This is a genomic window from Clostridium sp. HCS.1, from assembly GCF_047900555.1.
Classification (GTDB): domain Bacteria; phylum Bacillota; class Clostridia; order Clostridiales; family Clostridiaceae; genus Clostridium.
The window spans coordinates 2,037,815-2,095,485 of record NZ_CP170704.1 but is presented as its reverse complement, the minus strand read 5'-3'; the positions used below and the strand labels follow the sequence as shown (position 1 = coordinate 2,095,485).

Sequence of the window (57,671 nt, the reverse complement as noted above, 5' to 3'; positions counted from 1 at the left end):
CACGATTAATAGGTACTTTAATTGTAGGTAGTATACTAATAACAATTAAAATATTTATGCCAAGAGTAACAGATGATAATAGCAAAATAAATGTATATTTTACTATTGGAAGCTTAATATTTATGTGCTTATTATTAACTAATTCCATTGTTTATCCAATAATTGAATATAAGCAATGGAGATATACTATAACAAAGGATAAGATTGAATTTACAGAAGGAATATTTTTTATTAGAAAAGTAATAATACCAATAATAAGAATTCAACATATTCAATTAAATCAAGGACCTATTAATAAAATTTTGAAATTATATAATATAAGTATATTTACTGCTGGAGGTCAACATAAGATTCCTAACATTGAAGTCAAAAAAGCAGAAGAAATAAGTGAGTATCTAAAAGAGTTAATTAATGTCAAAGCTCAAAATGATACAGAGACTTACGATGAGAATATTATTTTAGATGAAGGATTAAAAGAATATGATGAAAGATAATAAATACAGAAGATCTCATATGAATTATATTTTAGAAGAAAGCTTTAAGTCCATAAAATCTTTATTTGTATTTTTAATTTTAGCAATAACTAGCTTAGATAAAGGTGGAATTTATGTATTTATAGCATTGATATTATTAAGTATTTTAAATTCAGTTTTGAAGTGGTTTACTACAAAGTTCTATATAAATAACAACTTATTATTATATAATACAGGATTAATAAATAAACGAAAGTTAGAAATACCTTTAGATAAAATTAACACTATAGATATAAGTAGAAATATTTTTGATAGAATCTTTGATGTTTCTACTTTAAAGATTGATACAGGAGCAGTTAAAGAGGTTGGACAAGAAATTAAACTTAAGATTAATGAGAAGGATGCATATGAGATAAGAAATTTAATAAATGATTTAAGTAAAGAGAAAGATAATTATATAATAGACTCATTAAGAGATAATAATGAAATCTATTCTAAAAGCATAACCTTTAAAGAAATCGTTAAATATTCTTTTTGTAAATCAAAAATATTATGGGCTGCAGGAGGAGTATTTATAATAAATGATTTTATACTAAATTTATAAGACACCTTTAATATATCAATTATAAAAGATATTATAGAGAGTATTGATATGGATAAAGTATTTTCTATTGGATTAGTTAAAATGATTTTAATGATAATATGTTTATTTGTAATTGTATATATTTTAATAAGTATTCTATATATTATGTTTGAATCTATTAGACTTTATAATTTTACATTAATCAATGATAAAAATGATATTAAGATAAAATATGGTTTATTTACATTAAAAGAATATTCAATTCCTGTAGATAAGATATATGCCTTAAGATATAAACAAAATTTATTGCAACAATTCTTTAAAATATTTCAGATAGAAGTTGTAACAATTGGATATGGAGATGAAAAAAATGAGCAAGCTTTACTTTATCCCGTTGGAGATGTGAATTTTGTTAATTCAATACTGAAAGAGATTTTGCCATCATTTCAGTTTACTGGTGATATTAGTAAACCATCTAAAAAAGTTTTAAGTAGATTTATAGTTAAAAGATCTATTATTTTAATAATATTTCTTATAATTCCTTTATTATTTATAGTACCTAAAGAATTTTTATTAATAAAAATATCTTTAACAACCTTTTTAATTCTATATAATATATTTCTTGGATATCTTAATTATAGAAATACATCTTTAGGGGTTAATAAAGATTTAATTTTAGCTACTAACGGAAGTAATATGAAAGTTAAAACTATAATAAAACAAAAACATTTACAATCTGTAGAGGTAAAAGAGAATCCTTTTCAAAGGAAAAAGCAGGTTTGTGATTTTAAATTAGATATATATAGCAATAAATTAGGAGATATTGTGATAGTTAAAAATTTAGATAAAGGATTATTAAATAACATTGAGGAAAATTTAATTTTATAAAATTAAATATTACAATATTTAGAATAAGAATAAGAAAATAAAAGTAATTAAGAGAGAATTAATATTATTTAATAAAATTGGAACTTGAGAATAATTAGGACTACTAATATAATTAGCTTATAAAAATAGTAAAATAAAAGGAGAATAAAAATATGATATCAGTATGTCCAGTTTGCTCAGGAATAGATATAGATAAACTAGAGTTAAAGTTCGGAAGTGATAATGTTGAAGTTGGTTGCATAGGAGAATGTGGGGGAAGAGATGGTCTTATAATAGGCTATGCCGATGGAAACTATATTGAAACAGAAACAGAAGAGGAATTCATAAAGAAAGTTGAAGAATAATCAAAAAAACCTTAGAGATACCTCTAAGGTTTTTTTGATGTTTTTTTAATTTATATGTATTATATATTAGTAAGGAGTGATAAAATGAATAATTTAAGTGATAGGGTTAAAGGTATTATATTTATAACTTTTTCTGCATTTGGATTTGCAGCCATGTCTGCTTTTGTAAAATTAGCTGGAGACTTACCATCTTTTCAAAAAACATTTTTTAGAAATTTAGTTTCTTGTATAATTGCTTTAGTATTTATTATAAAGAATAAAGAAAGTTTTTTTGGTAAGAAAGATAGTCAAAAATTATTAATATTAAGATCAACCTTAGGAACTATCGGAATAGTTTTAAACTATTATTCTATAGATAGGTTAATACTTTCAGATGCTAATATGTTAAATAAGTTAAGTCCATTTTTTGTTATTATTTTTTCTGCTTTATTTCTTGGAGAAAAAATAAATTTAAAACAAATGATATCAATTATTATTGCATTTATGGGTGTAATTTTTATTATTAAACCTACATTTAATATTGATATTTTTCCATTTATAGTAGGTATATTGGGAGCAGTATTTGCAGCAGGGGCTTATACTTGTCTTAGAACTTTAGGTAGTAAAGAAAAACATTATACAGTAGTTTTTTATTTTTCATTATTTTCATTGATTGTAATTTTTCCTTTTATGTTAGCTGTATATAAGCCTATGTCTATGTCTCAATTAATATATCTTCTTTTAGCAGGTGTATTTGCTAGTATTGGACAATTTGGGATTACTATAGCTTATAAATATGCACCAGCAAAGGAAATATCAATATTTGATTATTCTAATATAATCTTTTCAGCTATAATTAGCTTTATGATTTTTGGCGTATTACCTGATGTATTAAGCTTTATTGGGTATGGAATAATTTTTGCAGCTTCTCTATATATGTTTATTTATAATAAAAAATTAGATAAGGCAGAAGTAAGAAAAAAAACAGTATAAATAAAAAGGTATCTATAATTTTACTTGCCTTGGATTTTTTCAAGGCATAAGTAAAATTAATAGATACCTTTTAAATTTCAAGAAAAGAAATTATTTAAGCAATTCTTTTACCATAGGATTAATTTTAGATCTATCAAACTTACCATTTACTTTTGGCATTATTTCTTTCATTATCTTACCCATATCAGATGGTCCGTAGTTTCCATTAGCAATTATTTCTTTAAGCATAGCTTCAACTTCTTCATCACTTAATTGAGCTGGTAGGTAAGGTGTAAGTAAATTAATAGCAAAGTTTCCTTCTTGTATTTTTTCTTCATCATTAAGTTGTATAGCATATTGAAGTGCTTCTTTTAATTGTTTAATTTGCTTTTCTATTATTTTAATAACCACTTCATCAGTAATATCTTTTCTTTCATTAACTTCATAAGCTTTAATTTCAGAGTTAACTAATCTTAAAACACTTACAGTTTGTTTGTCTCTAGCCTTCATAGCTGAAATTTCATTCTTTTTTAGTTCTTCTTTTAACATAAGTTCACCTCTATATAATATTTAATAATAACTATTTAGTATTATCTTACAAGTTAAATTATAACTTTAATATAATATTATTTCAACAAGGGAAGGGTACACTATTTTAATATTACCCTTTTTCCAATAGGAATAGCTTTTGAGTTAGGATTATGACCAAGTTCAGAAGTTTTAACAATTGGAAAGTTATAATCTTTTAATTTCTCTAAAAAGAAATTTTTAAGTTCAATATCACTATATGTTTTTTCCATTTCGCTAAAAGAACCAAGAATAAGTCCATTAATCTTTGAAAAAGCACCAATTTGTTTATATTGTGCTATAAAGGTTGAAATTTTATTTATATCACCACTAAGAGCTTCTAAAAATATAATTTTATTTTCAAATGATGGAATATATTCGGTACCAGCTAGTTTTAGAAAACAGCGAATATTACCACCTACTATTTTTCCTTCTATATAATTACCTTTTATAAAATCATAATTAATGGAATCTATCATATCCTCTTCTTTTAAAAAGTTATTAATAAAATAATCTTTTTGTACATCAGCACTTTCTCTTATTAAATTTCTTAATTGATAATTGAAATTTATTATATTTGTTTTTTCATATAAAGCATTTATCAAAACAGTTAAGTCACTATAACCTATAAAAGGCTTTTTAGAATTAATTATATCATCATAATTTAAATAATCTAATATTTCATTACATAAGTCTCCACCTGATAAATCAAAAATTGCTTTGATATTTGTATCATTATAAAACTTCATAAGTTCCTTAGCTCTAAATTCTGCAGGTAATGTTGTACCATCTGAATTGCTATATAGAGCTTCAGAAAGAGAGACATTAATATTTAATTTTTTTAGTATACTTACTAAATCATCTATCTTATTTTTTATATTTTCATTTAGCCCATTTGAGCATGATATTAACCCAATTGTATCATTACATTTTAATATACTCATTCTTATCTCCTTAATTTTATTATTTATTATAAGTATAAATATAATTTAAAGAAAATCAAATAAAGTATTGAACTATAGAATAATAAATATCCTTTTAGAATAATCTATAGAGTACAAGTTTATGAGTGGAGGATTTATGAAATATAGGCTTTATGTAAGTGGATTCTGTAATGAACCAAGAAATTCAGAAAGTAGCATGGGAATAGGAGGAGTAATCTTAAATGATACTGGTTATGAAAAAATTTTCTCAAAATATGTAGGAAAGGGGACTGTACTAGAAGCTCATGTTTATGGAATTTTACACGGAATTAATGAGATAAGTAAAGATGAAAAAATAAGTGACTTAACTATTTATAGTACAAATTTAATGATAATAAATTTTCTAAATAAAAAAAATGTTGAAATGCCAAAGAAAATAGAAAGTTTAACAAATAAATTGATTAAATCTATTGAAAATTTAGAAATCAGTATTAATTATGAGTATTTTGAAATAAATGAGTATAAATATGTAAGAAATTTAGCTGAAGAAGCTATTAAGATATAAGAAAAATTTGTAAAGAAATTACTAAAGTAGTATAATAAATATATAATAATTATTATTAATAATAAGGAGTGAATTATATGTTAGAAAAGTTACAAGTATACAAATGTGACGTTTGTGGAAACATGGTAGAGGTTTTAAATGTTGGTGGAGGTACTTTAACATGCTGTGGTAAACCAATGAGATTATTAACTGAAAATACAGTTGATGCTGCAGTTGAAAAACACATACCAGTTACTGAAGAAAAGGATGGAATGCTTTTTGTTAAAGTTGGTGAAGTAGAACATCCAATGACACCTGAACACTTTATTCAATGGATAGAAGTACTTACTAAAGATGGACAAGTCTTAAGAAAGCATTTAAACCCAGAAGAAAAACCATTAGCTGCATTTAAAGTAATTGGAGATGTGGACAGAGTTAGAGAATATTGTAATTTACATGGTTTGTGGAGTAACAAGTAAAAAGATTAGAATTTTAGGCTATCTATAAAAAGATAGCCTTTTATATTGTTTAAGGATATAATATTTATAATTAATAATTTGCAGGAGGATAATACTAATGAAAAAATATTATGGAATGACTACTTTTTTAACCTTTGGAGTATTTAGTATATTAACAACATTTTATTTTCCTTATCTAAATCAGGAAATAGGTCTTAATCTTAGTGAAGTTGGGAGAGTAGTATCTATAGGGGCCTTATTTACATTAATAGGTCAACCTATACTATCTAATAAATTTTCTAAGTCAAATAATAAAAATAGATTTATTTTGGGATATTTATTTTTAGTATTTATAGCTATAATTGGACTTATGTTTATAAATAAAGATTTAACTATAATATATGCACCTGTGTATGGATGTATTTTAGGTTCTTTAGCTGGGATTTTTGAAGTTTACATTGAAGAATTATGTATAAAAAGTGGATATGAATTTTCTGATGTAAGAAAATGGGGATCTATAGGATATGCAATAATTGTATTTGTTTCTGGAATTATAATTAATAAATTTGGATATAGAATTCTTCATATAATTGCCTTGATTATGATAGCTACAATGATGAGTGTTATCTTATTTAATTTTAAAGGAAATGTAAACATTAAAGAAAATCCTAATAAAGTAAAGTTTAGTGACTTATTTAAAAATAGAAATATAGTTTTACTGATTATAGTTGTATTTTTAGGCATGGGAAGCTATATGGGACTAGATTTTGCATATTCATCTTACTTGGTAAAAGTTGTTGGAGATGTAAATAAAGCCAATGAAATATATAGTAGCTCTATTAGTTTTAGAGTAGTTATAGAATTCTTTTCTTTTATGATTATTTCTAAATATTTTAGCAAATCAAATAGTAAAACCTGTTTAACTATTGCTTTATCTATTGCTGCCATTAGAATATTTATGTTTTCAACAGGAAATGTTATTTTAATTGTTTTAGGTGATCAATTACATGGTGTTATGTATGGATTATATTTAAGCTTCTTATTTAAATACTTAAGAGATATTTTACATGATGAATTAATAGCTACTTCATTTGCAGTGTTATCAGTTTTAAGTAGTGGAGGATCAAACTTTATATATCCAACAATATATACTTTTGTTCAAAGTATTTTTGGATATTTTGGAATGTATTTTTTCGGATTTATATTATTAGTTCTTTCAGTTATAATTTTCTTTATATTCTTACCTAATCCCAAAAGGATATATAAAGGTAATAATTAAATGAATAGAAGCATTTTAATAAATGGTAATGTTATTAATTATGATTTAATATTTAAAAATAAAAAAAACTTATCTATGAAATTAAATTCTAAAGGGGAATTAGTAGTTTATGCTCCTACGGATATAAGCATTGAATATATAGAAAAAATATTAAACAGTAAAGAAAAATGGATAACAACTAATATTAATAAAATAGAAAAAAGCAAAATTAATAATAACTATTCCAAAATACATTTTTTGGGTAATGAATTTACTTCAAAGATAGAGCTTTCTAATGATGATAATATTTATTTTGAAAAAGATATACTTATTATTAAAAGTAGAAATTTAGATGACACTTACATAGAAAATTTATTATCAAATTGGTATAAAATTCAGGCAAATATAATTGTGAAAGATCGAGTAAATAAATTAGCAGCAAAGTGCTCTCTATTCCCAACGAAATCTATAATTAGAAATCAAAAGACTAGATGGGGAAGCTGTAATAGCAAAAAAGAAATAAGATTAAATTGGAGACTTATATTAATGCCTTATTATGTGATGGATTATATAATAATACATGAACTCTGTCATCTAAAGTATATGAATCACTCAAAGGATTTTTGGAGTCTTGTAGAAAAATATGATACCAATTATAAGCTAGCTGAAATTTGGCTTAAAGAAAATGGAATTAATATAATGAGAATTAATTAAATATTATTATAAGGATGAATTTTATATTTTAATCTTTTTATTATAAAGATTAAGAATAAAATTCATTTTTTTGTTTATAAAGAGTATTTTATATAAATATAATACGTTGTATAATGTTATAAAGGAAAATATAGAGATTTTTATATTAAAAGGGGGCGTAAAGATGAATAGAATTATAAAATATTTATTTAAAGAAAAACTCTTACTTATTTTTGGCACAATTTCCATGGTGCTAATAATTTTGATAGACCAAATTACACCTATGTTACAAAAAATAATAGTGGACCGGGGCATATTAAATAAAGAATATTCAATTATAATTCCTATATTATTAATTTTTCTTTTAATAACATTATTTAAAGCTATTTTTGGTTATATAAAAGAATTTATATATGATTATATTAGTGCAAAGGTTCACTATAATATTAGAACTGAACTTTTTGATCATATACAAAGATTTGAATTTGATTTCTTCGATAAAACTAATACTGGAGAATTAATGTCTAGAATAGGAGAAGATGTTGAAAATATTTGGCAAACAATTTCATTTGGACTTAGACTATTTGTTGAAAATGTTTTATACTTTACATTTAGTACTATAATTTTATTTTATTTAAATTGGAAACTAACATTAATATGCCTACTTATACTTTCACCTATTGGAATATTGGCTGTTAAATTAGAAAAAAATTTAAATGAAGGTTATGAGGAAATAAGCGATAAGACAGTAGAAATCAATACTCGAGCACAAGAAAACATATCAGGTGTTAGATTAGTAAAAGCTTTTAGTCGTGAAAAGTATGAGATTAAAAGATTCCTATCTCTAAACAAGGATTACTATAATTTAAATATAAAGCAAGCAGATACCATATCTAAATCTTTCCCATTAATTGAGTTTTTAAGTAATATTACTTTAATAGTTATGATAATAGTTGGAGGTTATTTTGTATTAATTGATGAAATAACACTAGGTACTCTTGTGGCTTTTTCAGGATACATTTGGAATTTGATTTGGCCAATGAGACAAATTGGATGGCTTATGGATATACTTTCTAGAAATAAGGCTTCAGCTATGAAGATAAACAATATATTTGATAGGTTTACAAAAATAAATTCAGAAGAAGGAATAGAAATTAATAAGGTTAAAGGAGACATAGAATTTAATAATGTAAGTTTTAAATACGATGATGAAGTTATACTAAAGAATATCAATTTAAAAATCAAAAGTGGAAGTACTGTTGCTATTATGGGAGAAACAGGATCTGGTAAAACAACCTTATTATCTCTAATTGGTAGATATTATGATGCAACAGAGGGACATGTAAATATTGATGGAATTAATGTTAGAGATATAAAGCTTTCATCATTAAGAAAAAATATGGCAGTTGTTCAACAAGATACTTTTTTATTTTCTGATACAGTGGAAAATAACCTTAGATTTGGGAAAATAAATGCATCAATAAATGAAATTAAAGAAGGTGCTGAAAAAGCGTGTTCTTTAGAATTTATTGAAGAATTTGATAATGGATTGGACACTGAAATAGGTGAAAGAGGAGTAGGGCTTTCAGGAGGTCAAAAACAAAGATTATCAATTGCTAGAGCAATAATAAGAAATGCACCTATTCTTATATTGGATGATTCAACTTCTGCATTAGATATGGAAACTGAGCATAACTTACTTAAGAATCTAAATAAAATAAAAAAAGGTAAAACTACAATCCTAGTTGCACATAGAATTTCTGCTGTTAAAAATGCTGACTTAATTATATTTATGAAAAATGGAGAGATTACCGAAATGGGTACCCATGATGAATTAATTAGTAAGGGAAATAATTATTATAATGTATACAAGGAACAATTTAAAGATTTTAGCAATGTGGGGGTGAAATAAGTGCCTAAAGAGAATGAGACAAGTAAAACTAAGAAGGAAATTGTATTTAGATTACTTCATTACTTAAAGGATTATAGGAAGGAAACAATTATATCAATAGTACTTATGGGATTAATTACAATATCTAATAACTTAAATCCTTATTTAATGAAAATAGCTATAGATGACAATATAAAAAATAAAGACATAAAAGGATTAGTATATATAGGACTATTTCTAGTTGTTGTTAATATATTTGCTTTAATATTTCAAAAAATAAAATGGAAAGTAGTAAGCTATGCAACAAATAATATTTTAGTTAATATAAGAATGGAGTTATATACTCATATACAAAAGTTACCTTTTAGCTTTTTTGATAGCAGGCCTGTAGGTAAAATTCTTGCAAGAGTAATGGGGGATGTTAATGCGTTGAAGAATTTATTTGATCAAAGCATTCAATCTTTAATTCCAGAAATAATAAATCTTATATCTGTAGTTATTTTTATGTTAATTTTAAATTTTAAGTTAGCCTTAGCATGTATATTATTTTTACCATTTTTAGCTTTTGGAATGTTTATAATAGAAATAAATTCAAGAAAAAGATGGTCAGAATATAGAGATAAAAGATCCATACTAAATGGATATACTCATGAGGATATATCAGGAATAAAAGTAGTTCAATCCTACGCAAAAGAAGATGATACCAATGAAAAATTCCAGAAATTAGTTTGGGATCACTTAAAAAGTTTTATAGCTGCAGTAAAAGTCAATGACTTTATGTGGCCATTAGTTGAACTTTCTTGGGGGATAGGAACTATAATAGTTTTCTTTGTTGGATATAAGATGATTATAAGTGGTAATTTGGAAATTGGAACTTTATTAGCCTTTTCAATGTATATTGGTATGTTCTGGAGACCAATTATGAATTTATCTAACTTCTATAATACATTAATTACAAATTTATCTGCAGCAGACAGAATATTTGAGATATTAGATGTAGAACCATTTATTAAAGATGATTTAGATAAACCAGATATAGGAGAACTAAAAGGAAAAGTAGAATTTAAGAATGTATCCTTTGCCTATGATGATAATAAAGATTTAGTTCTAAAGAATGTTAGCTTTAAAGTTAAAGAAGGCGAAAAAATAGCATTAGTAGGTGAGACAGGTGCAGGAAAAACCACAATAGTTTCTTTAATAAGTAGATTTTATAATCCATCACAAGGTGATATATTAATTGATGATAAAAATATTTTTGAATATAATTTATCATCTTTAAGAAGTCAAATGGGAATAATGTTACAAGATACATTTTTATTTTCAGCAACAATTAAAGAAAACCTAAAGTATGGTAAGTTAGATGCTACTGATGAAGAGATTATTGAAGCAGCTAAGGCTGTAAATGCTCATGATTTTATTATGTCATTAGAACATGGTTATGATACATTAGTAAATGAAAGAGGAACTAGATTATCTCTTGGGCAAAGGCAATTATTATCTTTTGCAAGAGCATTGCTAGCGAATCCTAGAATATTAATTCTAGATGAAGCTACTTCAAATATTGATACTCAAACTGAAATTATTGTACAAAAGGGAATAGAACGTTTATTAGAAAACAGAACATCCTTTGTAATTGCCCATAGACTTTCTACAATTAGAGATTGTGATAAGATTATAGTAATAGATGGTGGTGAAATAAAAGAAGAAGGTACTCACGAAGAACTTATTAATTTAAAAGGATATTATTATGAATTATATGAAGCTCAATATAGATTTTTAAATAAAGGAGCTTAAAATTTTACTAGAAAAAATACTAATTTAACATTATAATATTTTTATAATTATATTTAATGTACAAGGAGATGAACATGAGAACTGTATATAGAAATCCAAAAGAATTAGCAACTTGTTTAAAGGACTTAGTAGATAATTATTTAGAGTTTTTAATGAGTTACGATGAACTAAAGGTAAAAGTTCAAAAAATAGTTTCTGCTAATGGGGAAAGAGTTTATAAAGATGGAAGAATTTCTTTAAAATTATATCCTTACTTAGGAGATGAAAGGGTAGAAATTATTAATAAAATAGTAGAAGAATAAAATTGTATTTATGCCTCCATAGAATTAATTTGCTAGGGAGGCTTTATTATAATTTGAGGTAGATAGTTATGGTAGATAAAATAATTGAAAAATATAAAAATTATACCCCATATATTAATGGATGGAATAATATGAAAAGAGCAGCTGTTGCAGTATTACTTGTTGATATAGAAGGAGATACTAAAATAGTTTTTCAAGTAAGAGCCTTCCATATGAGAAGTCAGCCTGGTGATATATCATTCCCTGGTGGGAAAATAGAAGATAATGAGGATCCTAAAGAAACGGTAAAGAGAGAAGTTTGTGAGGAGCTTGGATTAAATAAAGAAGATTTTGAGATAGTAACAGACTTAGATATATTAGTTACTCATTATGGATTAATTGTTCATCCCTTTTTAGGTTATATTAAAAATTATAATAATATAAGTATTAATAAAGATGAAGTAGACCATATATTTTTAGCATCAATTAATGAATTGATAAAAGTCAATCCAATAAATGATTTAAGTAAAATTAATGTAGAAAGAAATAAGAATTTTCCTTACCATTTAATAAAGGATGGAGAAAATTACAAATTTAAAGAAGGTCTATATAAATCTTTGTTTTATAATTATAAAAATTATACTATATGGGGAATGACAGCATTAATTTTAGAAAACTTTCTAAATTATATAAAAGAAGAAGTATAGCTTAAAATAAATAATCTATTGAAGTAATTTGCTTAAAATTACTTCAATAGATTTATTTTATAAATTTCTTTAGGAGTTTATCCTTAATTCTACATTTTTAATTATTAATTTTTCATTGTATAACAGCTTTTCTATATTGTATTAAGTAAAAGATAAACTATAAATGTAAATGAGATTAAATACATTACTATAGAAACATCTTTATATTTTTTTGTAGCAATTTTCATAATTGTATATGAAATAAATCCAAAAGCAATTCCATCTATTATACTGAAGGTTAATGGTATTAAAACTATTATTAAAAAGCTAGGAATAGCTTCGGAAATATCATTAAAATCAATATGTACTATACCTTTTATCATTAAGCTTCCTATAATTATTAATATAGGTGCAATAACCTCATTAGGGATTATATTAATAAAAGGAATAAAGATTAATGAGATTAATAGCAATAATCCTGATATTAATGATGTAAGCCCTGTCTTACCACCAGCTGCAACACCAGCAGTTCCTTCTACTGTTGATACTGATGGGCTAGTTCCAAGCAAACCACAAGCAATTGTAGATAAAGCTATTGAAATTAATGCTTTATTATTCTTTTCAGGAGCTTTTAATAATCCATTAACTTGACCATGTAATAAACCTATGTTTTCGAAAATAATAACTAAGGTTAATGAAAAAGTAGAAATCCAAAACTTTATATTCAAAAATTCCCTTAAGTCAATATTAAAGAATATATTTTTATATTCAGAAAAATTAGGAAGTGATAAAGTTAAATTAGTTATATCAACAAGTTTAAATAATATTGCCAGTATAGTACCAGTAACTATACTAATTAAAAAGCTTCCAGGTATATTCTTAGCGAATAGTATTACTGTTAATAAGAAAATCAAAATAAAGAATAATACTCTTTGGTTTGATAAATCTCCAATTCTTACTATAGTTGAAGGGTCAGATATAATAAGTCCACTCTTTTGAAGACCTAAAAAAGTTATAAATAGCCCTATTCCTATTGTAATTGATTCTTTTAAAGAATTTGGTATTGATTTATCTAAAATACTAGATAAAGGAGTTACTGCTACTAATAAAAACAATAATCCAGCAACTACAACACTACCCAATGCTTGGTTGAAAGTTAATCCCATACCTAATATGATAGTATAAGTAAAGAGAGCATTAATTCCCATTCCAGGCATCACTACTAATGGAGTATTACTTATTATAGCAACTAATAAGCAACCTATAAAAGAAGCAAGAACTGTTGCTATAATTAGCGGTTCTTGTGCTATACCTCCATCGCTTAAAATACTTGCATTAACTACAATAATATATACTGCAGCAAAAAAAGAAGTTAAACCAGCTACTAGCTCAGTTTTAAAATTAGTTTTATGTTCTTTTAATTTAAATAATTTGTCCATCCTTTCTGTAAAACCTCTTTTCTGTATCCCTCTCCCACCCACATCATTGATGCCTTACTATTATATCATTAAAGTTAATTTATAAAATATAAAAAATGAAAAAATCATAAAAATCGACAAAATAATCAAAAAAATACTATATTACTTAATTTTATTCTTTTAATAAAAAAATATACATTATTTTATTAAGGTTTGTATAATGTTTTTGAATTTTCAAATAATAATTATAGTAAGAATATTGACAAACTATTTGTAAATACTATAATTTAATATATACCCCGATAGGGTGGGGAGGTGTATTATGAAAGAAGATAGAAAAAAAGCTATGCAATCTTTAAAGACAGCTAGGGGACAAATTGATGGAATTATTAAAATGATAGAGGAAGATAGGTATTGTATAGATATCTCTAATCAGATTTTTGCAGCACAGTCTTTACTTAAAAAGGCTAATTTAATAATCTTAGAAAATCATTTATCACATTGCGTTAAAGATGCATGTATAAGTGGCAATGGTGACGAAAAAATAGATGAGATTATGAAAATATTGGATAAAGTTATAACAAGATAAAAAAAGGAGAGATTTTTATGAAAAAGATAATTAACATAGAAGGTATGAGCTGTAATCATTGTGTTGCTCATGTAAAAGAAGCTTTAGAAGGAATTCATGGAGTAAATATAGTGAGTGTTAGTTTAGAGGGGAAAAATGCTATAGTTGAAACTGAAGTTAATAATGACACTTTAATTAATGCAATAGAAGAAGAAGGCTATGATGTTGTATCAATAGAATAATATAAGAAATATTTAATATTTAAGAGAAAGAGGAAAAAATAAATAAATTACAATTTTTTGTTCCCTCTACAATTAATAAAAAGTATTATGCTAGTGTGAATTATATATAGGTAAAATCACAGCTAGAATAATACTTTTTTTATTTTATTCAAGTTTTGAAAGTATTTCTGTCATATCATTTATTATAGAGTGTAGCTTTAATATATCATTTTCATGGAGAAAAGAAATCTTTTCAATTAAAATAGATTTCATTTCAGATTTTTTATCTTCAATAAATGAGTATGCTTTTTCAGTAAGTTCAATATTAATTTTTCGTCTATCATTAGGATCTGTATATCTATGAACAAAACCTTCATTAATTAACTTATCTATTATAGGTGTCATATTAGGCTTAGATATATCTAAACATTTAGCAACATTTGAAACAGACATTGTTTTTTTCTTTGAAAGATAAAAAATAACTTTCATATGTGATGGAGGTATAATACTCCCTTTAACCATTTCATTTGGATTTAAAAGTTTATTATGTATAAGTAATAATAAATCTAATAAATTTTCAGGTATGTTGTTTATAGCATCATTATTCATAAGTATCCTCCTAAGTAATTGTCATTTTTATTATAAACTAAAAAAAATAATTATACAAGTATAATTGTTATTGACATATAATAGTTATAAAAATATAATTAATATATTATATTAATACTCATTATGAAAGGAGACAAAATAAAATGATAAAGCTAACAAAGTATTTAAAACCATTTATAGGTTCTATCATTGTAATTATAGCATTATTATTTGTGCAAGCTATAAGTGAACTATCACTTCCGGACTATATGTCTAATATAGTTAACGTAGGAATTCAACAAGGTGGAATTGAAAATTCTGTACCTAAAATAATAAGAAAAAGCGAAAAAGAAAAATTATCACTTTTTATTTCAGAAAGTGATCTTAATAAAGTAGAGGATAGTTATAAACTAATTAATAAGGATAATTTATCAGAAAATGAGTTAAATGATTACTTAAAGAAATATCCTTTACTAAGTCAAGAGGATTTATATGAACTTAATACTAAAAATAAAGAAATAATAGAAGAACTAAGTAGTATTTTAGCAAAACCAGAACTTATTGTTTATGGAATAAATTCTGGAAATATGGAAGAATTTAATAACAATAATTCAAATTCACAAATGAATTTGCCTGAAAATACAGATATTTTCACAGTATTTAAGAATTTACCTAAAGAAAAAATAAATGAAATGTTAAAAGGTATGAATGAAAAAATAGATTCCATGCCTGAAAGTATAGTTAAGCAATCTTCAGTGGCCTTTGTTAAAGATGAATATAAAGCAGTTGGTATTGATACGGATAGCTTACAAACAAGATATATAGCTTTTGCAGGGCTTAAAATGCTTGGAATAGCATTTATTAGTATGGTTGCAACAGTTATTGTTGGATTATTATCTGCAAGAATGGCAGCTGGAATAGGTAAAACTTTAAGAAAAGATGTATTTAAAAAGGTTACAAGCTTTTCAAATGCTGAATTTGATAAATTTTCTACTGCTTCTTTAATTACAAGAAATACAAATGATATACAACAAATTCAAATGTTAATGGTAATGTTATTTAGAATAGTATTTTATGCACCAATATTAGGAATAGGTGGAGTATTAAAAGTATTAAGAACTGATACTAATATGACATGGATAATTACTCTTGGAGTTATTTTGATAGTATTATTAGTAGGAGTGTTATTTACTTTTGCTATGCCTAAGTTTAAAGCAGTGCAAAAATTAATAGATAAGCTTAACTTAGTTACTAGAGAAAGTTTAACTGGTATGCTAGTAATTAGAGCGTTTAGCACTCAAAAGCATGAAGAAGAAAGATTTGATAAAGCTAATAAGAATTTAACAAATACTAATTTATTTGTTAATAGATTAATGTCATCTATGATGCCAGTTATGATGTTTATTATGAATGGATTAACAATTCTTATAGTTTGGATAGGTGCACATCAAGTTGACTTAGGTAATATGCAAGTAGGAAATATGATGGCATTTATGCAGTATGCTATGCAAATAATAATGTCATTCTTAATGATTTCTATGATATCTATAATGTTACCACGTGCATCAGTATCAGCACAACGTATTAGTGAAGTTTTAAATAGTACTTTATCTATTGAAGACAAAAAAGAAACTGAAAAATTCAAAGCTTCTAAAAAAGGCTATGTAGAATATAAGAATGTTAGCTTTAAATATCCTGGAGCAGAAGATTATGTTATTAAGGATATAAGTTTTGTAGCAAAGCCAGGTGAAACCACAGCAATTATTGGAAGCACAGGAAGTGGTAAATCTACTTTAATTAATCTTATTCCTAGATTCTATGATGTAACTGAAGGAAAGATAGAAATTGATGGAGTAGATATTAGAAACGTTAAACAAAAAGAGTTACGTGAAAAGATAGGATATGTACCTCAAAAAGGTGTATTATTCTCTGGAACTATTGAGAGCAATTTAAAGTATGGTTCTTCTGAAGCTAAAATGAAGGATATAAAATTAGCCTCTAATATAGCTCAAGCTACAGAATTTATTGAGTCTAAGCCTGATAAATATAATAGTGAAATATCACAAGGAGGAACTAATGTATCAGGAGGACAAAAGCAAAGATTATCAATTGCTAGAGCATTAGTAAAAAAACCTGAGATATACGTGTTTGATGACAGTTTTTCTGCTTTAGACTTTAAAACTGATTCAGCATTAAGAAAAGCAATAAAAGAAAATATCAAAGATGCAACAATGATAATTGTAGCTCAAAGAATCAGTACTATAAAAGATGCAAATCAAATTATAGTTTTAGATGAAGGAGAAGTTGTTGGAATTGGAACCCACAGAGAACTTTTAGAAAACTGTGAAGTTTACAATCAAATAGCTTTATCACAACTTTCAAAGGAGGAACTAATGTCATGAGTAAGAATGTAGGCGGAAAAAAACATGGTGGCTTTGGTGGTCCAATGGGAGGAATAAAACCTGTTGGTGAAAAAGCCAAAGATTTTAAAGGTACCTTTAAAAAATTATTAAATTATTTAAAGCCCTATAGAATATCAATATTAATAGTTTTAATTTTTGCCATTGGTAGTGCAGCCTTTTCTATAATTGGTCCTAAAATTTTAGGAAAAGCTACTACTAAATTGTTTGAAGGGTTATTAAATAAAATTTCAGGAGAAGCCGGTGCAGGTATAGACTTTACTTATATAGGAAATATACTTGTTATATTAACAGTTTTATATGCTGTAAGTGCAATATTTGCCTTTATTCAAGGATTTATAATGTCAGGTATAGCACAAAAAGTATCATATAATTTGAGAAAAGCAATATCTTTAAAAATAAATAAAATGCCACTTAAATATTTTGATAAAATGACTCATGGAGAAGTTCTATCAAGAGTAACAAATGACGTAGATACAATAAGTAATACTTTAAATCAAAGTTTATCTCAAGTATTTACATCTATAACAACTTTAATTGGTGTAGTTATTATGATGCTTTCAATAAGTGTTACAATGACAATTGTAGCTTTATTAATAGTTCCACTATCAGGTTTATTTATATCATTTGTTGTTAAAAAATCTCAAAAATATTTTAAAGAACAACAAAAATATTTAGGTCATGTAAATGGTCATGTTGAAGAAATATATAGTGGCCATAATATAATGAAGGCTTTTAATGGCGAAGATAAGGCTGTTGAGGAATTTAATGATTTAAATAATACTTTATATAATTCAGCTTGGAAATCTCAATTTTTATCAGGTATGATGATGCCTATAATGACTTTTATAGGAAATTTAGGGTATGTAGCTGTTACAATTTTAGGTGGATATTTAACGGTTAAAAATTATATACAAGTTGGGGATATACAATCCTTTATTCAATATATAAGATCCTTTAATCAACCAATAGCACAAGCAGCTCAAATAGCTAATGTATTACAATCTACTGCTGCAGCCGCTGAAAGAGTTTTTGAATTTCTTGAAGAGGAAGAAGAAGTTGATAATGCAGTAAATCCAATAAATATAGAAGAACTTAAAGGAGAAGTTACATTTAAAGATGTACATTTTGGATACAATGAAGATAAGATAATAATTAATGACTTCTCAAGTAAAATAAAACCAGGCCAAAGAATAGCAATTGTAGGTCCAACTGGTGCTGGTAAAACTACAATTGTAAAATTATTAATGAGATTCTATGAATTGAATAGCGGTGAAATATTATTAGATGATTATAATATTAAAGATTTCAATAGAAGTGATTTAAGAAAAATATTTGGTATGGTACTTCAAGATACTTGGTTATTTAATGGCTCAATAATGGAAAACATCAGATATGGTAACTTAGAAGCAAGTGATGAAGAAGTAATTAAAGCTGCAAAAGCTGCTCATGTTCATCATTTTGTTAAAACTCTACCTGATGGATATAATATGGAATTAAATGAAGATGCAAGTAACGTATCACAAGGACAAAAACAATTACTTACAATAGCTCGTGCCATATTAGCAGATCCTAAAATTTTAATATTAGATGAAGCAACAAGTTCTGTTGATACTAGAACAGAAGTGCTTATTCAAAAGGCAATGGATAATTTAATGAAGGGTAGAACAAGTTTTATAATTGCACATAGATTATCAACTATAAGAGATGCTGATTTAATATTAGTAATGAATGAAGGAGATATAGTTGAACAAGGAACCCATACAGAGCTATTGAGTAAAAAAGGCTTCTATGCATCACTATATAATAGTCAATTTGAAAATTCACAAGTTTCATAAGAAAAATCAACAGAAGAGGTTGCTTAGGTAGCCTCTTCTTTTTTATAAAATTAATTAGTAAAACTTAGTAAAATAATTAGTAAAACTTAGTAAAATTAATTGAAAATGTTTTCTGAATATGTTAGACTTTAATTACAAATATTAAAATAAAGTTAGGGAGAAATATTATGAGAGAAAAAATTAAAAATACCTTTAATGAAATTTTTGAGGAAAATGGTAATGAGAGATATTTCTTTTCTCCAGGTAGAGTTAATTTAATTGGAGAGCATACTGACTACAATGGAGGTAATGTATTCCCATGTGCTCTGAGCTTTGGAACTTATGGAGTAATACGACTAAGAGAAGATGAAAAAGTAAAAATGTATTCTAGTAACTTCCATGATGTAGGAGTTATAGAATTTTCTTTGAATGATTTAAAATACGAAAAAATGCATGATTGGGTTAATTATCCTAAAGGTGTAATTGATGTGATGAAGAAACGTGGATATAATATTAATAAAGGTTTTGAGGTAGTTATATATGGTAATATACCAAATGGTTCAGGTTTATCATCCTCTGCATCATTAGAACTTTTAATTGCAGTTATGATGGATAGCTTATTTAATTTTAATATCAATAGAATTGATTTAGTTAAATTTTCTCAAGAGGCTGAAAACAACTTTGTAGGAGTTAATTGTGGAATAATGGATCAATTCGCTATTGGAATGGGAAAGGAAAATAATGCTATACTATTAGACTGTAATACTTTAAAATATAATTATTGTCCAATAGAGCTAAAGGATGAAATACTTGTTATCGCTAATACAAACAAAAGAAGAGGCTTAGCAGACTCTAAGTATAATGAACGTCGAAGCGAGTGTGAAAAAGCCTTAGAAGAATTAAAAGTAAAGCTTAATATTAATTCCTTAGGTGAACTTACAATAGAAGAATTTGAGAATAATAAGGATCTAATTAATGATGATATTAGAAGAAAAAGAGCAAAACATGCAGTTTATGAAAATCAAAGAACTTTAATGGCAAAGGATGCCTTAGAATCAAGGGATTTAGTTACCTTTGGTAAACTTATGAATGAGTCTCATATTTCTTTAAGAGATGATTATGAAGTTACAGGATTAGAACTAGATACTTTAGTAGAACTTGCCTGGAATCATAATGGGGTTTTAGGTGCAAGAATGACAGGTGCTGGTTTTGGTGGATGTACAGTTGCATTAGTAAAAAAGGATAGTGTTGATGATTTTATAAAAAAAGTTGGACAAGGATACAAAAATAAAATAGGATATGAAGCTAGTTTCTATATTGCAGAAATAGGAAATGGAACTAGAGAAATTTAGGAGGTATTAATATGATTTTAGTATGTGGTGGAGCAGGTTATATTGGTAGCCATGCAGTTTATCAATTAATAGAAAAAGGAGAAGAAGTAGTAGTTGTAGATAATTTAGAAACAGGACATATAGAAGCAGTAAATCCAAATGCTAAGTTTTATAATGTTGATATAAGAAATGAAAATGAGTTAGATAAAGTTTTTAAAGAAAATAATATTACAGAAGTAATTCATTTTGCAGCAAATTCTTTAGTTGGAGAAAGTATGACTAATCCATTAAAATATTACAATAACAATGTTCATGGAACAGAAGTATTATTAAAAGTTATGGTTGCTAATGATGTAAAGAAGATTGTATTTTCATCAACAGCTGCAACTTATGGGGAAGCTACTAGAATGCCAATAGTTGAAACAGATAAAACTGAACCAACCAATGCATACGGTGAAACTAAACTTGCTATGGAGAAAATGATGAAGTGGGCGGATATAGCACATGGAGTTAAATATGTTTCATTAAGATATTTTAATGTAGCGGGAGCTCATGTTAGTGGAAGTATTGGAGAAGACCATAGTCCTGAAACTCATTTAATACCATTAATATTACAAGTTCCTCTTGGAAAAAGAGAATTTATATCAATTTTTGGAGAAGATTATGATACAGAAGACGGCACTTGTATTAGAGACTACATTCATGTAACAGATTTAGCTAATGCTCATATTTTAGCAATTGATTATTTAAGAAAAGGAAATGAAAGTGATATTTTCAATTTAGGTAATGGAAATGGATTTTCAGTTAAAGAAATGATAGAAGCTGCTAGAAAGGTAACAGGTCATGAAATACCTGCAAAAATTTGTGAAAGAAGAGCTGGAGACCCTGCTAGACTTATTGCATCATCTGAAAAAGCAAGAAAAACATTAAATTGGGAACCTAAATATGACAATGTTGAAGATATAATAGCATCAGCTTGGAAATGGCATAAAAATAATCCAGTTGGATTTAATAAGTAGGTGAAGTATGGAAATTTATAGTGAAATCAAAAGATTGATTCAATATGGATTGAAAAACAGTTTATTTACTGAAGATGATGAAATTTATATAAGAAATTCCTTATTAAATATTTTAAGTTTAGATGATTATGAGGATATAGAAGTTGAAGATGAAGAATTAGAAACGCCAACAGATATATTAGATAATATATTAAATTATGCTTTTGAAAATGGAATTTTAGAATCTAATACTTCAATTTATAGAGATTTATTAGATACTAAGATTATGGGTGCGTTAATGCCAAGACCTTCAGAAATAATTAAAACATTTAATGAGAAATATGAAAGATCGCAAGAAGAAGCTACAAATTATTTTTATAATATTAGTAAAGCCTGTGATTATGTTAGAACAGATAGAATTTCTCAAAATTTACTTTGGAAAAGTAAAAGTGATTATGGAAATCTAGATATAACTATAAATCTATCAAAACCAGAAAAAGATCCTAAAGCTATCGCAGAAGCTAAGAATATGCCTCCTTCAAAATATCCTAAATGTCTTTTGTGTAAAGAAAATGAAGGCTATAGAGGACGTATAAACCATCCTGCTAGGCAAAATCTTAGAGTTATTCCATTAAGCTTAAACAATGAAAAATGGTATCTACAGTATTCACCTTATGCTTATTATAATGAACATTGTATTGTTTTTTCAGAAGATCATACTCCAATGAAGCTTACTAATAAGACTTTTTATAGATTACTAGAATTTGTAGAAAAATTTCCACATTACTTTTTAGGATCTAATGCAGACTTACCAATTGTAGGTGGTTCAATACTAACACATGATCATTATCAAGGTGGTAGATATGAATTTGCTATGAATAGAGCTTCAAATTATATAGAATTTATATTAAAAAACTATGAACATGTGAAGTTTTCTATTGTAAAATGGCCACTAAGTGTATTAAGATTAAAGGGTAAGAATAGATTGGAATTAAGTGAATTAGCTTACAAAATATTAAATCATTGGAGAAACTATAGTGATCCTAAAGTAAATATATATGCTTTTACTGATAATGTTCCTCATAATACGGTAACACCAATAGCAAGAAAAGAAAATGATGAGTATGTAATTGATTTAGTTCTCAGAAATAATAAAACTACTGAAAAATATCCAGATGGGATATTCCATCCTCATGCTGAGCTGCATAATATTAAGAAAGAAAATATTGGATTAATAGAAGTTTTAGGACTTGCAGTTCTTCCAGCAAGATTAAAAGAAGAAATAGAGATAATTAAAGTATCTTTAACTACTAGAAAAGATGATATTTATAATTATGATAGCATGAGAATTCATTATAATTGGTATGAAGAAATTAAAATGAAAAATAAAGATATAACAAATGAGAATATTGATGATATTCTAAAAAGTGAAATAGGAAATATATTTACTAAGGTCCTTGAACATTGTGGAGTATTTAAATGGGATGATGAAGGAAAACAAGCTATAGAAAGATATATTGAAAGTTTAAAATTATCAATTGATTAATATTAAAGGTGAGGCATTTCTATGCCTCATCTTAATTATATATTAATGTTTATTCCAATATTAGAATGGAGGTGATTATGGTGGCAACAATTAAAGATATTGCTAATGAAGCAGGTGTTTCTATTGCAACAGTATCCCGTATCTTAAATTTTGATAAAACTCTTAATGTTTCAGAAGATACAAGGAAGAAAGTTTTAGCCATAGCTGAAGAAATGAATTATGTAACTATAAAAGAGAGAAAAAATAAACTTAAGAATTATACTATTGGAATAGTTTGTTCCTTTAATGAGATGAAGGAGTTAAGTGATCCATATTTTTTATCCATAAGAATAGCAATTGAGAAAAAGTGTTTAGAAGATAATATAGGTTTTAAGTCGTTATATCTTAGTAATTTGATGAAAGATGATACATATAATTATAAAGACATAGATGGAATAATAGCTGTTGGTATTTTTGAAAATGATGAAATTAATAGTCTAAAAAAATTATCTCCTAATATTATATTTATAGATTCATCTCCAGAAGAGTGGGAATTTGATTCAATAGTTGTAGATTTGAAGTATGGTACTAAAAAAGCCCTTGATTATTTATATAACTTAGGCCATAGGGATATTGGATATATTGGAGCTAAAGTTATTCCACATAATAGTGATAATGGAATTGAATTAATAAATTATAGAGAATCTACTTATAGAAAATTTATGATAGATATAAATAATTATAAAGAGGAATGGATTTTTAAAGGTAATTTCACACCAGAAGATGGATACACTTTAATGAAGAAAGCTTTAAAATTAGAAAAAATACCTACTGCTTTTTTTATAGCTAGTGATCCTATGGCAATAGGTGCTTATAAAGCTATACAAGAAGAAGGATATAAAATACCAAAGGATATAAGTATAGTTGGTTTTGATGATATAGCCACTGCGCAGTATTTATCACCTTCTTTAACAACAATTAAAATATTTACAGAATATATGGGAGAAATAGCCTTAGATACTATAATGGAAAGAATAAAAGAAGAAAGAAGTCTAAGTAAAAAAATAGTATTGCCAGTTAAATTAATTATAAGGGATAGTTGTAGAAAAATATAAATGAAAGGTGCTGTAAAAACAGCTCCTTTATATAATTTTAATTTAGATGGAGGTATATAAAGTGGTATATAGACTAGGTATAGATGCAGGTTCAACTACAGTAAAATTAGTACTATTAGATGAAAATAATAAATTGATTTATAAAAGTTATACCAGACATCTTACAAAAGTAAGAGAAACTGTATTAAAGGAATTAGATAAAATAAAGGACATAGTAATTAATAATAAAATAAAGGTTTCAATTACTGGATCTTCAGGTTATGGTTTAGCTATGGATTCAAGTATTTCATTTGTTCAAGAGGTATTTGCTACCACAATAGGAGTAAAAAAACTTTTTAGTAATATTGATGTTGTTATTGAACTAGGTGGAGAGGATGCTAAAATAATATATTTAACAAATGGGTTAGAGGAAAGAATGAATTCTAGTTGTGCAGGTGGAACAGGGGCCTTCATTGATCAAATGGCAAGTTTAATGGGTATAAGTGTAGAATACTTAGATAAGATAAGTTTTGATTATAAAAATATATATCCAATTGCATCTAGATGTGGAGTTTTTGCTAAATCTGATATCCAGCCATTATTAAATCAAGGGGCAAGCAAGGCAGATATAGCAGTAAGTATTTATGATGCTGTAGTAAATCAAACTATTGGTGGACTTGCACAAGGTAGAGAAATAAAAGGGAATATATTGTTTTTAGGAGGTCCCTTATATTTTTATAAAGGCCTTAGAAGTATGTTTATAAAAAAGTTAAAATTAAGTGAAGATGAAGCAATAGTACCAGATGATGCAGAGGTTTTTGTGGCAAAGGGAGCAGCATTATTTTCTGGAAATGAAGAAAAAACTTACACTTATGAAGAATTAATAAAGAAGCTTAATAATTATAAAAATAATACTAATATAAATAAAAGCATTAAGCCTTTATTTTCTAGTAATGATGAATACAAAAAGTTTTTAGATAGACATAACAAAGCTAAGGTTTTAATTAAAGATATAGATGGATATAAAGGAGAGGCTTATTTAGGAATAGATGCAGGAAGTACTACTACAAAACTTGTTTTAATTGATGATAATAGTAATATAATTTATCAATTTTATGCTCATAATGAAGGGAATCCAGTAAAGGTAATTAAGAGGCAATTAGAATATATTTATGATAATTATGGTAAAAAAATTAACATAGTAGGAAGTGCAGTTACTGGTTATGGTGAAGAATTAATAAAGAAAGCCTTTGGTATTGATTACGGTATAGTAGAAACATTAGCCCATTATATTGCAGCAAGTAAATTCAATCCGGATGTAGATTTTATTTTAGACATTGGTGGCCAAGATATTAAATGCTTTGAAATAGAAAATAACGCAATAAAAAGTATAATACTAAATGAGGCTTGTTCTTCAGGCTGTGGATCTTTTATTGAAACTTTTGCTAAGGCAATGGGGTATGACGTGGAGACCTTTTCTAAATTAGGATTATTTGCAAAGCATCCTGCAGATTTAGGATCAAGATGTACTGTTTTTATGAACTCTTCTGTTAAACAGGCTCAAAGAGATGGTGCAACTATTGAAGATGTTTCAGCTGGCTTATCTATTAGCGTAGTAAAAAATGCTTTATATAAGGTTATTAGAACAAAAAATATAGGGAAAAATGTAATAGTTCAAGGTGGAACCTTATGTAATGATGCCATTTTAAGAAGCTTAGAATTAGAATTAAATCAGAATGTTATAAGGTCAAATATTTCTGGATTAATGGGTGCCTATGGAGCTGCAATATATTCAAAAAAGGAGAAACCAAAAGAATCAAAAATTATTACTAGAGAAGAACTTGAAAATTTTACACATAGTTCAAAAGGAATTAAATGTGGACTTTGTACTAATAAATGTAATTTAACTATAAATACATTTAATGGTGGAAGAAAATATATATCCGGAAATAGATGCTCAAAACCTACTGGTAAGTATGATGACAATAACATTCCTAACCTTTATGAATATAAAAATTTAAAGCTATTAGAATATGCTAATAATTTTGGAGATAAAGGAGTAATTGCATTTCCGATGGTTCTAAATATGTTTGAAAATTTACCTTTTTTTGTGAAGTTTTTTAACTATTTAGGAATAAGAGTTATTTTATCAGATGCCTCTTCTAAAAAACTATATTTAAAAGGACAACATACAATACCATCAGATACTGCCTGTTATCCTGCTAAAATAGTTCATGGCCATATAGAAAGTTTAATAGAGAAAAATATTGAAAATATTTTTTATCCTTGTATGACTTTTAATTATGATGAAGGCATTTCAGATAATCATTATAATTGTCCAGTTGTGGCATATTATCCAGAAGTGATAAAAAATAATGTATCAAATATAGAAAAGTGTAATTTTATATCTCCATATTTAGATCTAAATTCTAAAAAAAGTACTATAGAAAATTTATATAACAGCTTAAAGGATTATTATAAATGGATTTCTAAGGAAGATATAAAAAAAGCATATGAAGTTGGACTTGATGAGTATAAAGAATTTAAAAAAGATATTTTGATAAAGGGTAAGGAAGCAATTAAATATGGTAGAGATAATGACTTATTAATTGTTGTTTTATCAGGACGACCTTATCATGTTGATAAAGAAATTAATCATGGAATAGATAAAATGATGAACTCATTGAATTTAGTAATATTAACAGAGGATTCTATTCCTTTTAATTATGATAATGTAGCTGTAAATGTTCTGAATCAGTGGACATATCAAGCAAGGTTATTTAATGCAGCTAAATTTGTTGTTAATAATGAGGACATGCAGTTAGTTCAATTAGTATCCTTTGGATGTGGTACAGATGCAATTACAGCTGATGAAATAAAAAGTATTTTAGAAAACAATGGGAAAATATATACACAATTAAAAATAGATGAAACAAATAATTTAGGAGCAGCAAAAATTAGAATAAGAAGTATGGTTGAAGCTATAAAGAATAGGTGGGAAGTATATGAGTAATAGTTATAAAGTTTTTACAAAGGAAATGAAAAAAAATTATAAGATTTTAGCACCTAATATGCTACCCATTCATTTTAAGCTAATGAATAAGATATTAAAGGATCATGGATTTGATATAGAATTTCTAGAGGATGATGTTTCTTCTGTAATAGAAGAGGGATTAAAATACTCTAATAATGATATATGTTATCCAGCCATGATAGTAATTGGACAATTTATTTCTGCATTGAAAAGTGGTAAATATGATGTTAGCAAAACAGCTTTGCTTATGACCCAAACAGGGGGAGGCTGCAGAGCATCTAATTATATTCACTTAATAAGAAAGGCATTAGAAAACAGTGGATTTTCAGAAGTTCCTGCAATAGGATTAAGTGTATCTGGTATTGAAAAACATCCAGGACTAAAATTAGGTCCCAATCTTATAATTAAGCTTTTTTATGCTGTATTATATGGTGACTTAATTATGTATTTATACAATAAAGTAAAGCCCTATGAAATAAATAAAGGGGAATGTGATATTCTTTTAGATAAAACAGTTGAAAATTTAATACATAAATTTTCAAATCTTAGCTATCTGAAATTATCAAAAGTATCAAAGGAAATTGTTATTAGCTTTAGCAAAATAGAAGTAACTAATGAAAATAAAATTAAAGTAGGCATAGTAGGAGAAATATATATGAAATATTCAAGAATGGGTAATAACCATCTTGAAGAATTTTTAGTTAAGGAAGATGCTGAAGTAGTGCAATCAGGTCTTATGGACTTTGTGAATTACTGTATTTTAAATTCTATTATTGACTATAAATTATATAGGAAGGGATATTTAAAATCAAAAATTGCAGCTTTAGGATATAAAATAATTTTAAAACTTCAAAGAAAGGTAAACAAAGTTATACAAAATAACTCTAGATTTGACGGACCGACAGATTTTGATGAAGTTAGAAAGATGGCTGATGGTTATATTGGTTATGGAGTAAAGATGGGAGAAGGCTGGTTATTAGTAGCAAATATGATAGAATTAATATATTCAGGTGCAAATAATATTATTTGTGCACAACCTTTTGGATGTTTACCTAATCATATTGTAGGCAGAGGAGCTATAAGAAAAATTGTTGATAAAAATCCTGAAGCAAATATTGTAGTTATAGATTATGATCCATCTCAATCAAAGATAAATCAAGAGAATAGAATTAAGTTAATGCTATCAAATGCAAAGTTAAATAAATACTTATAAAAATATTTACATTTAGCTATATCTATAATTATATTGGGTATAGCTATTATTCGTTATTTAGACTAAAATTAAATTGATAATAAATATTATACTAAGCTATTTTTAATAGCATTTAAAGGAAAGAGATGGATAAATCTTATGAGTGAGACTAAACATTATTTTATAATAAATCCTGAGGCGGGGAAAATAGATGTTTCTGAAAAAATAAGTCATGAAATAATAAAAGCCTTTAATGGAAAAAAAGATGAATACATGATATATATCACTAAAGGAAAAAATGATGCAACTAATTTTACAGAAGATATATGCAAAAAAGAAAAAGGTAATTTAAGGTTTTATGCCTGCGGTGGAGATGGGACCCTTAATGAAGTAGTTAATGGATTAATTGGATATAAAAATGCAAGTGCTTCTGTTATACCTTATGGCACTGGTAATGATTTTGTAAATAACTTTAGTACTAATATCAACTTTTTTGATATTGAAAAACAAATAGAGTTTGAAGAAGAAGAAATTGATTTATTGAAAGTTAATGACAAGTATTCTGTTAACTTATGTAATATAGGCTTTGATGCTAAAGTTGCAGAAAATATGAATAAATTTAAAAGATTTCCTTTAATAAGTGGACAAGGTGCCTATACTCTTTCTGTATTCTATTCTTTATTACATAAGATGTATTCTAATTTGGAAATATTAATAGATAATGAAGAAACAATAGAAGGAGATTTTCTATTATGTGTTGTTGCAAATGGAATGACATATGGAGGTGGCTATAAAGGAGCACCTTTGGCTAAGATTAATGATGGGCTAATAGATGTTTGTATATTTAAAAAAGTATCTAGAACTAAATTACTTAAATTAATTAATGTATTTAAAAGAGGTGAACATCTAGAAAATGAAGAAATGAAGGAGTATTTTATTTATAAAAAATGTAGATCTATTAATATAAAATCAAAAAAAGATTTCACTGTATGTATTGATGGAGAAATTTTAATTGAAAGGAATATAGAGATTAATTTAGAAAGAAAAGCAGTAAATTTTTTAGTTCCAAATAAAGAAATAATTTGTTAATTTTTATAGGAGTGAGGTATAAGTTTGAATAGTTTTATAGAATTTAAAGATGTTAAAAAGACATATAAAATGGGAGAAGTTGATATTGATGCTTTAAGAGGAGTATCCTTTCAAATAGAAAAAGGAGAATTTGTGATAGTTGCAGGTGCTAGTGGTGCAGGTAAAAGTACAATACTAAACATATTAGGTGGAATGGATACATTAACTAGTGGGAAAATTATTGTAGATAATAATATAATAAGTAGTTATACAGAAAAAGAATTAATTTCTTATAGACGATTTGATATTGGATTTGTTTTTCAATTTTATAATTTAGTTCAAAATTTAACTGCTTTAGAAAATGTAGAATTAGCAACGCAAATTTGCAAAAATCCACTTAATCCTTCAGAAGTTTTAGAGGCTGTTGGCCTAGGGGATAGGAAAAATAACTTCCCATCTCAATTATCTGGTGGAGAGCAGCAAAGAGTGGCTATTGCTAGAGCATTAGCGAAAAATCCCAAATTATTACTTTGTGATGAGCCAACTGGAGCATTAGATTATAACACAGGAAAGGCAATATTAAAATTATTACAAGATACATGTAGAGAACATAATATGACAGTTATTATTATTACACATAATCTTGCCCTTACTCCTATGGGGGATAAAGTAATTAAAGTTAAAAATGGCATGATTGAAAGCATTACTTTAAATGACAATCCAATTCCAGTAGAAAGGATTGAATGGTAAGATGAAAAATGCATTTTTTAAAGATATTTTAAGAGATATAAAAAAATCAAAAGGAAGATTTTTTTCTATTTTTGCAATTATTGCTTTAGGGGTAGCATTTTTTTCAGGTATAAAAGTAGCTCCAATAGATATGAAGGCTACTGCAGATAAATATTATGATGATAATAATTTTATGGATTTAACCTTATATTCTACATTAGGTTTTACTGATGAAGATATTGATGAAATAAAAAAAGTAGATGGAGTAGAAGATGTATTTGCAACCTATTCCTTAGATACAATCACAAAGGTTGGATCATCAGAATTAGTTATTAAGGTTATGGGGATACCATTAGATAATAGCAATTATGTTAATAAATATACTTTAGTAGAAGGAAGATTACCTGAAAATCCGAATGAATGTGTAATAGAAGAAGGGAAAATTAACAATTTAAATATATCTATTGGTAATAAGATTAAGTTAGAGTCAGGAAATGATGAAGACTTAAGTGAAAGTCTAGAAAATACTGAATTTGAGGTTGTTGGTAAAGTTCAAACTCCCTATTACTTATCTAGTGAAAAAGGCACATCTAATATAGGAAGTGGTAAGGTTTCAAGCTATGCTGTAGTACCTTTAGAAAATTTTAAAATACCAGCCTATACTGAAACATATGTAACTATAAATGGTGCAAAAGAACTAAATAGCTATTCAGATAATTACTTCGATTTTATTGAAACAATAAAAATATCACTAGAATCCTTAGGTAATGAACGAGCAGGAATTAGATATGAAGAAATTATTGCTGAAGCAAATAAGCAGTTAAATGAAAGTAAGAATAAGTTTAATGAAGAAAAGCAAAATGGTGAAGAAAAGCTTAATAATGCAAAGAAACAGCTAGAGGAATCAGAAAAAGCTCTAAAAACTGGTGAAGATGAATTATTTAAAAAGGAAACAGATTATAAACTTTCAATAATTCAAGCTGAAAATGAAATATCTTTAGGTCAATATAAAATAGATGATGGTAAAGCACAATTGGAGGCAGGCAAACAAACATTAAATGAAGAAAAAGCAAGTGCAGAAAGCCTTATAAATACCGGTAAAGAGACTTTGAAGACATTAGAAAATAATAAGAAAGATTTAGATAAGAGAATTGAAGAAAAAGAAAATGCTTTAAAAGATAATAACTTATCAGAAGAAGAAAAAAATCAAATTAAAAATGAATTAAGCGTATTATATAAGACAAGAGATGAACTAAATACTGGAATTTCATATATAAATAATGAAATAAAATCTGCAGAAGAAAAAATACGACAAGCAGAAGCAGAAATTCAGGCTAAAGAAAATGAATTAAATAATGCACAAGCTTTACTAAATGAAAATAAAGCAAAATTAGAAAATAGCAAGATAGAAGCTGAAAGTCAATTTGCTAGTGCAAAATTGGAGTTAGAAAATGGTAAGATAGAGTTAGAAAATGGTAAGAAAGAATACGAAGAATCTAAAGAGAAATTTGATAAGGAAATAGCAGCAGCAGAAGCAAAAATTATAAAAGCTGAAAATGATATAAAAGCTATAGAAGAACCAAGCTGGTATGTATTAGATAGAAATAGTCATTATTCTTATGTTGATTATAAGAACAATGCTGATAGTATAGATAAGCTAGCAAAGGTATTTCCAGTATTCTTCTTTTTAGTTGCAGCTTTAGTTTGCTTAACTACAATGACTAGGATGGTAGATGAACAAAGAGTTAATATAGGAACTTTAAAGGGATTAGGATATTCTAAAAATACAATAGCTTTAAAGTATATAATTTATTCATTTACTGCTAGCTTTTTAGGAAGTATAGTTGGGCTTGCAATAGGATATACAGTTTTTCCAATAGTTATTTTTGATGCTTATGGAATAATGTATTCTTTACCTAAAATACAGCTTGTATTTAATATTCCTATTGCAATTATAATTACTGCAGTTGCAATTGCGGTTACTACTATTTCCTCAGTTTTAGCTTGTTATAAAGAACTTGTTGAGACTCCAGCAATGCTAATGAGACCAAAAGCACCTAAGGAAGGAAAGAGAATTTTAATTGAAAGAATAGGATTTATATGGAACAAATTAAGTTTTATAGGCAAAGTAACAGTTAGAAATATATTTAGATATAAGAAAAGATTCTTTATGACTGTTTTTGGAATAGCTGGATGTACGGCATTACTTGTCACTGGATTTGGAATTAAAGATTCAATAAAAACAATTGTAGATAAGCAATTTGGAGAGATCTTTAAATATAACTTAACTATTAATATTGATAAAGATGTAAGTAAATTAGAAAAAAATGAACTAAAAGATGAACTAAATAATTTAAATGAGATAAATCAACTACTTATGATATCTTCTGAAAGTGGTAAGATAAGAACTGGAAATACAGATAAGGATATTTCCATCATAGTTCCTGAAGATATAGGGAAAATTGGTGATTTCATTAATTTTGTTAATAGAACTACTAAAGAAAAATTAAAATTAAATGACAGTGGAATAATATTGACTGAAAAAGCTGCTAAACAGGCTAAGGTTAAAGTAGGAGAAGAGATAAAAATTAAAGTGAACAATAAAGAATATTCCATGATTGTTTCTGGAATTTCTGAAAACTATACATTTAATTATGCTTATATGTCACCTAAGTACTATAAAGAAGTATTTGATAAAGATGTTATATATAATTCTATAATAGCTAATGCAGAAAATATTGGAAACAAAGATGATTTTTCTATGAGTATTATGGATAAGAAAATAGTGAATGGAGTATCATTTAACGATAGTATTAGAGAAAATTTTGATAATATGATAAAGAGCTTAAATTATGTAATAATAGTAATTATAGTTTCTGCTGGAGCACTTGCATTTACTGTTTTATACAATTTAACTAATGTAAATATTAGTGAAAGAATTAGAGAAATTGCAACTATAAAAGTATTAGGTTTCTATGATAAAGAAGTTTCAGCATATATTTATCGAGAAAATGTTCTATTAACTATTTTTGGTATTTTATTTGGGGAAGGTTTAGGTATATTACTTCATAGATTTATAATGTTAACTGTGGAAATAGATAATATGATGTTTGGAAGAAATATAGATTTACCAAGTTTCCTTCTTTCAGCTCTTTTAACAATAGTATTTGCTGTTTTAGTTAATATAGTTATGTTCTATAAGCTAAAAAAAGTAAAAATGGTAGAATCATTGAAATCAGTAGATTAATTATAAAGGGCTTTTAGTTTAACTAAGAGCCCTTTTTTCAGAACAAAAGCCAAATTTAAGTATATACTATATTAAATAAATACTCATAGGAGAAAATAATGCCATATAGTGATATTTATAAACAAATTGGCTTTCAAAAGGAAATGCAAAGACTAGAAAAACAAGCTAATTTAGGTTCTGATAGGGAAATAAAAATGCTTAGAAATCTAGGTGTAAAAGATAATAGTCTAATTTTAGAAGTAGGTGGTGGCCCAGGTTTTTATACTAAGATTTTATTGGATAATTTTATTAATTCAGAAATTGTTTCGCTAGATATTGATGAAACCTTACTTAATTATTCACATAATATGCTAAAGACGGATTATAAAGAAAGAGTAACTTTTATAAATGATGATATAGCAAGCACTTCAATTCCTAATGGATATTTTGATACAATAATAGCCAGATTTGTATTTCAACATTTAAAGGATCCAATAATAGCTTTAAAAGAAATATATAGAATGTTAAAACCTGGAGGAAAAGTAATAATAATTGATGTTGATAGTGAATTGTGGGGAATAACATTTCCAAAATTTGATTTAATTAAAAATCTAAACTCTGATTTAGCTAAATTTCAATCTTCTTTAAATGGAAATAGAGATATAGGTAGAAGTATGTTAACACTATTAAGATTACTTAAATTTAAAAATCTAAATATAGAAACAGTAATTAATCATAGCGAGATTTTAGGCAAAGATAATTTTAGATATAACTTTGATAAAGGATTAGAAAATAATCCTAAATTAGGTGAGCTTTTAAAAGAATATAACGAATTTTTTGATTTAAGTTATTCTTCTATCATGATTATTAAACTTTTTTTCTACGGAGAGAAGCCAAGATAAAGAAATATTTAAGAAGTGGATAAAACCACTTCTTTTTGTTATAATAAAAGAATATTGTTTTTAAGGTGAGTATTATGATTAAAGAAGCATTATTAAAAAAGAATAAAAGATATATATCTGATAAAAATATATTAGCTAGTAAGAAAATTATTGAAAATGATTTGATTTCAAACTTTAAAATGTATCATGATGAAGGGCTTATACATATTAATTCAGAAGTCTTATCAGAGGATTATTTTAGTACATATACCAATAGCATGGAATTAGATGTAAAAAGTAAAGCTTTAATATCAACCTATTGTACATGTGATGATTATGAAAAAAATGAATTTAGAAGAGAAAATTATATTTGTAAGCATTTAGCTGCCACATTTTATAGATTTTTAGAAGAATTAGATAATAACAATGAGATTAAAAACAAATTTGAAAATAACATAGAAAGACGAAAAGTTTTTAAATCTGATGATAATATCTTAAACTTATTATTAGAGGAAGATAATAAGGAAGAAATAAAGTTAGAAGTTTATATAAATAGAATAGGAATTAAAAACAATATAACAGCTGAATTTAAAATAGGATTAAAGGGGTTATCCTCTAATAAATCATATGTTGTTAAAGATATAAATCAGTTGTTAATATCTATAAATAATAGAATTCCTATTAAATATGGCAAAGATTTCATTTTTGATTTAAGGTATCAAAGGTTAGGTATAAAAGAAAATAAAATAATAAATTTAATTGAAAAAATAAAAGATGTTGAAAACCTACAGTTAAACTTTGTTAGAAGACAAGATAAGTTTATAGATGGAAAAACATTATTAATACCTGATTTTCTTTTAAGAGAGTTCTTTGATATTATATCTAAAAATAGAGTTTATCTTAATGAAGGCTTCTTCTATAGACCTGTAGAAACAGAAGTTATTTATGATAAACCTAATATACAGTTTACTTTAAAAGAGTTAAGTAATGAGTACATATTAACTATAGATGAAGGATTCCCAGAAGTATTAGATAAAAAGAATACCATATTCTTATATGGAAGTAGTGTTTATCTACCTAGCTTTGAATATTGTTATAATATATCAAAATATATTAAAGCTTTCCAAGGGAGTAATTCAATTTCTTTAAATAAAGAGGATGAATTAAGGGTATTATCAAATTTATTACCAAAGCTATATACTTTATCTGATTATGTGAAAATCAATAAAAAAATAAGGGATAAAATAGTTAAAGAGGATGTTAAGTTCTGTTTTTATTTTGATAAGGTTAATAAAGATATTACTTTAGTTTTAAAAGTAAAATATGGAGAGCATGAATTTAATATTTTCCATGAATATAAAAATAAGATTATTTATAGAGATTTAAATAAGGAAGCTGAGGCATTATCCTTCTTAAGAGCATTAGGTTTTGAAGCTTCAGGGGATAAGTTTTACTTATTGCTTGGAGATGACTATATATTTAATTTCTTTAAGAATGACATTGTTAAATTACAAGAATTTGGAGAAGTTTTCTATTCAGAAAACTTTAAGATAATAAAGCAAGTAAATAATAAAAATATTGTAGGTCAAATAGAAGCGGGCAAGTATGATTATTTAGAATTTAAGTTTAAAATCTCTGATATTTCAAGTGAGGAAGTAAAAAGTGTTTTATTAGCGTTTAAAGATAATTTAAAATATTATAAGCTAAAAAATGGTGAATACTTAGATTTAGAAGAAATAGAACTTAAAAATTTCTTGAAATTATTAGATGTGCTGTCTGTTGATAATGAAATTAATGATGATAAATTAGTATTTGATAAGAATAAATCAATATTTATAAATGATTTTATTAAAGAAAATAATTTAAGATATATTAAGGGTAAAAATGAACTAACAAAGATTCAAAAGAAAGTTAAAGATGTTAAGAAAATAAATTTTAAAGAGCCTTCATCATTAAATGCCAGTTTAAGAGCTTATCAAAAGGAAGGCTTTAATTGGCTAAAAACAATGGATTATTTAGGCTTTGGAGGAATACTTGGGGATGAAATGGGACTTGGTAAAACCATACAAGCTATATCCTTTATCCTATCAACTCTTCCATCTAAAACTCTAATTGTGGCACCAACCTCTTTAATTTATAATTGGAGTAATGAAATTGAAAAGTTTGCCCCTAGTATAAAATGGGCAGTTCTAAATGGAACAAAGGATGAGAGATTAAGTATATTAAATAATATTAGTAAATATGATGTTATAATAACAACTTATAATATTCTAAAAAGAGATTTGGATTTGTATAGCAATATTAATTTTGATTATTGTTTTATAGATGAGGCACAGTATATTAAAAATAGTAATTCTCAAAATGCTTTATCTGTAAAGAAAATAAATGCAAAAAGAAAGTTTGCATTAACAGGAACCCCAATAGAAAATTCAGTTTTAGAATTATGGTCAATTTTTGATTTCATAATGCCAGGGTATCTATTTGATGAAAAGAGATTTAGTGTTAGATATTATAAAAAGTTACATGAATCAAATGAAGTTTTAGAAGAATTAAATATGCTGATTCAACCTTTTATACTAAGAAGATATAAAAAAGATGTAATAAAGGAATTACCTTTAAAAATTGAAAAGAAACTTTTAGTTTCAATGTCTGAAGAACAAGAAAAGGTATATGGAATATATGCAGATTATGCTAAGAATCTAATTGAAAAGAAAGTAAAAGATGATGAATTAAATAATAGTAAAATTGAGATACTTTCATATATAACAAAATTAAGGCAAATATGTTTAGATCCATCAGTATTGATTAATGACTATATAGGAAGTAGTGGGAAGATAGATTCTTTAATTGAATTATTAAATCAAGGAATAGAAGAGGGACATAAAATTCTTGTATTTTCACAATTTACTTCTGTATTAAAGAATATATCTAAGAAATTAGAAACTGAAAAAATATCTTATAGTTATTTAGATGGAAGTATCCCATCAGAAAAAAGAATTCATTTAATAGATGAATTTAATAATGGGAATAATTCTGTATTTTTAATTAGCTTAAAGGCTGGGGGAACAGGTTTAAACTTAACTTCAGCAGATATAGTAATTCACTTTGATCCATGGTGGAATCCAGCAGTTGAAGATCAAGCAACTGATAGAGCACATAGATTTGGGCAAAAGAATATTGTTGAAGTTATAAAGCTTATTTCAAAAAATACTATTGAGGAAAAAATAGTAGAGCTTCAAGATGAAAAGAGAAAGTTAATTGAAAAGATAATTGATAATGATATGGAAGCTTCAAATATAAATGCCTTAAGTGATGAAGATATTTTAAATTTATTTTCAATAGGATAATATAATTTTTATATAATATGGGAGAATAGATAGACTTATTAAATATAAATCTATTTATTCTCCTTTTTATTTTAAATTAGTTTATTTTTATGCTTTCAAATTAATTTTAAAGCAAGACTATTGAATACATTTCATTGTAGTAATAAAATTAGTTAAGTAAAATATATAAACAATGTGAGGGAAAAATGAAAATAAGAACACCAGATTATTTTGAAAAGTTTAAATGTATTGCTGATAAATGTGAAGATACTTGTTGTGCTGGATGGGGAATAGTAATTGATGATAAGAGTTATAAAAAATACTTATCTACTCAAGGAAAATTTGGGGAAGAATTAAGAAGTAAGATAGTAGAGGAAGAAGGTGAACATGTCTTTACTTTAAATGGAGATAGATGTTCATTCTTAAATGATGATAATTTATGTAGGATATATAGTGAATTAGGGGGAGATAGCCTCTGCTATACCTGTAGAGAATATCCTCGTTATTTAGAGGAGTTTGGTAACTTGCGAGAAATTGGTATATCTCTGTCATGCCCTGAAGCAGCAAGAATAATACTAAATAAATCTGAAATAACGAAGTTTACTTTATCTGAAACTGAGGAGGAAGTAAATAGTTATAATGATATAAATCCTAATATATATATTAACCTTATGCAGTGTAGAAATGCTATCTTTAATATATTGCAGGATAGGAATATAAAATTAATAGATAGATGTGTTTTAGTACTTGCTCTTGCAAATGAAGTTCAAGAAAAAATAGATTTAAATGATATAAACTCTATTAGAAATATTAAGGATAACTATTTAAATAAAGAATTCCTTAATGAAAAGTTAGCTTCATTTAAAAAGTATAATAATAAATTAGAAGCTAAATATCTAAATATTTATAGTATTATTAACATATTTAAGGATTTAAAGCATCTTAAGGCTGAGTATACTGAAGAATTAGAAAATCCTTTAAGATATTTTTGGAAAGCTGATGAAGATATAAGTCTTTATTCAGAACTTAATTTAGGATTTAATGACTATTATAAAAATAATGAGTATAAGTTTGAACAAATAGTTATTTATTATATATATAGATATTTTATGAAGGCAGTATTTGATTATGATGCTATAGCAAAGATAAAATTTGCTTTAATAAGCTTTATAATGATTAAAGAATTATCTGTAGTACGTTATTTAGAAAACAAAGAATTTTTAGATGAAGATTTAGTAGATATATCCTATAAATACTCTAGGGATATAGAACACTTAGAAGAAAATGTAGATGTTTTGCAAGAATTATTTGAAACAAGAGATGAATTTAGTTTTGAAAATTTCATAATAAATTTATATAACTAGATAAGTGGGGCTATTACTAAGCTCCACTTTTATACTATAAGTTATTACTTTTTATTGTTTTAAATTTATAGTATAATAGTCATAAAACCTTAGTTTTACAAGGTTTATACATAAATTAGTATTTGTGAGGTATATATATGTTAACTCCAATGATGAGACAATATTTTGAGATAAAAGAAAATTATAAAGACTGTATTTTATTCTTTAGACTAGGAGATTTTTATGAAATGTTCTTTGAAGATGCTAAAATAGCATCAAGAGAACTTGAACTTGTACTTACTGGAAGAGATTGCGGATTAGAGGAAAGAGCACCAATGTGTGGTATCCCCTTTCATGCAGCATCATCATACATAGCTAGATTAGTAAACAAAGGATATAAGGTAGCTATAGGTGAGCAAGTAGAAGATCCTGCTGTAGCTAAAGGAATTGTAAAAAGAGATGTTATTAAGGTAATTACTCCTGGAACTTTTGTAGAAGCTTCAGAAGATAGTGAATATAAAAATACCTATATAATGTGCATAGTAGAAAATGATAATAGTTATGGTGTATCAATTTCTGATATATCAACTGGTGAATTTAAGGTAACATCCTTTAATTCTATTAAAGCAACATTATTAGATGAAATAACAAAGGTTAATCCAAAAGAAATACTTGTAGATGATAATATAAGTGAAGAGCTTTTATCAGAAATTACTTCTGTTACACAAGCATTAATAACTAAGAGAAATTTAGATAAAAATATATGTACTGAAGAGGAATTAATTAATCAATTTTCTGAAGTATGTACTACAAATTTAAATGAGTTATCAAAGAAGGTTTCTAAAGCCTTACTTAAATATATATATGATACTCAAAAGATGACTTTGACTAATATTAACTTGCTTGAATACTACGATATAGTTAATTATATGACCATAGATGGTAATTCAAGAAGAAATTTAGAACTTACAGAAAACCTTAAGGAAAAATCAAAGAGAGGTAGCTTAATATGGGTTTTAGATAAGACTTCCACATCTATGGGGGGAAGGGCTATTAGGAAATGGATTGAGGAACCTTTAATAATTAAAGATGAAATTGAAGAAAGATTAGATGGAGTAGAGGAACTATTTAAGAATAATTATTTTAATGAAGACTTAAGAGTTTTACTAAAAGAAATTTATGATATTGAAAGAATAGTTGGTAAAATCTCTAATAAGAACGTAAATGCTAAAGACTTAATATCTTTAAAAAAGTCTATAGAGAAATTACCAGGTATTAAGGAGCATTTATCTAAGGCCAATTCAAAAATATTAAAGGCATGGTTTAATGAGTTAGATGAATTATCTGATATCAAAGATTTACTATCTAACTCAATATTGGATGATCCATCTCTATCATTAAAAGAAGGAAATATAATTAAAGATGGATATAGTGAAGAAATTGATAGTTTAAGAACTGCAAAATTCCATGGAAAAGAGTGGATTGCTGCTTTAGAAAATAGAGAAAGAGAATTTACAGGTATTAAATCTTTAAAGGTAGGTTATAATAAAGTATTTGGTTACTATATAGAAATATCTAGAGCAAATTATTCTTCTATACCAGAAGGTAGATATATAAGAAAGCAAACCTTAGCTAATGCCGAAAGATTTATAACACAAGAATTAAAGGAAATGGAAGATAAGATATTAGGCGCTGAAGAGAAACTAATATCATTAGAATATAATTTATTTGTAGAAATTAGAGATCTTATTGAAAAGGAAATTCCAAGACTTAAGCAAAGTGCTAGAGTCATAGGTAATTTAGATGCTTTATCTACATTAGCTCTTATTGCATTAGAAAATGATTATATAAAGCCATCTATAAATGAAAAAGGCTTAATTGAAATAATTGAAGGAAGACACCCTGTAGTTGAAAAGGTAATTAGTAATGGAGAGTTCGTATCAAATGACACTTTATTAAATACTGATAGTAATAGATTATTACTTATTACAGGACCTAATATGGCAGGTAAATCTACATATATGAGACAAGTAGCATTAATTACTCTTATGGCACAAATAGGATCCTTTGTTCCTGCTAAGTCTGCTAATATTTCTATATGTGATAAGATTTTCACTAGAATTGGTGCTTCAGATGATTTAGCTGGTGGGAAGTCAACATTTATGGTTGAAATGTGGGAAGTATCAAACATCCTAAAAAATGCTACATCAAGAAGTTTAGTATTATTAGATGAAGTGGGAAGAGGAACTTCAACTTATGATGGCTTAAGTATAGCATGGTCAGTTATAGAATATATTTCTAAAAATAATAATCTTAAATGTAAGACATTATTTGCTACACACTATCATGAGCTTACTAAATTAGAAGGTAGTATTGAAGGTGTTAAGAACTATTCAGTAGCAGTATCAGAGGTAGAAGATACTATAATCTTCTTAAGAAAGATAGTAGAAGGAGGAGCAGATCAATCTTATGGAATAGAGGTTGCTAAGCTTGCTGGATTACCTAATGAAGTGATAGATAGAGCAAAGGAAATATTAGCTTCATTAGAAGGAAATAAAGAAGAAATAAAGCCTGTTGAAGCTATTAAAGAAGTGGCTATAGAAAGAGAAGAAAAGCCTAAAAAGAGTAAAAAATCTAATAAGGAAGATAACTATCAGTTAGATTTTTCTATAATAGAAAAGGAAAGTTTAATTAATTCTATAGCAGATTTAGATGTAATGTCTTTAACTCCTATGGATGCAATGAATACATTATATAAATTAACTTTAGAAGCTAAAAGATTAAAATAAAATTATAAGGGGGTAGAATATGAAGAGAATAAATATATTAGATGAGCATACCTCTAATAAAATTGCAGCAGGGGAAGTGGTAGAACGTCCTTCCTCTGTTGTAAAAGAGCTTATGGAAAACTCTATAGATGCCGATGCAAAGAATATTACTATCGAAATAGAAGAGGGCGGAGTTTCTTTAATAAGAATAATAGATGATGGCTATGGTATTCATAAAGATGATATAAAAAAGGCTTTTTTACCTCATGCTACATCTAAGATAAAAGATGTTGATGATATTTATTCTATAATGACATTAGGCTTTAGAGGAGAAGCATTAGCATCCATAGCATCTATTTCTAAGGTGAGTTTAAAAAGTAAAATGGAAGGTGAAGCTTTTGGTTCTGAAATAGTTATAGAAGGCGGAGAAATTATAAGCTTAAATGATATAGGAACTAATAAAGGTACTATTATAGAGGTAAGGGATTTATTTTATAATGTACCTGCAAGAAAGAAGTTTTTAAAAACTATTTCAAGAGAAGGAGCTTTAATTGGAGATATAGTTAATAGAATAGCATTATCTCATCCTGAAGTGTCTATTAAGTTTTACAATAATGGTAAGAAAGTATTACACAGTTATGGAACAGGAAATCTAATTGATGTAATAAGAACTATATATGGTAAAAGTATTAGTGATAATTTAATTTATTTTGAGAATAAGGAAGATGCCATATCTTTATATGGGTATATAGGTAAAGAAGAAATTGCTAGAGGTTCTAGGAATAATCAAAGCATCTTCGTTAATGGAAGATATATAAAAAATAAAACCATAGTTGCTGCTGTAGAAAATGCTTTTAAGTCTTTTGCAACAGTGAATAAATTTCCTTTCTTTGTACTTTTTATAGACATTTATCCAGAGTTTGTAGATGTTAATATACATCCAACAAAGGCTGAAATTAAGTTTAAGGAAGATAGGGGCATTTTTAAGAAGGTGTTTGATTCAGTACATAAAGCTTTTAGAAATGAAGTTTTTGAGGATTTTTATATTCCAGAGGAAGAAACTAAAGAAGCAGAAGACACAAAAAGTATTGAAGAAATAAAATTTACTATTAATGATATTCCTAAAGAGGATTTAGAAGAAGATAATAAAAAAATAATTCATAAAGATTTAGAGGATCTTACTTATGAAGAAGTTAGAAAAGAAGAAGAGTTATATGAAAGCCTAAAAGGATTAGCTACTTCAATAAATATAAAGCCAAGTTATGATAATACTGTAGAAAAACTAGTAATACATGAAGATAAACAGGAAATTAATATATCAAATAATAAATTGGAAAGTACTAAGATAGCTAAATTTCCAAATTTAAGAGTAATAGGCCAATTTAATAAGATGTATATCTTAGCAGAGTATGAAGATATTTTATATATAATTGATCAACATGCAGCCCATGAAAAAATATTATTTGAAAAGTATTTAAAGAATATAGAAGAGGGAGATATAGTAGTACAACAATTACTAGTACCTGTATTAATAGATTTAACCACTGATGATTATTGCTATTATGATGAAAATGCTGAAATATTTTTAAATGCAGGCTTTATAATTGAAAACTTTGGTGGTAATACTATATCTATAAAGGAAGTTCCATATTTCTTAGGAAAATTAGATGCTAGGAATTTATTTATGAATATACTAGATAATATTAAAAGTCTAGGTAGCGGTAAGACCACTGAAGTTAAATATAATAAAATAGCTACATTAGCTTGTAAGGCAGCTGTAAAGGCAAATAATTATCTAAATGAATCTGAAATGAATAAACTTATTAATGATTTAAGATATTTAGATGATCCTTTTCATTGTCCGCATGGTAGACCTGTAATTATAAAGTTTACTAATTATGATTTAGATAAAAAATTTAGAAGAATTGTTTAGGGAGAAATAATGAAAAATAAGATATTAATTATAGCTGGTCCAACAGCAGTTGGTAAAACTAACTTATCTATAAAACTTGCTAAAGAGTTAAATGGAGAAATAATTTCTACTGATTCTATGCAAATATATAAGTATATGGATATTGGATCAGCTAAAATCACTAAAGAGGAAATGGAGGGGGTGCCACATCATATGATAGATGTAGTTGATCCTTCTACTCCTTTTTCTGTAGCAGAATACAAAGAAAGTGCATCAAAATGTATAGATAATATTTTATCAAGGGGTAAATTGCCTATATTAGTAGGTGGAACTGGCTTATATATTAATGCTATTACTTGTAATATGAACTTTACAGAAGCAGAAAGTGATAATGAATATAGAAAAGAATTAGAAGAATTAGCTGATGAAAAAGGTAATGAATTTATTCATGAAATGCTAAAAGATATAGATCCTATTAGCTATAAGGAAATACATTTTAATAATAGAAAAAGAGTTATTAGAGCTTTAGAAGTATTTAAATTAACGAATAAGCCCTTTAGTTCTTTTAATGCAGGGGATGATTTTTATAATTCTCCATATGATGTAAGATATTATGTTATTAATATGGATAGAGCTAAGCTTTATGATAGAATAAACTTAAGAGTGGATATCATGTTAGAACAAGGGTTAATTGATGAATGCATAAAACTTAAGAATATGGGGTATAATTCTCTTATGCAATCAATGCAGGGCATAGGTTATAAAGAAATTCTTTATTACTTAGATAACAAAATTTCTTATACAGAGGCAGTAGAGATGATAAAGCAAGGGTCAAGAAATTATGCAAAGAGACAATTAACATGGTTTAGAAGAGATCCAAGAGCTATATTTCTAAATAAAGATGAATTAAGTGAAGAAGAAGTATTTGAAAAAATAGTTTGTGACCTAAGGCAATAAATATCATATTTATTTAATAATACTTTGGAGGTGTTTAATATGAATAAACAGCCTAATAACTTACAAGATATCTTTTTAAATGGAGCTAGAAAAAATAAGATTTCAGTAATTATTTATTTAACGAATGGCTTTCAACTAAAAGGTTATGTAAAGGGCTTTGATAGTTTTACTGTTGTTTTAGATAGCGAAGGTAAGCAAATACTTGTTTATAAGCATGCAATAACAACAATAACTCCTTCAAAACCAATATTATTTAATAATGAAGAAGAGTAGGAATTTTATCCTACTTTTTTTCTTTTATATAAAGTATAGGTGTTTGAAATTGTCTTAAAATATGGTAATATTGTGTTTATGTAAACATATTTTATATAAAGGAAGGGAGATTACATATTAACAATTAATATGTAGATACATTATGTTAAAACAAACAGAAGAATTAATGATAAAAGCCTTTAATTTTAAAGATAATACCTTTGAATTATATAAGAAAGCTTTAAATGATGTGGAAGAGGTATTTAGTAGTTACGATGAAATAAGAGAGTATAATCAGCTAAAAGTTTTAAAAGCATTTCAAGAAGAGAGAATAAGTGAATCACATTTTACAAATTCATCAGGTTATGGATATGATGATATAGGAAGAGATTCTTTAGATAAAGTATATGCTAGAGTCTTTAACACAGAAAGTGCTCTAGTAAGACCTCATTTTGTTAATGGAACACATGCTATTGGATGTGCCTTAATGGGGAATTTGAGAACAGGAGACACAATGATATGTGTTTCAGGGGCACCATATGATACTCTTCATAATATTATAGGAATCAGTGGAAAAGAAAACATAGGTTCATTAAAGGAATATGGTGTAAATTATAAACAAGTTGATTTAAAGAATGGTAAATTTGATTTAGATGGAATTAAAGAAGTCCTATCTGAAGATAAAACAATAAAATTAGTACATATACAAAGAAGTACAGGATATGGTTGGAGAAATTCATTTTTAGTAAGTGAATTAGAAGAAGTAATAAAGTTCATTAAAGAAATAAGAAATGATGTAATAGTATTTGTAGATAATTGCTATGGAGAATTTATAGATTATATTGAGCCAACAGATGTTGGAGCAGATTTAATTGCTGGATCTTTAATAAAGAATATAGGCGGTGGAATAGCTCCTACAGGAGGTTATATAGCTGGTAAGTCTAAATATGTTGAACAAGCCGCTTATAGATTAACTACACCTGGAATAGGAGGGGAGTGCGGCTCTACTTTTGGAGTTGTTAGACAACTTTATCAAGGACTTTTCTTAGCACCTCATGTAGCAATAGAAGCAGTGAAGGGAGCAGTATTTTGTTCAAGAATAATGGAACTTGCAGGCTTTGATGTATTACCTAAATATAATGAAAAAAGAAGTGATATAATTCAAGCTATTAAATTTGGAGATAAAGATAAATTAATTCAATTCTGTAAGGGAATACAAAAAGGGTCCCCTATAGATTCTTTCGTAGAATGCGAACCATGGGCTATGCCTGGATATAATGATGAAGTTATAATGGCAGCTGGAGCATTTATACAAGGATCATCTATTGAATTATCTGCAGATGCACCTATAAGAGAACCTTATATAGCATACTTACAAGGTGGTTTAACTTTTGATCATGCTAAGATAGGTATAATGATTTCATTAAATAATATTCTTAATTTATAATATATAAAAGCTCTGGATATATATCTAGAGCTTTTATTTAGTTCTAAAAGTTATATAATTTATTCAAAAAAAATAAATTCATTTGATTCTAACTGAATACTATTACCTAAAGAAGAGTTTTTTAAAATTACAAGTAAGTAAATAATATCCTTAGTAGATATAATTGCTGCTGATGCTGCAATAGCATACAAATATATATTAAATTCTAATATATAGCTTGCTATAGTCGGAATTACAGCAAATAGTATACATGGTATTATTAATGAAAACCCAATCCTTACCTTAGAAATTCTTATCTTTGATCTTATATTTATAGCCATGGTAAATGGGTTAATTTCAAGATTTATATTATCCTTTTTTAGTACCTTTGGTAGAAATAATGCCTTTATAAAAGCGTATGGATATTCAATAAGGATATAAGAAATAATTAGTAAAGCTAAAAATAATTTACCTACATGTATAAAATCATCACCTAGAAAAAATAAACTGTAGCCTAATCCAAAAGCGTATAATATAGCAACAAGTACTTTCAAAAAAAATATTACTGAAGAATAGTTTTCTTTATCTATTATATTGTAATTATCTGAAGAATCTTCTGTTAAATGTTCCTTGTTTTTTGCAATGGAAATCTTCAATTTTTACCTCCTAAAAAATAAAAAAATAGAGTCATACACAATATTGTATGACTCATAATTTTTAATATGCTCTAAATAAACCAACTAATTTTCCAAGTATACTACAATCTTCTACAATAATAGGAGATAGAGTATCATTTTCTGGTTGAAGTCTTATATGATCCTTTTCTTTGTAAAAGGTTTTTATTGTAGCTTCATTTTCTATTAAAGCAACAACTATATCTCCATTTTCAGCAGTTGGTGCTTTTTCTATAATTGCATAATCCCCATCATTTATCCCAGCATTTATCATACTATCACCAGTAACTTTTAACATAAATAGCTCATCATTGTGCTTAATATATTCTATTGGGATAGGGAAGGTATCTTCAATATTTTCAGTAGCTAAGATCGGTGCTCCTGCTGTTACTTTTCCTATTATAGGTATATTTAACATTTCTTTTCTATTATTAGACATTTCTATGATTTCTAATGCACGTGGTTTAGTAGGATCTCTCTTAATAAAACCTTTCTTTTCTAATCTCTTTAAGTGTCCGTGAACTGTTGAAGTTGATCTTAAATTTACAGCTTCACATATTTCTCTTACGGAAGGTGGATATCCTTTATTTTCTGTATATATTTTTAAAAATTCATAGATTTCTAATTGCTTATCGCTTACTTCCATTAATAAAACACCTCACTTTATTAGAGATATTATAACATAAAAACACTATAATATCAAACTTATGTTCTTTTTAGGGCTATATATAAATAAAATTTGATTATTATATACTAATTTGATATAATATAATTTACGTTAAAACTTAGATTATATTATAGGTGGTGTTTTCGTGAATATAAATAAATACACTGATGATGATATATGTGATATATATCCAAATAGAATATGCGATAATTGTGGGGATTGTCTAAAAGAAGAAGGAATAGATGTTAGAGCCATAAAGATAGAAGATATAGCAAAAACTATAGAAGAAAATGAATTTTTAGAAGCTGAGTATAAGAGTATGCTAGAAGCTTTAAAAGAAGAAACTAATATGGAAGAAGAAGATTATGAAATTGAAGAAGGAGAGAATTTAGAGTATGTAGATGCTTTTGATCATATTGAATACATAGATGACTTAGATTATTTAGAAGAAGATCTTGATGAAGCTACAGAAGAAATTTTTCCTGGATTTAGAGTATTAAAGAAAAAATAGTTTAAATAAAGGTAGGTATTGAATATAAATTTAATACCTACCTTTAACTTTTATAAACTGAATAGCTTGTCCACTAATTTAATTATACTTTTGATAGTGGGTTAGAGTTAACAGCATCTCTTAGTATGTCCTCATCAACGTGAGTATAAATTTGTGTAGTTGAAATATTTTCATGACCTAATATACTTTGTAAACTTCTAATATCTACATTTCCATGTTTATACATTAGGGTAGCAGCAGTATGTCTTAATTTATGAGGGGTATATTTTCCATCTGTTAATCCAGAATTAGAAATATGCTTTTTAACTAATAGCTCCACAGTTCTTTTGTTTATTGGTTTGTAGCGGGAGGAGAGTAGTAAGTATTCTTTATCTTCAGGAAGACATTTTGAGTCATCTCTAACCTTTAAATAGTTGTCTATAGCTTTTATGCAAGCTTCATTTAAATATACAGTTCTTTCTTTATCACCTTTACCTATAATAGTTAGAGTATCTCCCTTTATTTTATCTATTTTTATTCCACAAAGTTCTGATAAACGCATTCCGCAGTTTAAGAATAATGTTAAAATACAATAATCTCTATGATAATTTTTATTGCTTTTATCTAATGAACTTAATAAATTTAAACTTTCATCTAAGGTTAAATAAATTGGATGTCTTTTATTAAGCTTAGGAGATTCTAAATCTAGGGTAGGGTTATCTTCTATAATTTTTGCCTTACCTTGAAGAAATTTAAAATAAGATTTTAATGCTGCAACTTTTCTTGCTCTGGCATAGCTACCATTATTTCTTTGTTTTTCTGCAAAGTTTAAAAATGCATATATATCTGTTAGTTTAATATTCCTTAAAAATGAGTTATCAATATCCTTAATATCTATTTCATGAAATTCTAGAGAAGGATCAACTACTAAGCCTTTATATATTTTTAGAAATTTAAAAAACATAGATAAATCAATTTCATAACCTTTAATTGTATTTGGAGATTTACCTTTAATTGTTTCTAAGTAATTTAAAAAATCAATCATGGATTGTGGTAAATTTTTAATTTCAAATTTTTCTATACCGTATTTATTCATTAATGAATTGTTATTTAAATTTGAATTTTCGTCAGATTTTAAATTGAGATTTGATGAAGAATTTTTCTTTTTTAATTTTTGGCCTTTTTTAATGCTTCGATTAATTCCTAATTCCTTAAGCCATATTTGAATATTCCTAACACCAGTATCATATATTTCCGCAAGCTGATCAGTAGATAACTTATGTATTTCAACTAATTTATAAAGATCTTCAATTATAAATTCATATCCGCGATCTACACCTAAATTATAATAGTTTGAATAGATTAAATGGATTTTTTTCTTATCTTTATTAGTTAACTCAACATTTAAAAGTCTGTTTACATCGTCACTATATTTAAAATCTTTATATTTATATGTTATTTTTCGTACGTTAGACATTTTTTTCACCTCATTAAATCCTTGTTAAGCCTTGATTTTATTATATCACAGCCATTTTACTTTTTCAATATAACGAAATACACTAAATGTATATTTAGCGAAATAATTTTAATCGATTTTTCTAGAACATATTTACTACATATTAAATATTATGTAAAGTAAATTATATAAGTAATGCAATGTTGCATTACTTATATAATAATATCTTGGAAATTTATTTTTTTATATTTATTTAAAATTATTTCAGAATTAGTTATTGGCTTTGATTCTAATAAATATGGCCAGATGTTTTGGTTATATCCTAAAATTTTAATTATTTCTCCGTGGTTTGTAATAGAAAAATTTCCTTGTAAGTTTTTTAAATTCCATAACTTAATTTTTGGATACTTGAAACCTGCCTTTAGCCATTTTTCTTTATTAATTTCTAATGTTTTAAAATCAATATCTTCATCCTTATTATATATAAATAATATAGCTTTTGGAGCTGATTCTGGATTTATATTCTTCTTTAATAATGTAAATAAAAGCAAATCTAATGCTGAGTTTAAATCTATTTTGAAATTACTGTAATTATTATATATTGATTTTATATTATTAATAGAATTCGATTCTGACAATTTATTAAATTTAGGATTTTTCTTAAAAGATATATAATAGTTTTTAAATGCGTTCAAATTTATTTTTTTGTATAAAACGATTGTAAATAAAAGTAAACTTAAAGTATAAGAATTATCATCATCTTCTAATCCAGTTATTATAATTGAATCTTCTAATATCTTTGCTTCTTTAATAATTATATCAAATAATAATTTTTCGATTTTTTTATTTAGATTTTCTGGATTCATATCAGCATTTAAGTAATTAATTATTTTATTGGGTAAAAACTTTTCGTTATAATGTTTATTTTGCAAATACAAATTATATTTATCATTATCATTTCTAAGAAAGGCTTTTTTATATTTACTTAAAACTATTTTAGAAAGATCTTCATAATTAATTCTTTGATACTGTTTTGATGTTAGATTACTTTCTATAATATTAAGCTTTCTTCTTAAAGTTGATAATAATTTTCTATATTCTTTTGGTGAATAATTTAATAACACTCTAGTTTTATAACCTAAAGCTCTACTTTCCTTTGAAGATGAGTTTTCAGATTTTAGCCATTTACCTAAATTTGAAGGCCTCTTAGAAGATAGGTCTTTTTGAATTTGAGATTTAAATAGATTTATTACTTTTTCTTCTAAAGGTGTATCGAATAAAGCGTATAAATCATCCCATCTTCCGTATTTAGGTATAGATCTTAAATTTTTTTCTATGCTATCTGGATTTTCTTTAGCTAAGTATTTTAGTAAGATTCTAAATATCCTTCTCTCCCCTAGCCCTTTTTTAATACTTCTTATAAAGAATAAAAACTTTATACTTTCATCATTATTAAATAATAATATAAGTTTATATTTATTAATTATTTCTTCTTCAGAAGCTTTTCTTAAATATGATATTTCATTAATAAAACTTTCTATAGCTGTTAGGGAGTTTTCTTCTTCCTGATCATAATCCATTTCAGAAAGCTTATATAATCCTTTTCTAATTTTACTTAAAACTTCAGACATAATCCCCTCCTTATTTATCAAGACACGTGATTATATACTAATTTACAATAAATTTAAGCTGTTAGTGTCTTACTCAAGATACATTTTTTTATGGGCTGTAAGTATCTTTGCAGTATTATTTTATTGTAAAGATTTAAACTTTAGAACTTTTATTATTTTACTTAATTAATTCTTAATATTAGTAATTAAATCCTTTAAAATTAATTCGGATTTGGAGCTACCTTTTTTAAAATATCTTATTTGTTTATAATCAATTCCATTAAAATTAAAGTCTACTACATCTATTTTTTCTCCTTCATATACTACTGGATCCTTTTTTCCTTTTAAATAAACATATAATTTCATTTGTATTTCTCCTTTTATAAATAAAAATAGTGCTATAGTATATTACAACTATAACACTATTTTTATGAATTTTACATATTATTTATTTAAAAATATTGAATGGCTTTCCTACTGGTAAGAAAACTTTACCAAAGTGTTTATTTAATACTGCTGCTCCACAACCATAAAAAGATACTAAAGCAATTCCAAGTTCAGAATATGCAGCAAGATTGTGAGCAAAATGTGGTACAATATTAAATGAATTTAATGTTAATCCTATGAATAAGAAATCTATTAAAACGAATATTGTAAATAAAACTTTATGAGTTTCCATAGCTCCTATAGTCATGAATAATGTAAATATTAAGTATGCTAAGAAAGCAAAACCTAATTGTTTAGTGTCTGATGAAGCTGCAAGCTTTTCACCAAAAACTCCATTTTGTATTAACCAAGTCATTCCCATTGCATACCAGAAAAATGCATATGCACCAAAAGCAGTAGCTCCAAAAGTATTGTTATGCTTAAAATCATTTAAACATGCAACTAATTGAGCTGTAGCTCCTAAGAATATAGCCCAAGGTAATACTAAAGATACTCCACTTGTTAAACCTAATTTTTGGGATGATGCTACTAATGTTATTACAGCTAATCCGAATAACCCTAACGCTGAAGGGTCAGCTACTAGGATTTTTACTTCTTTTGTTCCTTCCATTTTGTCCTCCTAAGTATAAATAATAACCTTTAAAAGGTTATCAAATTATAATAGGCTTGTCAATAAACTTAATATAAAGTTTTAATATTTTATTCTAGAAATATTAACATCATTTACCAAATTCTTAAAACTATACATAATTAGTACTGTATCAAAGTCATTTTCATTAATAAAATCATTAAAGCTTCCTATAAAACTTCTTAAGTCCACTACACATACTTCTTTGTAATTATTAATTAAAAATTGTATAAAAGAATTAGCAAAGGAATCTTTTATAACTAATATTTTAGAATTATCCTTAATGGAGTTATTTTTTATAATAGTTATACCATTATTTCCCCTTAGAAATGCTGAATACTTATCGCTACTACTCCATTTAGAGTTATCATTTAGTTCATCCACTTCTACTCCATCTATATTAACATTAATATTATTAGCATTATTATAATATAGTATATAATCTGCTCTAGCATTAAAATTCTTTGCCTTTGAGAAGTATGTTCCCAAAAAATCATCAACTCTATTTTGATTTAAATTATTAATATCTACTGGCTCTATGTTATTTATATTAGCAAATTCCTTATATGCTAAATATGCTCCAAGAGAAGTCCAATGGTGATCAGTTTTGTAATATATATATCTATCTTTATTACTATTAAGGGTATCAACTACATTTATTGTTTTCACCTTATCTATTTTATTGAATTCACTATAAATACTATTTATATATTGAATTTCATCAACTAAATTAATCCCTGCAGGTAATAATTCTTTATATATACTAAAAGATTCTGGAATAATCATAAGACTATAATTGGAGTTATATGAGGCTATAAAGTTTTTTAAAGAATTAATATTCTTAGCTAAATTACTTTCATCTACTTTTTCAAATTTATCGAATAAAAAGTTATTATCTCCATAAATAACTCCATTATTCTCTTTTTTACCTAAAGAGAATTCTACTAGTGACTTTACATTTATCCATGAATTTCTTAGTAAGAATTGATCATTTATATACCTTTCGTAATTTTTAAAATATCTACCACTTTTGAAATCATCGTAATAGAATTTTGGTTTTTGAGCTAAAGTTCTATTTTCAAATAGAGAAAATTCAATATCTGTATTTGAGATATCTAATATACTAATTAATAAAATCAGCACTATAGAAATAAAACTTATAGGATATTTCTTTATATTCTCCATAATATAGTTACTCCTGTTAAAATCTAAAATATAAAAAGGGATTATAAGTGCTATCTACTAAATAAGCAATTGATAATAGGAAAATAGCAATAATAACTAATGATTTAATAGGCTTATTCATTTTCCTATATAGATTTAATACTAATGGAGTTGAACAAATAAAGCAGAGGATAAATACCAAAATATAATTATTAAAGTAATATAGCCAATCAAGAGTAAAATTAAAGGAAAACATTCTCTTAAGATAATTACTTAATAAATCTATTTTATCTATTGCAAATATAGTCCACCCAATTAATAAGAAAAAGCTAGTGTAAATATTCGAAAAAATAACATTATTATTTAGAAATTTAGATAAAAATCTTTTTTCTATATAGGTAAGTAAAAAGAAATATAATCCCCATAATATAAATGTATATTCTGCCCCATGCCAAAAGCCTGTTAAGAACCATAATAAGAGAAGATTAAAGAATAACCTTTTCTTATTAACTCTATTTCCTCCTAAAGGTATATAAACATATTCCCTAAGCCAAGATCCAAGTGTTATATGCCATCTACGCCAGAATTCACTAATACTTCTTGATATATAAGGAAAATTAAAATTTGTTGGATAATTAAATCCCATAATTTTACCAAGACCAATTGCCATAGAGGAATATCCACTAAAATCAAAATATATTTGAAATGAAAAGGCTAATATTCCTATCCAAGCTAGTGGCATGGATATTTCAGTTATGTCTTTACTATATATTTCAGTCCACAGAACGCCTATATTATTAGCAATTAGAACCTTTTTGCTTAATCCAATTATAAATTCTTCCATCCCAATTTCAAAGTTCTCAAGAGAATGTGTACGTTTCTTTATTTCTTTATTGATATCTGTATATTTTACTATGGGACCAGCAATAAGCTGAGGAAATGAGGAAACAAAGGCACCAAAGTCTATTATATTTCTTTCTGCTTTTACCTTTCCATTAAAGACATCAATGGAATAAGATAATGTTTGAAAAGTGTAAAAGCTTATTCCTAAGGGTAATGCTAGTTTTAAATTACTTAAAGAAGTAGAAAAAATTAAATTTATATTATCTATAAAAAAGTTAAAATACTTAAAGAAAAATAACATTCCCATATTAAATAATATAGATAGCATCAGTAAAAGCCTGCATTTAAACCTGTTATTAAAGTTGTTTTCTATAGCTATAGCTATAAAATAATCAACTAGTATTGAAGCTATCATAAGTGGGAAATATATAGGCTCCCCAAGACTATAAAATATTAAACTAAATATAAGTAAGGTTAAATTCTTATATTTATCTGGGGCAAAAAAATATAAAATTAAAAAAACTGGTAAGAATCTAAATATAAAAATTAAGCTACTAAATACCATAATATCCTTTCTAAAAAAGCTAGATAAGAAACTATTCTTATCTAGCTTAAAAACTAATTATTGAAAGCATTCCTCTACAGCTTCTTTTGCTGCTTGAACATCATAATTAACTAATAATATAACGTAATTTCCTTTTTCCATGAAAATAGCATTTTCTATTTTTTCCTTTTGATCTGGTAAATATGCATTGTTTCTTTCAGTATCTAGCATTTGCTGTAAGGAAGTTTTTACAGATTCAACCTTTCCTTCCTTAGCCTTTACAACAGCTGCTATATCAGCTGAATTGATTATCATTGCTTTTATTATTCCGTAGTCTTCTACGTCATCTAAGTTAAGATTTGCTAAATCCTTAGCCATTTCTTCATCTAATTCCATAGGCATTTGCATTGGTGCTTTATCTTCAACATTTTTAACAACATCCATTGCAGTTAATCCATCTTTTAATTCAGTTCCTTTTGTATTATTGCTAGTGCATCCAATAAGTGCAATACATAATAATGAAAGACCTAATGTTATTAAAAGTTTCTTCATGTTATATCTCCTTCTAGTCATAATTATATTTATTTTACACAAAGATTATACTATATTCACAAGGTTCATAAAAGAAAGATTTTATAAATTTTTCTTATACTCTTTTATTTGTCTATCAATATCTTCTAGGTACTCTAATCTTTCATATTTCATTAAAAGTTCCTCTTCTAACTCTTCTTTTTCTTGCATTAACTCATTTAAAGCACCATAGTTTGTAGCATTTTTATTCATTTTATTTTCTATATCAGTAATATTATGTTCTATTTTTTCTATAACATCATATATTTCTTCAAATTCTTTTTGTTCTTTAAATGTAAATTTAGGTCTATTATCTTTACTTTTATAACTTTTATCTAATTGCTTTTTATCATTTTCATTAGAAGTTGTTAAACTTTCATTAGCCTTTTCATATTCTTTATAAATAAGATAATCACTATAGTTACCTACATATTGTTTTATCAACCCATTACCTTCATAAGAGAAGATTTTATTACAAAGTCTATCTAGGAAATATCTATCATGAGATACTATAATTACTACACCAATAAATTCATCAAGAAAATCTTCTAATATTTTTAGTGTTTCAATATCTAAATCATTTGTAGGCTCATCTAAAATAAGTACATTTGGAGATTCCATTAGAATCCTTAATAGATGCAGTCTTCTTCTTTCACCACCAGATAGCTTTTCTATTGGGGTATATTGTAATGTACCATCAAATAGAAATCTTTCAGCCAATTGTGAGGCTGTTATGGTATATCCATCTTCAGTTGGAATATTCTCTCCACCTTCTTTAATATAATCTATAGCCCTTTGATTTAAGTCCATATGGGTATTATCTTGTGAAAAAGTACCTATACTAACTGTGTCACCAATTTCAATTGTACCAGAGTCGGGCTTTATAGCACCAGTTATCATATTTATTAATGTAGTTTTACCAGCTCCATTTTTACCTATAATACCAATTCTATCATTTTTAGAAAAAATATAGTTTAGATCTTTAATTAAGGACTTTTCACCAAAGGATTTTGATAAATTATCTATTTCTATAATCTTTTTACCTAGCCTTCTACCTATGAAAGGCATTTCTATATCTGTATTAACTGATACAGTTTCAGTATTAACTAATTCATCAAATCTTTGTAGTCTAGCTTTTTGCTTAGTTGTTCTTGCTTTAGCACCTCTTCTAACCCATTTTAATTCCTTTAAAATAAGCTTTTGTCTTTTTTCTTCCTGTGCTGCTTCTACTTGTAGTCTTTCAGCTTTCTTCTCTAAGAAGTCACTATAGTTACCTTCATATTGATAAAGGGAACCTCTATCAAGTTCTATAATCTTATTAGTTACTCTATCTAGGAAATACCTATCATGAGTAATCATAATTAAGGCACCTTTTCTATTATTTAAATACTCTTCTAACCATTCAATGGAATCTGAATCAAGATGGTTAGTAGGTTCATCTAATACTAATAATTCACAGGGAGTTATTAATGAAGAAGCTAAAAATACTCTTTTCTTTTGACCACCAGAAAGCTCAGACATTTTTTGATTAAAATCTGTAATACCTAGCTTTGTTAATATAGTTTTAGCATCACTTTCTAAATCCCAAAGATTCATAGTATCAATTTTACTCTGTAATTGTATTAATCTATCATTTAAAGATGGGTTTAATAAAACTTTATCTAGTAAATCCTCATACTCCATTAAAAGCTTCATTTCAGGAGTATCACCCTTAAATATTTGCTCTAATACTGTTGAGTTATTATCATATGCTGTATCTTGAGCTAAATACTCTATTCTAATATTCTTTCCTTTAGTAATCTTTCCATCAAAGAATTCATCTCTACCTGTTAATATTTTAAGTAATGTAGACTTTCCAGCTCCATTTAATCCAATTAAACCAATTTTATCTCCATCATTTATATTTAAATTAACATCTTTTAATAAAACTTTTTCGCTATAGGTCTTATTTATATTTTCTAATGTAATTAAATTCATATCAGTCTCCTTATTTTTTATCTATTAGTATATATGTATATTTTAATTAAAAAAATAAGCTTAGACAACTATAAAGTATCTAAGCTTAAATATTTTTATTCTATCCTAATGATAATTTACTTCTGTATTTATCTGAAATAAATTTGAATACTGGTACTCCTACTAGAGTTACT

General features: G+C 26.2%; 50 protein-coding genes (2 of these 50 running past the window's edge). 35 read left to right on the top strand and 15 right to left on the bottom strand.

The features are described from left to right. The 5 genes from ACFYH6_RS09895 to ACFYH6_RS09875 form a co-directional block, all read left to right on the top strand. A protein-coding gene (locus ACFYH6_RS09895; protein WP_416178524.1) for a PH domain-containing protein crosses the window boundary here: on the top strand, positions 1 to 494 show its 3' portion. It extends 52 nt beyond the left edge of the window; only the last 494 of its 546 coding nucleotides appear in the window; its start codon lies beyond the left edge, outside the window; its stop codon occupies positions 492 to 494. Continuing rightward, on the top strand, positions 481 to 1,077 hold the full coding sequence (locus ACFYH6_RS09890) for a PH domain-containing protein (RefSeq protein ID WP_416178523.1): 597 nt from the start codon (positions 481 to 483) through the stop codon (positions 1,075 to 1,077). Before ACFYH6_RS09895 ends, ACFYH6_RS09890 begins: the two co-directional genes overlap by 14 nt. 48 nt (positions 1,078 to 1,125) lie before the next feature. Beyond that, a complete protein-coding gene (locus ACFYH6_RS09885; protein ID WP_416178522.1) occupies positions 1,126 to 1,944 on the top strand; it encodes a PH domain-containing protein in 819 nt (272 codons plus the stop codon). A gap of 152 nt (positions 1,945 to 2,096) precedes the next feature. Continuing rightward, complete coding sequence (locus tag ACFYH6_RS09880) at positions 2,097 to 2,288, top strand: DUF1450 domain-containing protein (RefSeq protein ID WP_416178521.1); 192 nt, start codon at positions 2,097 to 2,099, stop codon at positions 2,286 to 2,288. A gap of 84 nt (positions 2,289 to 2,372) precedes the next feature. Next, the gene (locus ACFYH6_RS09875) at positions 2,373 to 3,260 is read left to right on the top strand and encodes a DMT family transporter (protein ID WP_416178520.1); all 888 of its coding nucleotides are present in this window, start codon (positions 2,373 to 2,375) and stop codon (positions 3,258 to 3,260) included. Between the two features lie 90 nt (positions 3,261 to 3,350). Here ACFYH6_RS09875 and ACFYH6_RS09870 read toward each other — a convergent pair whose 3' ends face one another. Both ACFYH6_RS09870 and ACFYH6_RS09865 read right to left on the bottom strand, forming a co-directional pair. After that, positions 3,351 to 3,788, bottom strand: coding sequence for a GatB/YqeY domain-containing protein (locus ACFYH6_RS09870; protein WP_416178519.1), 438 nt, complete (start codon positions 3,786 to 3,788; stop codon positions 3,351 to 3,353). A gap of 101 nt (positions 3,789 to 3,889) precedes the next feature. Then, complete coding sequence (locus ACFYH6_RS09865; protein ID WP_416178518.1) at positions 3,890 to 4,750, bottom strand: S66 family peptidase; 861 nt, start codon at positions 4,748 to 4,750, stop codon at positions 3,890 to 3,892. 136 nt (positions 4,751 to 4,886) lie between these two features. Here ACFYH6_RS09865 and ACFYH6_RS09860 point away from each other — a divergent pair, with 136 nt between their 5' ends. From ACFYH6_RS09860 to ACFYH6_RS09825, 8 genes are all read left to right on the top strand, one after another. After that, the gene (locus ACFYH6_RS09860; RefSeq protein WP_416178517.1) at positions 4,887 to 5,294 is read left to right on the top strand and encodes a ribonuclease H family protein; all 408 of its coding nucleotides are present in this window, start codon (positions 4,887 to 4,889) and stop codon (positions 5,292 to 5,294) included. Between the two features lie 77 nt (positions 5,295 to 5,371). Next, on the top strand, positions 5,372 to 5,752 hold the full coding sequence (locus ACFYH6_RS09855) for a desulfoferrodoxin (RefSeq protein WP_416178516.1): 381 nt from the start codon (positions 5,372 to 5,374) through the stop codon (positions 5,750 to 5,752). A 97-nt stretch (positions 5,753 to 5,849) separates the two neighbouring features. Then, positions 5,850 to 7,010, top strand: coding sequence for an MFS transporter (locus ACFYH6_RS09850; RefSeq protein ID WP_416178515.1), 1,161 nt, complete (start codon positions 5,850 to 5,852; stop codon positions 7,008 to 7,010). Then, on the top strand, positions 7,011 to 7,703 hold the full coding sequence (locus ACFYH6_RS09845; RefSeq protein ID WP_416178514.1) for a M48 family metallopeptidase: 693 nt from the start codon (positions 7,011 to 7,013) through the stop codon (positions 7,701 to 7,703). 163 nt (positions 7,704 to 7,866) lie between these two features. Next, on the top strand, positions 7,867 to 9,594 hold the full coding sequence (locus tag ACFYH6_RS09840; protein WP_416178513.1) for an ABC transporter ATP-binding protein: 1,728 nt from the start codon (positions 7,867 to 7,869) through the stop codon (positions 9,592 to 9,594). After that, entirely contained in the window at positions 9,595 to 11,367 is a 1,773-nt protein-coding gene (locus ACFYH6_RS09835; protein WP_416178512.1) for an ABC transporter ATP-binding protein, read from the top strand. Between the two features lie 74 nt (positions 11,368 to 11,441). Further along, positions 11,442 to 11,669, top strand: coding sequence for a TIGR04540 family protein (locus ACFYH6_RS09830; RefSeq protein WP_316344797.1), 228 nt, complete (start codon positions 11,442 to 11,444; stop codon positions 11,667 to 11,669). A 68-nt stretch (positions 11,670 to 11,737) separates the two neighbouring features. Then, positions 11,738 to 12,355, top strand: a complete 618-nt coding sequence (locus ACFYH6_RS09825) for a CoA pyrophosphatase (protein WP_316344796.1) — start codon at positions 11,738 to 11,740, stop codon at positions 12,353 to 12,355. 131 nt (positions 12,356 to 12,486) lie between these two features. Here the strand turns inward: ACFYH6_RS09825 and ACFYH6_RS09820 are convergent, their stop codons facing one another. Further along, a complete protein-coding gene (locus ACFYH6_RS09820; protein WP_316344795.1) occupies positions 12,487 to 13,773 on the bottom strand; it encodes an NCS2 family permease in 1,287 nt (428 codons plus the stop codon). A 301-nt stretch (positions 13,774 to 14,074) separates the two neighbouring features. Here ACFYH6_RS09820 and ACFYH6_RS09815 point away from each other — a divergent pair, with 301 nt between their 5' ends. Together ACFYH6_RS09815 and ACFYH6_RS09810 are read left to right on the top strand one after the other, a co-directional pair. Then, positions 14,075 to 14,341 carry a metal-sensing transcriptional repressor gene (locus ACFYH6_RS09815; protein WP_291707428.1) on the top strand — a complete coding sequence of 89 codons (267 nt, stop codon included), beginning with the start codon at positions 14,075 to 14,077 and terminating at the stop codon, positions 14,339 to 14,341. Positions 14,342 to 14,358: 17 nt separating this feature from the next. Next, complete coding sequence (locus ACFYH6_RS09810; RefSeq protein ID WP_316344794.1) at positions 14,359 to 14,562, top strand: heavy-metal-associated domain-containing protein; 204 nt, start codon at positions 14,359 to 14,361, stop codon at positions 14,560 to 14,562. Between the two features lie 144 nt (positions 14,563 to 14,706). Here the strand turns inward: ACFYH6_RS09810 and ACFYH6_RS09805 are convergent, their stop codons facing one another. Next, positions 14,707 to 15,150 carry a MarR family transcriptional regulator gene (locus ACFYH6_RS09805; protein ID WP_316344792.1) on the bottom strand — a complete coding sequence of 148 codons (444 nt, stop codon included), beginning with the start codon at positions 15,148 to 15,150 and terminating at the stop codon, positions 14,707 to 14,709. A 143-nt stretch (positions 15,151 to 15,293) separates the two neighbouring features. Here ACFYH6_RS09805 and ACFYH6_RS09800 point away from each other — a divergent pair, with 143 nt between their 5' ends. The 19 genes from ACFYH6_RS09800 to ACFYH6_RS09710 all read left to right on the top strand — a co-directional run bounded on the left by ACFYH6_RS09800 (position 15,294) and on the right by ACFYH6_RS09710 (position 46,449). Next, complete coding sequence (locus tag ACFYH6_RS09800) at positions 15,294 to 17,531, top strand: ABC transporter ATP-binding protein (RefSeq protein WP_316342857.1); 2,238 nt, start codon at positions 15,294 to 15,296, stop codon at positions 17,529 to 17,531. Further along, on the top strand, positions 17,528 to 19,387 hold the full coding sequence (locus ACFYH6_RS09795; protein ID WP_316342832.1) for an ABC transporter ATP-binding protein: 1,860 nt from the start codon (positions 17,528 to 17,530) through the stop codon (positions 19,385 to 19,387). Before ACFYH6_RS09800 ends, ACFYH6_RS09795 begins: the two co-directional genes overlap by 4 nt. Before the next feature lie 167 nt (positions 19,388 to 19,554). Next, positions 19,555 to 20,718, top strand: a complete 1,164-nt coding sequence (locus ACFYH6_RS09790; RefSeq protein WP_416178511.1) for a galactokinase — start codon at positions 19,555 to 19,557, stop codon at positions 20,716 to 20,718. Between the two features lie 11 nt (positions 20,719 to 20,729). Continuing rightward, on the top strand, positions 20,730 to 21,716 hold the full coding sequence (gene galE / locus ACFYH6_RS09785) for a UDP-glucose 4-epimerase GalE (protein WP_316342834.1): 987 nt from the start codon (positions 20,730 to 20,732) through the stop codon (positions 21,714 to 21,716). A gap of 7 nt (positions 21,717 to 21,723) precedes the next feature. Next, positions 21,724 to 23,241 carry a UDP-glucose--hexose-1-phosphate uridylyltransferase gene (galT, locus tag ACFYH6_RS09780; RefSeq protein WP_416178510.1) on the top strand — a complete coding sequence of 506 codons (1,518 nt, stop codon included), beginning with the start codon at positions 21,724 to 21,726 and terminating at the stop codon, positions 23,239 to 23,241. A gap of 77 nt (positions 23,242 to 23,318) precedes the next feature. Then, complete coding sequence (locus tag ACFYH6_RS09775) at positions 23,319 to 24,335, top strand: LacI family DNA-binding transcriptional regulator (protein WP_416178509.1); 1,017 nt, start codon at positions 23,319 to 23,321, stop codon at positions 24,333 to 24,335. Between the two features lie 61 nt (positions 24,336 to 24,396). Beyond that, positions 24,397 to 27,327: an acyl-CoA dehydratase activase gene (locus tag ACFYH6_RS09770; RefSeq protein WP_416178508.1), complete on the top strand. Its 2,931-nt coding sequence runs from the start codon at positions 24,397 to 24,399 to the stop codon at positions 27,325 to 27,327. Next, positions 27,320 to 28,561, top strand: a complete 1,242-nt coding sequence (locus tag ACFYH6_RS09765; RefSeq protein ID WP_416178507.1) for a 2-hydroxyglutaryl-CoA dehydratase — start codon at positions 27,320 to 27,322, stop codon at positions 28,559 to 28,561. Before ACFYH6_RS09770 ends, ACFYH6_RS09765 begins: the two co-directional genes overlap by 8 nt. Before the next feature lie 138 nt (positions 28,562 to 28,699). Next, positions 28,700 to 29,629 (top strand): diacylglycerol/lipid kinase family protein, encoded by a 930-nt coding sequence (locus ACFYH6_RS09760; RefSeq protein WP_416178506.1) that lies wholly within the window; start codon positions 28,700 to 28,702, stop codon positions 29,627 to 29,629. A gap of 24 nt (positions 29,630 to 29,653) precedes the next feature. After that, positions 29,654 to 30,358 (top strand): ABC transporter ATP-binding protein, encoded by a 705-nt coding sequence (locus ACFYH6_RS09755; protein ID WP_416178505.1) that lies wholly within the window; start codon positions 29,654 to 29,656, stop codon positions 30,356 to 30,358. Between the two features lies 1 nt (position 30,359). After that, positions 30,360 to 33,584, top strand: a complete 3,225-nt coding sequence (locus ACFYH6_RS09750) for an FtsX-like permease family protein (RefSeq protein WP_416178504.1) — start codon at positions 30,360 to 30,362, stop codon at positions 33,582 to 33,584. 98 nt (positions 33,585 to 33,682) lie between these two features. Further along, positions 33,683 to 34,465 carry a class I SAM-dependent methyltransferase gene (locus ACFYH6_RS09745; RefSeq protein WP_316342845.1) on the top strand — a complete coding sequence of 261 codons (783 nt, stop codon included), beginning with the start codon at positions 33,683 to 33,685 and terminating at the stop codon, positions 34,463 to 34,465. Between the two features lie 74 nt (positions 34,466 to 34,539). Next, positions 34,540 to 37,791, top strand: a complete 3,252-nt coding sequence (locus ACFYH6_RS09740) for a DEAD/DEAH box helicase (RefSeq protein ID WP_416178503.1) — start codon at positions 34,540 to 34,542, stop codon at positions 37,789 to 37,791. A 185-nt stretch (positions 37,792 to 37,976) separates the two neighbouring features. Further along, positions 37,977 to 39,134 (top strand): flagellin lysine-N-methylase, encoded by a 1,158-nt coding sequence (fliB, locus tag ACFYH6_RS09735; RefSeq protein ID WP_416178502.1) that lies wholly within the window; start codon positions 37,977 to 37,979, stop codon positions 39,132 to 39,134. Positions 39,135 to 39,271: 137 nt separating this feature from the next. Further along, positions 39,272 to 41,902 carry a DNA mismatch repair protein MutS gene (gene mutS / locus ACFYH6_RS09730; RefSeq protein ID WP_416178501.1) on the top strand — a complete coding sequence of 877 codons (2,631 nt, stop codon included), beginning with the start codon at positions 39,272 to 39,274 and terminating at the stop codon, positions 41,900 to 41,902. A gap of 19 nt (positions 41,903 to 41,921) precedes the next feature. Continuing rightward, positions 41,922 to 43,814, top strand: coding sequence for a DNA mismatch repair endonuclease MutL (mutL, locus tag ACFYH6_RS09725; RefSeq protein ID WP_416178500.1), 1,893 nt, complete (start codon positions 41,922 to 41,924; stop codon positions 43,812 to 43,814). A 9-nt stretch (positions 43,815 to 43,823) separates the two neighbouring features. Beyond that, positions 43,824 to 44,750, top strand: coding sequence for a tRNA (adenosine(37)-N6)-dimethylallyltransferase MiaA (gene miaA, locus ACFYH6_RS09720; protein ID WP_416178499.1), 927 nt, complete (start codon positions 43,824 to 43,826; stop codon positions 44,748 to 44,750). Between the two features lie 39 nt (positions 44,751 to 44,789). After that, positions 44,790 to 45,023, top strand: coding sequence for an RNA chaperone Hfq (gene hfq / locus ACFYH6_RS09715; protein ID WP_316342853.1), 234 nt, complete (start codon positions 44,790 to 44,792; stop codon positions 45,021 to 45,023). A gap of 142 nt (positions 45,024 to 45,165) precedes the next feature. Continuing rightward, the gene (locus tag ACFYH6_RS09710; RefSeq protein WP_316342854.1) at positions 45,166 to 46,449 is read left to right on the top strand and encodes a methionine gamma-lyase family protein; all 1,284 of its coding nucleotides are present in this window, start codon (positions 45,166 to 45,168) and stop codon (positions 46,447 to 46,449) included. A gap of 59 nt (positions 46,450 to 46,508) precedes the next feature. On the opposite strand, the gene ACFYH6_RS09705 is transcribed toward ACFYH6_RS09710, so the two are convergent. Beyond that, positions 46,509 to 47,084: a metalloprotease family protein gene (locus ACFYH6_RS09705; RefSeq protein WP_316342855.1), complete on the bottom strand. Its 576-nt coding sequence runs from the start codon at positions 47,082 to 47,084 to the stop codon at positions 46,509 to 46,511. Between the two features lie 61 nt (positions 47,085 to 47,145). After that, positions 47,146 to 47,748, bottom strand: a complete 603-nt coding sequence (lexA, locus tag ACFYH6_RS09700) for a transcriptional repressor LexA (protein WP_291708230.1) — start codon at positions 47,746 to 47,748, stop codon at positions 47,146 to 47,148. Positions 47,749 to 47,914: 166 nt separating this feature from the next. On the opposite strand from lexA, the gene ACFYH6_RS09695 reads away from it, so the two are divergent. Continuing rightward, on the top strand, positions 47,915 to 48,280 hold the full coding sequence (locus ACFYH6_RS09695; RefSeq protein WP_316342856.1) for a hypothetical protein: 366 nt from the start codon (positions 47,915 to 47,917) through the stop codon (positions 48,278 to 48,280). Between the two features lie 82 nt (positions 48,281 to 48,362). Here ACFYH6_RS09695 and ACFYH6_RS09690 read toward each other — a convergent pair whose 3' ends face one another. The 9 genes from ACFYH6_RS09690 to ACFYH6_RS09650 form a co-directional block, all read right to left on the bottom strand. Further along, complete coding sequence (locus tag ACFYH6_RS09690; RefSeq protein WP_416178623.1) at positions 48,363 to 49,355, bottom strand: tyrosine recombinase XerC; 993 nt, start codon at positions 49,353 to 49,355, stop codon at positions 48,363 to 48,365. Positions 49,356 to 49,927: 572 nt separating this feature from the next. Further along, positions 49,928 to 51,346 (bottom strand): DUF2828 family protein, encoded by a 1,419-nt coding sequence (locus ACFYH6_RS09685; protein ID WP_416178498.1) that lies wholly within the window; start codon positions 51,344 to 51,346, stop codon positions 49,928 to 49,930. 165 nt (positions 51,347 to 51,511) lie between these two features. Continuing rightward, a complete protein-coding gene (locus tag ACFYH6_RS09680; protein ID WP_316344766.1) occupies positions 51,512 to 51,691 on the bottom strand; it encodes a hypothetical protein in 180 nt (59 codons plus the stop codon). Positions 51,692 to 51,773: 82 nt separating this feature from the next. Then, on the bottom strand, positions 51,774 to 52,382 hold the full coding sequence (locus ACFYH6_RS09675; RefSeq protein ID WP_316344765.1) for an acetate uptake transporter: 609 nt from the start codon (positions 52,380 to 52,382) through the stop codon (positions 51,774 to 51,776). 81 nt (positions 52,383 to 52,463) lie between these two features. Further along, on the bottom strand, positions 52,464 to 53,585 hold the full coding sequence (locus tag ACFYH6_RS09670; protein ID WP_316344764.1) for a DHHW family protein: 1,122 nt from the start codon (positions 53,583 to 53,585) through the stop codon (positions 52,464 to 52,466). A gap of 16 nt (positions 53,586 to 53,601) precedes the next feature. After that, on the bottom strand, positions 53,602 to 54,972 hold the full coding sequence (locus tag ACFYH6_RS09665) for an MBOAT family O-acyltransferase (protein WP_416178497.1): 1,371 nt from the start codon (positions 54,970 to 54,972) through the stop codon (positions 53,602 to 53,604). Positions 54,973 to 55,029: 57 nt separating this feature from the next. Continuing rightward, positions 55,030 to 55,503, bottom strand: coding sequence for a DUF4358 domain-containing protein (locus ACFYH6_RS09660; RefSeq protein WP_316344762.1), 474 nt, complete (start codon positions 55,501 to 55,503; stop codon positions 55,030 to 55,032). Between the two features lie 81 nt (positions 55,504 to 55,584). Continuing rightward, positions 55,585 to 57,498 carry an ABC-F family ATP-binding cassette domain-containing protein gene (locus ACFYH6_RS09655; RefSeq protein ID WP_416178496.1) on the bottom strand — a complete coding sequence of 638 codons (1,914 nt, stop codon included), beginning with the start codon at positions 57,496 to 57,498 and terminating at the stop codon, positions 55,585 to 55,587. 100 nt (positions 57,499 to 57,598) lie between these two features. Further along, positions 57,599 to 57,671, bottom strand: partial view of a QueT transporter family protein gene (locus tag ACFYH6_RS09650; RefSeq protein ID WP_316344759.1) — the final stretch only. 416 nt of this gene lie beyond the right edge of the window; 73 of the gene's 489 nt are visible here — the last part of the coding sequence; its start codon lies beyond the right edge, outside the window — the gene reads right to left on this strand; the stop codon is at positions 57,599 to 57,601.

Bases quoted from the DNA above. Each gene is read 5' to 3' on its own strand.
- ACFYH6_RS09890 (WP_416178523.1), top strand. From the start codon at position 481: ATGATGAAAGATAATAAATACAGAAGATCTCATATGAATTATATTTTA.
- ACFYH6_RS09885 (WP_416178522.1), top strand. From the start codon at position 1,126: ATGGATAAAGTATTTTCTATTGGATTAGTTAAAATGATTTTAATGATA.
- ACFYH6_RS09880 (WP_416178521.1), top strand. From the start codon at position 2,097: ATGATATCAGTATGTCCAGTTTGCTCAGGAATAGATATAGATAAACTA.
- ACFYH6_RS09875 (WP_416178520.1), top strand. From the start codon at position 2,373: ATGAATAATTTAAGTGATAGGGTTAAAGGTATTATATTTATAACTTTT.
- ACFYH6_RS09870 (WP_416178519.1), bottom strand. From the start codon at position 3,788: ATGTTAAAAGAAGAACTAAAAAAGAATGAAATTTCAGCTATGAAGGCT.
- ACFYH6_RS09865 (WP_416178518.1), bottom strand. From the start codon at position 4,750: ATGAGTATATTAAAATGTAATGATACAATTGGGTTAATATCATGCTCA.
- ACFYH6_RS09860 (WP_416178517.1), top strand. From the start codon at position 4,887: ATGAAATATAGGCTTTATGTAAGTGGATTCTGTAATGAACCAAGAAAT.
- ACFYH6_RS09855 (WP_416178516.1), top strand. From the start codon at position 5,372: ATGTTAGAAAAGTTACAAGTATACAAATGTGACGTTTGTGGAAACATG.
- ACFYH6_RS09850 (WP_416178515.1), top strand. From the start codon at position 5,850: ATGAAAAAATATTATGGAATGACTACTTTTTTAACCTTTGGAGTATTT.
- ACFYH6_RS09845 (WP_416178514.1), top strand. From the start codon at position 7,011: ATGAATAGAAGCATTTTAATAAATGGTAATGTTATTAATTATGATTTA.
- ACFYH6_RS09840 (WP_416178513.1), top strand. From the start codon at position 7,867: ATGAATAGAATTATAAAATATTTATTTAAAGAAAAACTCTTACTTATT.
- ACFYH6_RS09830 (WP_316344797.1), top strand. From the start codon at position 11,442: ATGAGAACTGTATATAGAAATCCAAAAGAATTAGCAACTTGTTTAAAG.
- ACFYH6_RS09825 (WP_316344796.1), top strand. From the start codon at position 11,738: ATGGTAGATAAAATAATTGAAAAATATAAAAATTATACCCCATATATT.
- ACFYH6_RS09820 (WP_316344795.1), bottom strand. From the start codon at position 13,773: ATGGACAAATTATTTAAATTAAAAGAACATAAAACTAATTTTAAAACT.
- ACFYH6_RS09815 (WP_291707428.1), top strand. From the start codon at position 14,075: ATGAAAGAAGATAGAAAAAAAGCTATGCAATCTTTAAAGACAGCTAGG.
- ACFYH6_RS09810 (WP_316344794.1), top strand. From the start codon at position 14,359: ATGAAAAAGATAATTAACATAGAAGGTATGAGCTGTAATCATTGTGTT.
- ACFYH6_RS09805 (WP_316344792.1), bottom strand. From the start codon at position 15,150: ATGAATAATGATGCTATAAACAACATACCTGAAAATTTATTAGATTTA.
- ACFYH6_RS09800 (WP_316342857.1), top strand. From the start codon at position 15,294: ATGATAAAGCTAACAAAGTATTTAAAACCATTTATAGGTTCTATCATT.
- ACFYH6_RS09795 (WP_316342832.1), top strand. From the start codon at position 17,528: ATGAGTAAGAATGTAGGCGGAAAAAAACATGGTGGCTTTGGTGGTCCA.
- ACFYH6_RS09790 (WP_416178511.1), top strand. From the start codon at position 19,555: ATGAGAGAAAAAATTAAAAATACCTTTAATGAAATTTTTGAGGAAAAT.
- galE (WP_316342834.1), top strand. From the start codon at position 20,730: ATGATTTTAGTATGTGGTGGAGCAGGTTATATTGGTAGCCATGCAGTT.
- galT (WP_416178510.1), top strand. From the start codon at position 21,724: ATGGAAATTTATAGTGAAATCAAAAGATTGATTCAATATGGATTGAAA.
- ACFYH6_RS09775 (WP_416178509.1), top strand. From the start codon at position 23,319: ATGGTGGCAACAATTAAAGATATTGCTAATGAAGCAGGTGTTTCTATT.
- ACFYH6_RS09765 (WP_416178507.1), top strand. From the start codon at position 27,320: ATGAGTAATAGTTATAAAGTTTTTACAAAGGAAATGAAAAAAAATTAT.
- ACFYH6_RS09760 (WP_416178506.1), top strand. From the start codon at position 28,700: ATGAGTGAGACTAAACATTATTTTATAATAAATCCTGAGGCGGGGAAA.
- ACFYH6_RS09750 (WP_416178504.1), top strand. From the start codon at position 30,360: ATGAAAAATGCATTTTTTAAAGATATTTTAAGAGATATAAAAAAATCA.
- ACFYH6_RS09745 (WP_316342845.1), top strand. From the start codon at position 33,683: ATGCCATATAGTGATATTTATAAACAAATTGGCTTTCAAAAGGAAATG.
- ACFYH6_RS09740 (WP_416178503.1), top strand. From the start codon at position 34,540: ATGATTAAAGAAGCATTATTAAAAAAGAATAAAAGATATATATCTGAT.
- fliB (WP_416178502.1), top strand. From the start codon at position 37,977: ATGAAAATAAGAACACCAGATTATTTTGAAAAGTTTAAATGTATTGCT.
- mutS (WP_416178501.1), top strand. From the start codon at position 39,272: ATGTTAACTCCAATGATGAGACAATATTTTGAGATAAAAGAAAATTAT.
- mutL (WP_416178500.1), top strand. From the start codon at position 41,922: ATGAAGAGAATAAATATATTAGATGAGCATACCTCTAATAAAATTGCA.
- miaA (WP_416178499.1), top strand. From the start codon at position 43,824: ATGAAAAATAAGATATTAATTATAGCTGGTCCAACAGCAGTTGGTAAA.
- hfq (WP_316342853.1), top strand. From the start codon at position 44,790: ATGAATAAACAGCCTAATAACTTACAAGATATCTTTTTAAATGGAGCT.
- ACFYH6_RS09710 (WP_316342854.1), top strand. From the start codon at position 45,166: ATGTTAAAACAAACAGAAGAATTAATGATAAAAGCCTTTAATTTTAAA.
- lexA (WP_291708230.1), bottom strand. From the start codon at position 47,748: ATGGAAGTAAGCGATAAGCAATTAGAAATCTATGAATTTTTAAAAATA.
- ACFYH6_RS09690 (WP_416178623.1), bottom strand. From the start codon at position 49,355: ATGAATAAATACGGTATAGAAAAATTTGAAATTAAAAATTTACCACAA.
- ACFYH6_RS09685 (WP_416178498.1), bottom strand. From the start codon at position 51,346: ATGTCTGAAGTTTTAAGTAAAATTAGAAAAGGATTATATAAGCTTTCT.
- ACFYH6_RS09680 (WP_316344766.1), bottom strand. From the start codon at position 51,691: ATGAAATTATATGTTTATTTAAAAGGAAAAAAGGATCCAGTAGTATAT.
- ACFYH6_RS09675 (WP_316344765.1), bottom strand. From the start codon at position 52,382: ATGGAAGGAACAAAAGAAGTAAAAATCCTAGTAGCTGACCCTTCAGCG.
- ACFYH6_RS09670 (WP_316344764.1), bottom strand. From the start codon at position 53,585: ATGGAGAATATAAAGAAATATCCTATAAGTTTTATTTCTATAGTGCTG.
- ACFYH6_RS09665 (WP_416178497.1), bottom strand. From the start codon at position 54,972: ATGGTATTTAGTAGCTTAATTTTTATATTTAGATTCTTACCAGTTTTT.
- ACFYH6_RS09660 (WP_316344762.1), bottom strand. From the start codon at position 55,503: ATGAAGAAACTTTTAATAACATTAGGTCTTTCATTATTATGTATTGCA.
- ACFYH6_RS09655 (WP_416178496.1), bottom strand. From the start codon at position 57,498: ATGAATTTAATTACATTAGAAAATATAAATAAGACCTATAGCGAAAAA.